Source organism: Bacillus sp. I-2 (assembly GCF_001974945.1).
Taxonomy (GTDB): Bacteria; Bacillota; Bacilli; order Bacillales; family Bacillaceae; genus Bacillus; species Bacillus safensis.
In genome coordinates, this window is record NZ_LZRW01000043.1 from 57,672 (window position 1) to 115,342 (window position 57,671).

The 57,671-nt window shown below is 42.4% G+C and carries 51 protein-coding genes and 2 pseudogenes (1 of these 53 only partly in view); 43 read left to right on the plus strand and 10 right to left on the minus strand.

The window, feature by feature from the left end; genetic code table 11:
* Positions 1-341: 341 nt before the first annotated feature.
* Complete coding sequence (locus BAE31_RS13480) at positions 342-1,403, minus strand: DUF4352 domain-containing protein (protein WP_048238174.1); 1,062 nt, start codon at positions 1,401-1,403, stop codon at positions 342-344.
* 527 nt (positions 1,404-1,930) lie between these two features.
* Between BAE31_RS13480 and BAE31_RS13485 the strand changes: the two genes are divergently transcribed.
* Complete coding sequence (locus BAE31_RS13485) at positions 1,931-2,359, plus strand: cell wall hydrolase (RefSeq protein WP_024424361.1); 429 nt, start codon at positions 1,931-1,933, stop codon at positions 2,357-2,359.
* A 119-nt stretch (positions 2,360-2,478) separates the two neighbouring features.
* The gene (locus BAE31_RS13490; RefSeq protein WP_076840675.1) at positions 2,479-3,258 is read left to right on the plus strand and encodes a glucose 1-dehydrogenase; all 780 of its coding nucleotides are present in this window, start codon (positions 2,479-2,481) and stop codon (positions 3,256-3,258) included.
* A gap of 20 nt (positions 3,259-3,278) precedes the next feature.
* Here BAE31_RS13490 and BAE31_RS13495 read toward each other — a convergent pair whose 3' ends face one another.
* Both BAE31_RS13495 and BAE31_RS13500 read right to left on the minus strand, forming a co-directional pair.
* The gene (locus tag BAE31_RS13495; protein WP_076840676.1) at positions 3,279-4,319 is read right to left on the minus strand and encodes an acyltransferase family protein; all 1,041 of its coding nucleotides are present in this window, start codon (positions 4,317-4,319) and stop codon (positions 3,279-3,281) included.
* Positions 4,320-4,529: 210 nt separating this feature from the next.
* Positions 4,530-5,522: an LLM class flavin-dependent oxidoreductase gene (locus BAE31_RS13500; protein WP_076840677.1), complete on the minus strand. Its 993-nt coding sequence runs from the start codon at positions 5,520-5,522 to the stop codon at positions 4,530-4,532.
* Between the two features lie 413 nt (positions 5,523-5,935).
* Between BAE31_RS13500 and BAE31_RS13505 the strand changes: the two genes are divergently transcribed.
* From BAE31_RS13505 to BAE31_RS13575, 15 genes are all read left to right on the plus strand, one after another.
* Positions 5,936-6,538 carry a TerD family protein gene (locus BAE31_RS13505; RefSeq protein WP_024427228.1) on the plus strand — a complete coding sequence of 201 codons (603 nt, stop codon included), beginning with the start codon at positions 5,936-5,938 and terminating at the stop codon, positions 6,536-6,538.
* 20 nt (positions 6,539-6,558) lie between these two features.
* Positions 6,559-7,140, plus strand: coding sequence for a TerD family protein (locus tag BAE31_RS13510; protein WP_039176267.1), 582 nt, complete (start codon positions 6,559-6,561; stop codon positions 7,138-7,140).
* Positions 7,141-7,179: 39 nt separating this feature from the next.
* Positions 7,180-7,758 (plus strand): TerD family protein, encoded by a 579-nt coding sequence (locus BAE31_RS13515; RefSeq protein ID WP_007498343.1) that lies wholly within the window; start codon positions 7,180-7,182, stop codon positions 7,756-7,758.
* Positions 7,759-7,898: 140 nt separating this feature from the next.
* Positions 7,899-8,678: a TerC family protein gene (locus BAE31_RS13520; protein WP_034283214.1), complete on the plus strand. Its 780-nt coding sequence runs from the start codon at positions 7,899-7,901 to the stop codon at positions 8,676-8,678.
* Positions 8,679-8,777: 99 nt separating this feature from the next.
* Entirely contained in the window at positions 8,778-9,965 is a 1,188-nt protein-coding gene (locus BAE31_RS13525) for an HpcH/HpaI aldolase/citrate lyase family protein (protein WP_041106672.1), read from the plus strand.
* The gene (locus BAE31_RS13530) at positions 9,955-11,286 is read left to right on the plus strand and encodes a phosphoribosyltransferase family protein (RefSeq protein ID WP_076840678.1); all 1,332 of its coding nucleotides are present in this window, start codon (positions 9,955-9,957) and stop codon (positions 11,284-11,286) included. The genes BAE31_RS13525 and BAE31_RS13530 overlap by 11 nt, the downstream gene beginning before the upstream one ends.
* Positions 11,279-12,388, plus strand: coding sequence for a cysteine protease StiP family protein (locus tag BAE31_RS13535; protein ID WP_041106668.1), 1,110 nt, complete (start codon positions 11,279-11,281; stop codon positions 12,386-12,388). The genes BAE31_RS13530 and BAE31_RS13535 overlap by 8 nt, the downstream gene beginning before the upstream one ends.
* Entirely contained in the window at positions 12,385-13,200 is an 816-nt protein-coding gene (locus BAE31_RS13540; RefSeq protein ID WP_076840679.1) for an HAD family hydrolase, read from the plus strand. The genes BAE31_RS13535 and BAE31_RS13540 overlap by 4 nt, the downstream gene beginning before the upstream one ends.
* A 70-nt stretch (positions 13,201-13,270) precedes the next feature.
* Positions 13,271-14,887, plus strand: a complete 1,617-nt coding sequence (locus BAE31_RS13545; RefSeq protein WP_076840680.1) for a YceG family protein — start codon at positions 13,271-13,273, stop codon at positions 14,885-14,887.
* A gap of 14 nt (positions 14,888-14,901) precedes the next feature.
* On the plus strand, positions 14,902-15,996 hold the full coding sequence (locus tag BAE31_RS13550; protein ID WP_024427234.1) for a toxic anion resistance protein: 1,095 nt from the start codon (positions 14,902-14,904) through the stop codon (positions 15,994-15,996).
* Positions 15,997-16,394: 398 nt separating this feature from the next.
* Entirely contained in the window at positions 16,395-17,663 is a 1,269-nt protein-coding gene (gene opuAA, locus BAE31_RS13555) for a glycine/proline betaine ABC transporter ATP-binding protein OpuAA (RefSeq protein ID WP_034283228.1), read from the plus strand.
* Positions 17,664-17,673: 10 nt separating this feature from the next.
* Positions 17,674-18,519, plus strand: a complete 846-nt coding sequence (gene opuAB, locus BAE31_RS13560) for a glycine/proline betaine ABC transporter permease subunit OpuAB (protein ID WP_034283343.1) — start codon at positions 17,674-17,676, stop codon at positions 18,517-18,519.
* On the plus strand, positions 18,519-19,400 hold the full coding sequence (locus tag BAE31_RS13565; protein ID WP_076840681.1) for a glycine betaine ABC transporter substrate-binding protein: 882 nt from the start codon (positions 18,519-18,521) through the stop codon (positions 19,398-19,400). The genes opuAB and BAE31_RS13565 overlap by 1 nt, the downstream gene beginning before the upstream one ends.
* A gap of 107 nt (positions 19,401-19,507) precedes the next feature.
* On the plus strand, positions 19,508-20,260 hold the full coding sequence (locus tag BAE31_RS13570; RefSeq protein ID WP_076840682.1) for an alpha/beta fold hydrolase: 753 nt from the start codon (positions 19,508-19,510) through the stop codon (positions 20,258-20,260).
* Between the two features lie 110 nt (positions 20,261-20,370).
* Positions 20,371-21,093 carry an SDR family NAD(P)-dependent oxidoreductase gene (locus BAE31_RS13575; RefSeq protein WP_041106658.1) on the plus strand — a complete coding sequence of 241 codons (723 nt, stop codon included), beginning with the start codon at positions 20,371-20,373 and terminating at the stop codon, positions 21,091-21,093.
* 48 nt (positions 21,094-21,141) lie between these two features.
* Here the strand turns inward: BAE31_RS13575 and BAE31_RS13580 are convergent, their stop codons facing one another.
* Positions 21,142-22,269, minus strand: coding sequence for a M20 peptidase aminoacylase family protein (locus BAE31_RS13580; protein WP_076840683.1), 1,128 nt, complete (start codon positions 22,267-22,269; stop codon positions 21,142-21,144).
* A gap of 153 nt (positions 22,270-22,422) precedes the next feature.
* Between BAE31_RS13580 and BAE31_RS13585 the strand changes: the two genes are divergently transcribed.
* The 3 genes from BAE31_RS13585 to BAE31_RS13595 all read left to right on the plus strand — a co-directional run bounded on the left by BAE31_RS13585 (position 22,423) and on the right by BAE31_RS13595 (position 26,684).
* On the plus strand, positions 22,423-23,853 hold the full coding sequence (locus BAE31_RS13585) for a YfcC family protein (RefSeq protein WP_076840684.1): 1,431 nt from the start codon (positions 22,423-22,425) through the stop codon (positions 23,851-23,853).
* A 217-nt stretch (positions 23,854-24,070) separates the two neighbouring features.
* Positions 24,071-25,018 (plus strand): L-lactate dehydrogenase, encoded by a 948-nt coding sequence (locus BAE31_RS13590; protein ID WP_024424343.1) that lies wholly within the window; start codon positions 24,071-24,073, stop codon positions 25,016-25,018.
* A 43-nt stretch (positions 25,019-25,061) separates the two neighbouring features.
* The gene (locus BAE31_RS13595) at positions 25,062-26,684 is read left to right on the plus strand and encodes an L-lactate permease (RefSeq protein ID WP_041106650.1); all 1,623 of its coding nucleotides are present in this window, start codon (positions 25,062-25,064) and stop codon (positions 26,682-26,684) included.
* A gap of 214 nt (positions 26,685-26,898) precedes the next feature.
* On the opposite strand, the gene BAE31_RS13600 is transcribed toward BAE31_RS13595, so the two are convergent.
* Complete coding sequence (locus BAE31_RS13600) at positions 26,899-27,888, minus strand: LacI family DNA-binding transcriptional regulator (RefSeq protein WP_041106648.1); 990 nt, start codon at positions 27,886-27,888, stop codon at positions 26,899-26,901.
* Positions 27,889-27,997: 109 nt separating this feature from the next.
* Between BAE31_RS13600 and BAE31_RS13605 the strand changes: the two genes are divergently transcribed.
* The 7 genes from BAE31_RS13605 to BAE31_RS13635 all read left to right on the plus strand — a co-directional run bounded on the left by BAE31_RS13605 (position 27,998) and on the right by BAE31_RS13635 (position 34,612).
* Entirely contained in the window at positions 27,998-29,323 is a 1,326-nt protein-coding gene (locus BAE31_RS13605) for a DegT/DnrJ/EryC1/StrS family aminotransferase (RefSeq protein WP_041106647.1), read from the plus strand.
* Positions 29,298-30,164 (plus strand): HAD-IIB family hydrolase, encoded by an 867-nt coding sequence (locus BAE31_RS13610; RefSeq protein WP_076840685.1) that lies wholly within the window; start codon positions 29,298-29,300, stop codon positions 30,162-30,164. The genes BAE31_RS13605 and BAE31_RS13610 overlap by 26 nt, the downstream gene beginning before the upstream one ends.
* Positions 30,161-31,207: a Gfo/Idh/MocA family protein gene (locus BAE31_RS13615; protein WP_024424339.1), complete on the plus strand. Its 1,047-nt coding sequence runs from the start codon at positions 30,161-30,163 to the stop codon at positions 31,205-31,207. Before BAE31_RS13610 ends, BAE31_RS13615 begins: the two co-directional genes overlap by 4 nt.
* 54 nt (positions 31,208-31,261) lie before the next feature.
* Positions 31,262-32,452 carry an MFS transporter gene (locus BAE31_RS13620; protein ID WP_076840686.1) on the plus strand — a complete coding sequence of 397 codons (1,191 nt, stop codon included), beginning with the start codon at positions 31,262-31,264 and terminating at the stop codon, positions 32,450-32,452.
* A 92-nt stretch (positions 32,453-32,544) separates the two neighbouring features.
* Complete coding sequence (locus BAE31_RS13625; RefSeq protein WP_024424337.1) at positions 32,545-33,174, plus strand: LysE family translocator; 630 nt, start codon at positions 32,545-32,547, stop codon at positions 33,172-33,174.
* A gap of 104 nt (positions 33,175-33,278) precedes the next feature.
* Positions 33,279-33,662, plus strand: coding sequence for a UPF0715 family protein (locus BAE31_RS13630; protein WP_076840687.1), 384 nt, complete (start codon positions 33,279-33,281; stop codon positions 33,660-33,662).
* A 191-nt stretch (positions 33,663-33,853) separates the two neighbouring features.
* On the plus strand, positions 33,854-34,612 hold the full coding sequence (locus tag BAE31_RS13635) for a YqcI/YcgG family protein (RefSeq protein ID WP_041106642.1): 759 nt from the start codon (positions 33,854-33,856) through the stop codon (positions 34,610-34,612).
* On the opposite strand, the gene BAE31_RS13640 is transcribed toward BAE31_RS13635, so the two are convergent.
* The gene (locus BAE31_RS13640; RefSeq protein ID WP_404841346.1) at positions 34,607-35,923 is read right to left on the minus strand and encodes an amino acid permease; all 1,317 of its coding nucleotides are present in this window, start codon (positions 35,921-35,923) and stop codon (positions 34,607-34,609) included. The two genes, BAE31_RS13635 and BAE31_RS13640, sit on opposite strands and share 6 nt — an antisense overlap.
* 112 nt (positions 35,924-36,035) lie before the next feature.
* Here BAE31_RS13640 and BAE31_RS13645 point away from each other — a divergent pair, with 112 nt between their 5' ends.
* From BAE31_RS13645 to BAE31_RS19390, 3 genes and pseudogenes are all read left to right on the plus strand, one after another.
* Entirely contained in the window at positions 36,036-36,632 is a 597-nt protein-coding gene (locus BAE31_RS13645) for a DUF1989 domain-containing protein (protein WP_034283248.1), read from the plus strand.
* Positions 36,633-36,830: 198 nt separating this feature from the next.
* A complete protein-coding gene (nadE, locus tag BAE31_RS13650) occupies positions 36,831-37,652 on the plus strand; it encodes an ammonia-dependent NAD(+) synthetase (RefSeq protein ID WP_024424335.1) in 822 nt (273 codons plus the stop codon).
* 134 nt (positions 37,653-37,786) lie between these two features.
* Positions 37,787-38,524 (plus strand): annotated as a pseudogene (locus BAE31_RS19390) (transposase).
* Positions 38,525-38,569: 45 nt separating this feature from the next.
* Here the strand turns inward: BAE31_RS19390 and BAE31_RS13665 are convergent.
* Positions 38,570-39,148 (minus strand): hypothetical protein, encoded by a 579-nt coding sequence (locus BAE31_RS13665; RefSeq protein ID WP_003217212.1) that lies wholly within the window; start codon positions 39,146-39,148, stop codon positions 38,570-38,572.
* 1,235 nt (positions 39,149-40,383) lie between these two features.
* Here BAE31_RS13665 and BAE31_RS13675 point away from each other — a divergent pair.
* Positions 40,384-41,496, plus strand: coding sequence for a Rap family tetratricopeptide repeat protein (locus BAE31_RS13675; RefSeq protein ID WP_041106640.1), 1,113 nt, complete (start codon positions 40,384-40,386; stop codon positions 41,494-41,496).
* 305 nt (positions 41,497-41,801) lie between these two features.
* On the opposite strand, the pseudogene BAE31_RS19955 reads toward BAE31_RS13675, so the two are convergent.
* Positions 41,802-42,098: pseudogene (locus tag BAE31_RS19955) on the minus strand (NucA/NucB deoxyribonuclease domain-containing protein); the annotation flags it as partial.
* 239 nt (positions 42,099-42,337) lie between these two features.
* Between BAE31_RS19955 and BAE31_RS13680 the strand changes: the two are divergent.
* The 7 genes from BAE31_RS13680 to BAE31_RS13710 all read left to right on the plus strand — a co-directional run bounded on the left by BAE31_RS13680 (position 42,338) and on the right by BAE31_RS13710 (position 50,298).
* The gene (locus BAE31_RS13680; protein WP_080769494.1) at positions 42,338-43,195 is read left to right on the plus strand and encodes a citryl-CoA lyase; all 858 of its coding nucleotides are present in this window, start codon (positions 42,338-42,340) and stop codon (positions 43,193-43,195) included.
* Positions 43,192-44,625 carry an aldehyde dehydrogenase family protein gene (locus BAE31_RS13685; protein WP_041106639.1) on the plus strand — a complete coding sequence of 478 codons (1,434 nt, stop codon included), beginning with the start codon at positions 43,192-43,194 and terminating at the stop codon, positions 44,623-44,625. The genes BAE31_RS13680 and BAE31_RS13685 overlap by 4 nt, the downstream gene beginning before the upstream one ends.
* Before the next feature lie 9 nt (positions 44,626-44,634).
* The gene (gene aroD / locus BAE31_RS13690; RefSeq protein ID WP_076840689.1) at positions 44,635-45,408 is read left to right on the plus strand and encodes a type I 3-dehydroquinate dehydratase; all 774 of its coding nucleotides are present in this window, start codon (positions 44,635-44,637) and stop codon (positions 45,406-45,408) included.
* A gap of 38 nt (positions 45,409-45,446) precedes the next feature.
* Complete coding sequence (locus BAE31_RS13695; protein WP_076840690.1) at positions 45,447-47,207, plus strand: thiamine pyrophosphate-binding protein; 1,761 nt, start codon at positions 45,447-45,449, stop codon at positions 47,205-47,207.
* Between the two features lie 23 nt (positions 47,208-47,230).
* Positions 47,231-47,611, plus strand: coding sequence for a cupin domain-containing protein (locus BAE31_RS13700; RefSeq protein WP_024424330.1), 381 nt, complete (start codon positions 47,231-47,233; stop codon positions 47,609-47,611).
* Between the two features lie 125 nt (positions 47,612-47,736).
* Positions 47,737-48,939: a CaiB/BaiF CoA transferase family protein gene (locus tag BAE31_RS13705; protein WP_080701232.1), complete on the plus strand. Its 1,203-nt coding sequence runs from the start codon at positions 47,737-47,739 to the stop codon at positions 48,937-48,939.
* Between the two features lie 45 nt (positions 48,940-48,984).
* A complete protein-coding gene (locus tag BAE31_RS13710; protein WP_025092799.1) occupies positions 48,985-50,298 on the plus strand; it encodes an MFS transporter in 1,314 nt (437 codons plus the stop codon).
* A 43-nt stretch (positions 50,299-50,341) separates the two neighbouring features.
* On the opposite strand, the gene BAE31_RS13715 is transcribed toward BAE31_RS13710, so the two are convergent.
* Positions 50,342-51,700 carry a hypothetical protein gene (locus BAE31_RS13715; protein ID WP_076840691.1) on the minus strand — a complete coding sequence of 453 codons (1,359 nt, stop codon included), beginning with the start codon at positions 51,698-51,700 and terminating at the stop codon, positions 50,342-50,344.
* A gap of 148 nt (positions 51,701-51,848) precedes the next feature.
* Here BAE31_RS13715 and BAE31_RS13720 point away from each other — a divergent pair, with 148 nt between their 5' ends.
* The 5 genes from BAE31_RS13720 to BAE31_RS13740 all read left to right on the plus strand — a co-directional run bounded on the left by BAE31_RS13720 (position 51,849) and on the right by BAE31_RS13740 (position 57,137).
* Positions 51,849-52,622: an IclR family transcriptional regulator gene (locus tag BAE31_RS13720; RefSeq protein WP_041106635.1), complete on the plus strand. Its 774-nt coding sequence runs from the start codon at positions 51,849-51,851 to the stop codon at positions 52,620-52,622.
* A gap of 85 nt (positions 52,623-52,707) precedes the next feature.
* Positions 52,708-53,265 (plus strand): shikimate kinase, encoded by a 558-nt coding sequence (locus tag BAE31_RS13725; protein ID WP_003214270.1) that lies wholly within the window; start codon positions 52,708-52,710, stop codon positions 53,263-53,265.
* Positions 53,266-53,607: 342 nt separating this feature from the next.
* Positions 53,608-54,555, plus strand: coding sequence for a dihydrodipicolinate synthase family protein (locus BAE31_RS13730; protein WP_041106634.1), 948 nt, complete (start codon positions 53,608-53,610; stop codon positions 54,553-54,555).
* A 77-nt stretch (positions 54,556-54,632) separates the two neighbouring features.
* The gene (locus tag BAE31_RS13735; RefSeq protein WP_076840692.1) at positions 54,633-55,640 is read left to right on the plus strand and encodes a LacI family DNA-binding transcriptional regulator; all 1,008 of its coding nucleotides are present in this window, start codon (positions 54,633-54,635) and stop codon (positions 55,638-55,640) included.
* A gap of 120 nt (positions 55,641-55,760) precedes the next feature.
* On the plus strand, positions 55,761-57,137 hold the full coding sequence (locus BAE31_RS13740; protein ID WP_076840693.1) for an MFS transporter: 1,377 nt from the start codon (positions 55,761-55,763) through the stop codon (positions 57,135-57,137).
* 222 nt (positions 57,138-57,359) lie between these two features.
* On the opposite strand, the gene BAE31_RS13745 is transcribed toward BAE31_RS13740, so the two are convergent.
* On the minus strand, positions 57,360-57,671 hold the end of the coding sequence (locus BAE31_RS13745; protein ID WP_076840694.1) for a class I SAM-dependent methyltransferase. It continues 462 nt past the right edge of the window; the window shows 312 of its 774 coding nt (coding positions 463-774); its start codon lies beyond the right edge, outside the window; its stop codon occupies positions 57,360-57,362.

Below are 57,671 nucleotides of genomic sequence, written 5' to 3' on the forward strand. Positions count from 1 at the left end.
TGCTTGTTGGCTTCTGTAGCAATTACATAACCAGCTCCTGCAACAATAATCACCGCACCAGTATGAAATAAAGAATGAGGAGTACCTTTTTTACTTCGAGTTTACACTACATCTTTAACTCAAATAAGCAGAAAAAAAATCTTAAGTACAAAAAAAAATAATCAGGATTGAATATCTCATAGTGATCAAGCTAAAGAAATGGAGCACTGATTATAGAAAGAAATGTTGTCAAGGTTAAGATAACTTGACTATATTCTGGTTTTTGATGATAGAGGGGGTTCACGATCACCAAACCAGATGATAAATCATAACAAAAAACCCCCGAAATCGGGGGTTTTTCTTTAGTTCTTGATGAATTTCTCAACTAATGAGCTTGTTTTGTAGTCGTTCAAATCAAGTTTCCATTGGTCGATATCATTTTTCTTCATGTTGACTTCTACTGTTTCTTCAGAAGATGATGGTCCTAATTTTTTAAACTCATCTGGGTAAATTGATAGTAAGTATTTTTGCGCTTCATCATAAGAAGCTGAACGGTTTTTGCTGTAGAACTCAGTCGCTTTCTCTTTCAAACGATCGACAAGCGGACTTGCATCGATTGGTGTAAGAGTCACAGTCACGACAGCTTTATCACCACTGATCGCTTTTGTTTTTGTTGATACTTTTGATTTTTCAGCTAATGTTTCTTTCACTGCTTTTAAAAGCTTATCAAGGTTTTCGTCCTTCGCTGAGCTAGAAGAAATACCTGATGAAGTGATGTAACCTTGTTTGAATGATTTATCAAACTCGTTCACAACAGTTGATTTGTTATCACCTGTTAGTTTTTCGAAATCGTCGTTTTTCTTACCAAAAATCATCACATCAATATAAGAAGAAAGAGCTTTTGCAGATGCTTGTAGTGTATCTGCTTTTTTCATTAAGTCTTTTCCTTTAATATCGAATTCTAGTGTTTTGTCATCTTTTTTCGATCCGCTGCCTGGCTCTGTGTAAACAAGCTGATAGTCTTTGTCTTTGTCAACAACAAAGAAAAGACCGCCTTTTGTGACTTTGTCTGCATTTAAAGAGCTTGAAGATAATACTTCGTTATAGTCATCTGGAGAGATCGTAGATACCTGTGCGTCATCTTGGTAAAGCGTGAAGTTGCTTTTATCAACATTGAGAGGCTCTTTGCTGATATTTTTTACAGATACATTCACTTTTAGTACATACTGATCATCCTGTACAGATGTATCGTATTGAGGTGGTAATGTGTACTCAGCACTTTCTACCTTTACCTCTGCTGCATCAAGAGATTTTTTGGTATCGTTTTCTTTCGCAGCTGTTTTGTCTTTTCCACCACTACAAGCAGCAGCGACAACAGTTACACACAAGATCAGAAGAAACAGGGATAATTTCTTTTTAAACATGGCGTGTTTTCCTCCTCGGGTTTATGGTGAATTTCATTGAAAAGCTGTAGTTCATATCATTCTTTTTGCACAAAAAGAAAAATACTGTATGTTTTTTACTGTAGAATGAAGCGAAAGTACTGTCAATACCTCAGTGCGTTTCCGAGGTTGATTGGCTTCAAGTAGTAAAAATGACACTAAGTTGAGAGGAGAAACTTGTAATTTATTATTTGATATCTCCTGTAGAAACTCAACATTTTATATTTTAAGGTTTTGAGTCGGATTATTGAATAGGTTCAAATGACTGTTTTTGAAGATGATGTCGCAATTAGAAGGATTTTTATGACTTGTAAATGAGTATATAGTAATGAATATTTCTTCCTGTTATGTATATGGTCACTTGGTTTGAGTGTTGTTGGCAGCGAGACACATGTCCAGCAAATTTAGACAGGCTGCCGACACTGAACGTGCTTTTTCATGTCAAAATGGCAGTCATCTACACAGAAACGCTACATAAAATAAAAGAGAAACGAACTGGAGGTGGATGTATGGCAGTGGTAAGAGCGACAAGCTCTGATATTGATTTAATGGCCAGACTGCTGAGAGCGGAGGCAGAAGGTGAAGGGAGGCGAGGGATGCTGCTCGTAGGAAACGTGGGCATCAATCGTTTGCGTGCCAACTGCTCTGACTTTAAAGGGCTGCGTACGATTCCACAAATGATTTATCAGGAGCATGCATTCGAAGCGGTCACGCATGGTTACTTCTATCAGCGAGCACGAGAAACGGAAAAAACACTTGCGCGGAGAAATATTAACGGAGAACGTTTTTGGCCGGCAAAATTCAGCCTTTGGTATTTTAAACCGCCTGGCGATTGTCCGGCGACTTGGTACAATCAGCCGTTTGTGGCAAGGTATAAGTCGCATTGCTTTTATCAGCCAACCGCCGAAACGTGTGAAAATGTTTATAACACCTTTTAGCTTGATGAAACGCACAGCCCTCTTCGAGTACAAATGCAGAGGGTTGTGTTTTTGTTTTTTCCAAAATGGGTAACCATTGTGTATCAGCAAGATGAAGCACGTGAATGGAGGAAATGAAGATGTATCAAGATTTAAAAGGGAAAACAGCCATTGTCACAGGCTCTTCAAAAGGAATTGGACAAGCGATCGCATTGCGGTTTGGACAAGAGGAAATGAATGTGGTTGTGAACTATAAAGGCGATGAAGATGGAGCTGAAGAGACCGTACAAGCCATTCAGCAGCACGGAGGTGGGGCGGTGAAAGTACACGCAGATGTCTCCAAAGAGGAAGGCATCCAAGCCATCATGGATACAGCACTGGAGCATTTCGGTACAGTAGATGTATTCGTCAATAATTCAGGCTTCAACGGCGAAGAAGCGCTGCCGCATGAGATGACGCTGGAGCAATGGCAAAACGTCATCGATGTGAACATAACAGGTGCATTTTTAGGCGCAAAGGCTGCGCTCGCCTATATGATGGAGCATGACATCAAAGGGTCTATTTTAAATATTTCCAGTGTCCATCAGGAAATTCCGCGCCCGTTCAACGTTCATTATTCCACTTCAAAGGGTGGAATGAATATGATGACGAAGACGCTGGCTCTTGATTATGCCGAAGCAGGTATTCGAATCAACGCGATTGCGCCGGGTACCATGGCAACCGAATCGAATGATGATTTACAGGATGAATTGAAAAAACAAAAGCAGCTTGAGAAAATTCCGATGAGAACCTTTGGTGAACCGAAGGAGATTGGGGCCGCTGCTGCATTCCTCGTTTCTAAGGAAGCGGCGTATATCACAGGCACCACCTTATTTGTGGATGGTGGAATGACACTTTATCCTTCTCAAATCAATGATTAATTCAAAAAACATCCGCCTGTTCAGCCGGCGGATGTTTTTTGTTCGTAGCGTTGTGCGGCTTTGGCTGTTTTGCCGAGCAGCATCGGATACTTGCTCAGGAAGGAGATACATGGCACCATGAGCAGCAATGTGCCGATCGTGTAAAAAAGTGTCCAAGAGAGCTGCGCTGTATCAGCAATATTGATACCAAGTCCATAAAAAACAAATGCTTTCATGATATCGATGCCGGCAAACTGCAAGACAAGAATGACAATAGAATTACGTCCTAGATACGTCAAAATAGGGGATGTTTTCAATTTAAAGCTTAAATAAATCACGGCAGCTGAACCGAGCAGAGCACATGCATAGAAAATAAAGAGATCACCGTAGTCGTTGACGCGCATATCGATCCGTGAATTAAAGCTCTGCATGTAAGCCGTTAGCACAAGCAGACCTGTACATAAAAGAAGAGTTGGATCTGTTTTTAATTCCACAAACCACTGCTTTGCTAAAAATCCAATCGAATAAAACACAACAGCTGTCAAGGCGACATTGGCGTTCCAAGGAAGACTTTGATCTAAAAGCAAGGTAGAGGCATATCCAGCACCTCCGCAAAGAACAGTCAGCAAGATCACGGCAGCGGGTTTTCCTTTTGAAAGACGATGCATAAAGAAAAATAAAATTTCCACTAAAAAGAGCGTCGTTAAAAACCAAATCGCTGGGTTATGTGTGAGTCTTGCTTCATCTGCATTGGATATGAAAATACCTGTAAACGGAACGAAAGGATCAATATCCGTTTGTCCCTTGAATGCAAAAAAACGGGTAACGGAGAACCAAAATACATACGTAATGATGGAGAAATAGAGATAGGGCAAGAGTAAGCTTTTGGTCTTTTTCTGAATAAATGACAGAGCAGGGGATGAGGATGATCGAAACATCATGCCTGATAGTAAAAAGAAAAGCGGCATATGAAAAGAGTAAATGAATTGCTTGAGCGAATCTGGAATGGGCACATGCGCCATGACCACGAGCAGAATGCCAATTCCTTTAGCTGCATCAACCCAATCGAGTCTCTTTTTCATGTCTGTCATCTCCTTCTTTCTCAGCGTCGTAAACCGTTCATTGAATATGTACCTCTACTATATAAAAGGTACACCACTTATGCGTTTACAGTTCGCTAACGATTAGAAGACACATTTGCGATCAGATGACAGACGGAAGGATTTTGACATCTTGATGTTACATTTCCCATTTTTTATGACAATGTAAAAAAGAAGCCTGAAAAGCTGGCTTCAAAATAATTCTGCTATTCGCTTGAAGGAACGTTGTTTTTCGATCGGATCAAAGGAATTGTTCAGAATCATGATGTCATCCGTTTGATAGCGGTCCATCAAGGTCTGTAGTTGCTCTTTCACCGTTTTCTTCGAGCCGACAATCATCCGATGGCGGTTTTGCAGCACTTTTTTCTTCTCCTGTGTGGTGTAGTGATACGCATTTGCTTCTTCTATAGAAGGAACTCGGCTGTCCAGTCCTTTTTCAACACGAAGCAGCCATAAATCTGTACTGCTGGCGATCCTGTCTGCTTCTTCATCTGTTTCACCGCAGATGACAAAGACGGCAAACATAGATTGTGGCTGCCTAGAAAAGACAGATGGAGAAAAGTGTGATCGATACGTCTCAAATGCTTGTGTGCCGCGTGCAGGATGGATAAAGTGGCCAAAAATATAGTTGATTCCAAGCTCCGCCGCCTGCACGGCACTATTTTCTCCAAGTCCGAGCAGCCAAACTGGCGGATGAGCATCAACAAGCGGAGCAGCTTTCACGCCTGCATGCGGATGACCAGAAGGCAGGCTGTCTGATAAGTAAAAAAGAAGGTCCTTCAGCTGGCGGTCAAACTGAGACAGATCTTTATGCACGCCGTCCGTCAAAGCGAGTCTCGTCCTTTCGATCCCGCCCGGAGATTTGCCGACACCAATCTCAATCCGTCCAGGATAAAGGGCTTCAAGCTGCCGCGTGACCTCTGCTACTTTAAAAGGACTGTACTGAGGAAGTAAAATACCGCCAGATCCGGTACGCAAGGTCGTTGTATGAGCCGCAATATGAGCCATTAATATTTCAGGCGCTGTACTAGCGAGCCCCCTTGTGCTGTGGTGTTCAGCGAACCAATAGCGCTCATACCCAAGCGTTTCAGCCAGCTGGGCCAGCTGCGTTGTATGAATCAATGTCTCCTGAGCAGACTGACCTTTAGGAATGGCGACTTGATCTAATATATGAAGTGATGGCATCATCAACATCCTTTCATCAACATGCTGAATATAAGTATAAAGAAATCCATGGATGGAAGGAAACGAAAGGGTTTATCCTTTGATCCCTTGCTTTTATCTTTCTATATCAACATATGAAACCACATCAATACGCTCCTTATCAGCAAGAGCTGTTCACCGTGATTTTTCGACAATGTTTCACATGAAACACTTCATTAACGACATGAACCATTTCCAATGTGCATCTTTCGTTAAAAAAATATAAAGTGTTTGAAACCTATCTTGAACATAGATCGTATATACTAGTAAATAGAAAAAAGAGTAAGAGGCTCCAATGTCATTTCATGAATTTTGTCGAATTTTCATGTATGATGATTTTAATAGGGTCCATCGCTTAATAAATAGATTTTTATTATGCTGGAGGAGTGATTGATTTGGCGATTACATTAGAAAAAGGTCAACGTATTGATTTAACAAAAGGGAAAACAGGGCTAACAAATATTCTTGTTGGACTTGGCTGGGACCCTGTCTCACAAGGCGGCGGATTTTTAGGAAAGCTGTTTGGCGGCGGAGGCGGCGCTGATGTTGATTGTGATGCTTCAGTGCTCATGCTGAAAAATGATAAGTTTACGGAAAATAAAGATTTGATTTATTTTGGCAACCTAAAAAGCAAATGCGGCAGTGTGGAGCATACAGGTGACAACCTGACTGGTGAAGGAGACGGAGATGATGAACAAGTCCTCGTCAACTTGAGCAAGGTGCCGGGCAATGTGAACAAATTGGTGTTTGTCGTCAACATTTATGATGCCCTTAGAAGAAACCAACACTTTGGTATGATTCAAAATGCTTACATTCGCATCGTTGATCGTTCTAACAATCAAGAATTAGTGAAATATAATTTAAAAGATGACTATGCAGGAAAAACTTCGTTAATCGTCGGAGAACTTTATCGCCATGAGAATGAGTGGAAGTTTGCGGCGCTTGGAAATGGTACAAATGATGCGAAGCTTGCCGATATTACGAGAAACTATATTTAAACAGAAGGGAGAGGTTCCTAGTGGGAATTTCTTTAGCGAAAGGTCAAAAAATTGATTTAACAAAAACGAATCCGGGTTTAACAAAAGTAGTCGTCGGTCTTGGCTGGGACGTCAATAAGTATGACGGCGGACATGACTTTGATCTAGACGCAAGTGTTTTCCTTTTAGATGCGGCAGGTAAAGCAAGCTCTCCATCTGACTTTGTCTTTTACAATCAAACAACTGGCGGAGGCGGAAGTGTCGTACATACAGGCGATAACCGCACTGGCGAAGGGGACGGAGATGACGAGCAGGTCAATGTTGACCTTGCAGCTGTACCAGCAAGTATTGAGAAGATTTCATTTGTCATTACAATTCATGATGCAGAAGCGCGCAGTCAAAATTTCGGACAAGTGTCTAACGCATATGTACGTATTTTAAATGCAGCATCGAATGAAGAACTCATTCGCTACGATTTGGCAGAGGATTTCTCAATTGAGACAGCCATTATTGTAGGTGAATTATACCGTCATGGCGGGGAATGGAAATTCTCAGCTGTCGGATCAGGCTATCAAGGCGGTCTTGCCCGCATTGCAACGGACTTCGGCTTAGATATCGGATAACGATAACTTCCTATTTTCAAAGACAGGAGAGATAAGAATATGGCGATTCAGCTTTCAAAAGGACAACGTGTCGACTTAACCAAAACCAACCCAGGGCTGACAAAAGTGATGATCGGTCTTGGCTGGGATACGAATAAATATTCTGGCGGAGCCGAATTTGATTTGGACGCTTCGGCTTTCTTGGTGGATGCAAACAATCGTTGTCAGCAAGATACAGATTTTGTATTCTATAATAACCTTCAGCATCCGAGCGGCAGTGTCACTCATACAGGTGATAACCGTACGGGTGAAGGAGATGGAGATGACGAGCAAATTCTCGTTGATTTCTCGAAAATTCCTGCTAACATTGATCGTATCGGAATTACAGTTACGATCCATGATGCAGAGGCGCGCAGCCAGAATTTTGGACAAGTCTCTAATGCATTTGTTCGTGTTGTAAATGAAGAGGGCGGGGAAGAATTGATTCGCTTCGATTTAGGGGAAGACTTCTCAATTGAAACAGCTGTTGTGGTATGTGAATTGTACCGCCACGGAAGTGATTGGAAGTTTAACGCGATCGGAAGCGGATTCTCTGGCGGACTTGCAGCTCTTTGTCAAAATTATGGGTTAGAAGTGTAAATAAGAGAAACAAATCAATTCAAGAGATGCTGTCAAAAGCTCATATGAGGGCCTTTTCCTAAGTGAGAAAGAAACAGCGATCAAGAATAGCAGCAGGCGAAAGCCTGCTGATGCTTCTACACTTATAGGAGGAAAACTAGTTGGACATTTTGAAACATATGTTGGATACATATGCCTCGTTTTTTGATTGGCATATGTGGGCAGAGGTATTAACAGACCCTGTCTCTTGGGGGCTTATTGGAACTCTTGTCGTGCTTGAAGGATTGTTATCAGCAGATAACGCACTTGTATTAGCTGTGATGGTGAAACATTTACCAGAAAAGCAGCGTAAAAAGGCATTAACCTACGGATTAATTGGCGCTTATTTCTTCCGTTTTCTATTCATTGGCGTAGGGATGCTGCTTATTAAGTTCTGGTGGATTAAGGTCCTCGGAGCTGCTTACTTAGCATGGCTTGTGATTAAGCACTTCTGGTTAGGTGACGGCGATGATGAAGCGAAGGAACTGAAAAAAGAAGGCTGGATGGTTCGTGTCTTTGGTGTGTTCTGGGCAACCGTTATTTCTGTTGAAATTATGGACCTTGCCTTCTCGGTTGATAGTATTCTTGCAGCATTTGCTGTATCTGAGGAAGTATGGATTCTACTATTAGGCGGAATGCTTGGAATTCTCATGATGCGTACAGTCGCGCAGTTATTCCTTGTTCTCATTGATCGTATCCCAGAGCTCGAGAATACAGCGTTTATTCTCATCGGGATCATTGCGATCAAAATGGGCTTGAGTGCTGCTCACATTGAAATCCCGCATCTTGTATTCTTTGCGATTATTATCCTAGCATTTATCGGAACGTTTATTGTTCATAAGATCAATAAGAAGAAACATCAAGAAGTGACAAACGAAGCTGCGGCTTCAAAAGAAGAATAGGACGATCAAAAAGGAATGGAGTTGATTAGCGGCTCCATCCTTTTTTGAATCATCAAGTCATTTGTTCGATTTTCTCTCAACAACAGGAGGTGGCACAGCATGCGGTATTTTCAGTTTTTATCAGAGGCGAGGCAGCACGATATTTTTTTCAAACGGCCGGGGGCGATGCATTTGATGACGCCAAGGCACGTACTTGCGCATGCATTAGGTGCTACTTTGTATATGCCTGCGACAAGACAGGATATAGCAGACATGCTGCTGTCGCAGAAATATGAAGCGCTTTGCTCTGTTGTATTTTGTTTAGAGGATGCCATCGGTGATCAAGAAGTGGAACTGGCTGAACAGAATCTAGTGGTACAACTCGCCAAACTGTCGGACAAATTGACGCATACACCTGAAACGGCTGAACAAATGCCGCTTTTATTTATTCGGGTTCGTTCGCCGGAGCAGCTGCTGAAAATGGCAGATTTGCTTGGTCCATCTCTTCGTTTATTGACGGGCTTTGTATTTCCAAAGTGTTCTATTCATAATGCGAAGGATTATTTGGACAGCTTGAAACAGGCGTCCGCACAAACGAAGACAACGCTGTACGGTATGCCCATTTTGGAAACACCCGATTTATTAGAAAAAGAAACAAGATATACGGTGCTGTCTGAGTTAAAGCAGATCATGCTGAATGATGAAGAATATATTTTGAATATTCGTATTGGGGCAACGGATCTTTGCGGCCTACATGGCATTCGCCGTGATCGCGACACCACCATCTATGAAATCAGATTGATTGCTGATTTGATCACAGATATTATCAATTATTTTGGCCGTTCCTTTGTTGTATCAGGTGCTGTATGGGAGCATTTTGGCCCTGCAAGAAAGGAACAAAAACCTTTCATCCGTGCGCTTTCTAAGGGCGGTGAGCTGTCCTTATCTGAATTCGATGACGTACAAGGTTTACTCAAAGAGACAAGACTCGATGTAGCCAACGGCATACATGGAAAGACAGTGATCCATCCAACACATCTCAAGCCAGTGCAAAGCATGTACGTTGTGACAAAGGAAGAGTACTTGGATGCATTAAGCATTCTGGAACATGCCGACGGCACAGTTGGCGTGATGAAGAGTGCTTTCTCTAATAAGATGAATGAAACGAAGCCCCATTACAGGTGGGCAGAGCACATTTTAATTAAGTCAGACATTTACGGGGTGTTTCATGAAAATAGAAGCTATATCGACATACTCACAGAATCAGAAGCGGCATACGCTGAACATCTTGGAACATATGGAGGTTGAGCTTGACCTCAAAGAGGGTGAGCTCCAGCTGGAAAAAGAGCATCTTTTTGAGATGGCGGCAAGGGTGAACAAAAAAAGAGCCTTTTTATTCGTTAGTAAGGTGCTTGGAAAGCATATTCCTGTTCATCCAGTAAAACCGCTCCTTGTCTCGGGTCTTTTAGCGATGGCATATGCCAAAGAGCAAACGGGAAAGACGCCCCCGCACCAAGATCTTATCGTCGAGGCACTCAAGACGGATGATCACACGGTGTTAACGGCAGCCTATGAAACACTCAAAGAAGAAAAGCTTTCAGCTGGCAATGTGCCTGTCGTCATCGGCTTTGCGGAAACGGCAACAGCCCTTGGACATGGTGTGTATGATGTGATAGAAGGCGCATCATACATTCATACGACACGTGAACAGCTGCTGGGTCTTGACCCGTCATTGGTATTTGAAGAAGAACATTCGCATGCAACAGATCAGCTTTGTTATGCAGACGAAGCATTACTTCGCACAGACCGCCCCATCGTGTTAGTAGATGATGAAGTCACGACAGGCCGTACCAATATCAACATCATTCGTGACCTTCACGCAAAGTATCCAAGGCATTCTTATACCATTCTTTCCATTTTGGACTGGCGGACGGAGGAGCATGAGAAAGCCATGTGCCAGCTTGAAGAGGAGCTTGGAATTCACATCACATCATTGTCTTTATTAAAAGGGCAGATGATTTTTCGAGGCAAGACGCTCGATGAGCCAGCTTATTCGTATGAGATTGCGGAGCAAGAGAAGCAGCCAAGTCTCTCTTTTCACTCTCTTCAATCTTTCTTTAAGCAGGTGCCATATTCACTTTCTCATGCAGCAAATTCGGCTGGTCATTCGCCATATATACATGAAACGGGCCGTTTTGGTTTAAATGCAGCAGATACGGAAGCGCTCGACCAAGCAGCTGCTGAAGCGGGATTGAAGCTGCGGCAGGAACGCAAAGGAAAACAAACACTCTGCTTAGGGACAGGTGAGCTGATGTATGTGCCAATGAGACTGTCTGCACACATGGGGGAAGGTGTTCTCTTTCATTCAACAACGAGAAGCCCTATTCACCCAGTCGAAAAGGATGGATACGCTGTCCAAAATGGGTTTACCTTTATGAATCCAGAGGATGCCAGAATTCAGCACTACGTGTACAACATTCCAAAAGGTGAATATGATGATGTATTTCTCTTTTTTGAGAAAAAGGTCTCTCAGGAGGCATTGCTTCCGCTTGTTCACTTATTTGCTGAGCGGCATGTGAAGCATGTGCATATTGTGACTTTATCAGACGAGGTGAAGGTGAATGGCTAATGTGTATACAAAGATGGGGAGTTATCCAGAGCAGGATGTAACCTTCTTACTCAAAGATTTATCCTCTATTGAGATGGAGAAAAGTACAGAGGAGCGGGAGCGTTCGATTCAGAGCGGTGCGCATTATTCAGAAATGCTGCCAATTGAGTACAAACCAACGGCATCTTATATGACTTTATTCTATCAATCTCTTGAAGAAAGTAAGGAAAAGGTAGCAGAAGCAGTAGCTGTTGTAGCAGAACAGATTGTGAAAAAGAGAGGCTTCCAAACCGTGCTTTGCAGTTTGGCGCGTGCGGGGACACCGATCGGGGTGCTGATCAAACGATATATTCGAAAGACGTATGGCGTCGATCTGCCTCATTACAGCATCTCTATTATTCGCGACCGCGGAATAGACGAGAATGCACTGCATTATATGCTGAAAGAACATCCAGGTTTTGAAATTGCTTTTATCGATGGATGGACTGGAAAAGGGGCGATTTCGAAAGAGCTCCAAAAAGCTGTTCTTGATTTTGAAAAAAAGTATGGTGTACGTCTCTCGAGTGAGCTGGCTGTGCTGGCAGACCCCGGCTATTGTACACATGTATACGGAACGAGGGAGGACTTTCTCATTCCAAGTGCCTGCCTAAATTCGACAGTATCAGGGCTTGTCAGTCGTACGGTACTAAACAACCGCTGGATCAATGCCGATGATTTCCATGGGGCAAAGTATTATAAAGAGCTGCTTGATGAGGATGTGTCCAATCTATATGTGGATACAATTGAACAAGCATTTTCCAGCCTCGGACCAAATGTACAAGAGAAAGCAGAAACCATACTCTCGCAGGGAACGCCGGCAGATTGGCGGGGAATGGCATCCATTGAAGCAATCGGTCAGGAGTTTCAAATTGAAAATACCCATTTGATTAAGCCGGGAGTTGGTGAGACGACCCGCGTGCTGCTTAGAAGAATCCCTTGGAAAATCTTGATTCAGCCTGGATCTCAGGAAAAGCTGAAGCATATTTTGCTTTTGGCTGAGGACAGAGGTGTTCCTGTCATTGAATATGCCAATATGTCCTACACGTGCTGTGGGTTAATTCGTCCGCTGGAGCAAACGTCATGAAGACATTTGCATTTGCCAGTGATTTAGACCGGACGCTGATTTACTCACATCGAGTGCTTGACCAGTATGCGTATGAAGGAGAGTATGATTTAGTTGAGGTGCTGGACGAACGGCCGCTTTCCTATATGTCTGTTGAAACGAAAAAATCTTTGCAGACGATTCATCAATCAGGCTGGTTCATTCCAGTGACGACAAGAACAACCGCACAGTATGAACGAATCACCTTCTTTGAGCAAGAGCTTAAACCGGAGTATGCTGTCACAACAAACGGGGGCTGTATTCTTCATCATGGCAAGCCGCTTGAGGATTGGCAGGCCATTGTTGATGAGAGACTTAGGGAGTGTATGCCAGTCAGAGAGATGCTGAGGGCGATCTCCGAGCTTCCAGTTGCGGCATGGGTGAAGCGTACCCGTACAGCAGAGGGAAGATTCCTTTATTTGATTATGAAAGAGGAGTATCTATCTCACATTCCGCTTACTGAATTGAAGCTGTGGGGTGAGGAGAGAGGATGGCAGGTTTCTCTTCAGGGACGGAAGCTTTATTTTATTCCACAGCCGCTTAATAAGTGGGATGCTGTTGCTTTTCTAAAGGACAGGCTGCAGCTAGAATACGTCTATGGTGCGGGTGATTCCCTGTTAGATGCGGGGCTCATTCGTCAATCAGATATGGGCTTTGCCCCAAGGCATGGAGAAGTTCTCGGCTTTGACCCAGAACTTAAGCCGACAGCAGCATCTGGCATGGCCGCAGCGGATGAAATCACCGCTTGTGTCATCGAGCAGATGATGAACGTAAAAAAGCCTTCGATTCGATAGCAGAAGTAGAAGGCTGAATGATATGATAGTAGTAGCTTTCGAGAAGATATAGGAGAAAGGAAGGAGCGGCGTGAGTTATAAAAAAATCAATGTCACCCATACACGGGCGGAGCAGGAAGCCTGGAAAAACGTGCTGAAAAAGCCGCTCCCTGAAAGAGAAGGTTATGTAAAGGACGAGCATACGTTGTCCTTGCCGCGTCTCGCCGCCCGGGTCCTTGGAACTCCGCATGATGCAACCGATTATTTTATTTATTTACATGAATTATACGAAACAGACGGCATGCATATTTTAAGTGAAACGCTCAATCGTCATATTGAGCCAGAGCATTTTCAAGCGCTGCAGCGCATTCATTTGATTAACCAAGAAGAAAAGGGATTGTCCGTGAATCGCTTTGTGGCTTTTTTAGATGGTGAACAGCTGATTGTACGCCATCCAAACCCTGTGATGAACCGGCATATTCGTCTTTCATTGATTAAGGTGTTTGAGCATTTCAAGCAGATGCATGAAGGTGGATTTCAGCATCCTGATTTCCGCCGGGTTCTGCTGGATGTCGTGAAGTTTTCAAATAATCATCTAGGTCCATGGCTGAGGGAAGTCAATATCGAAGAAAAAATGCCGGCTGTCATTTGGTATGGAGAGGCGAATAAAAGTCAGCTTTATTTTCTTTACTATGTCATGCTGATTGGCTGTGATGTTGTGCTATTTCATCCAGAAGGCGAGGATTCGTTCCGCGAATTAGATCCAGAAGAAAAGCTGACTTTTATTGATCAGTACCCGGGGACTTCAAAGCTTGAGCCGTTCCCTACTGAAAGGCCTGAGAGGAAATCAACGGTGGCGTACCGCTCGACAAGAGAGCTTGAAGAGGTGCTTCACACGGAAGATTCAATGCTCTATAAGCCGTGGCAATTCAGAGATCATACTCCTCTTTCTATTACACTGAAGACAACGTATGATGAGCTGTTTTTAATCGCAAAGGAACGATCCTTTATCCGCCCCAATTTCAAAGCAGACCGGGACACGATACAGATTCCAAATCTCTTTGCGAAAATGATGGGTGTCACACGAGACAAGCGTGAATACTGGGATCGCATTCACACGTTAATGGAAGGGAAAGAGACGAAGACCATTCGCCATTTTCCTTTTACGAAAGAAGTGACATCGAATTATCAATTTCATTATCAGCATGCACTTTCTTCTGCTGGAGAGATTGATCCTCACTTATTAATGAAAAGCAATGTGTGGCAGTTTTCTCATCTATATGAGGGTACGCAGCGTGCGATTGCAGAGGCGATATCTCGAATCTGTCAGCATCCGAAGCTATTAAAAGAAGGCAATGAAACCGAATTAGATGTCCGTATTTATTTATTCAAGCAGGTTCTGCATTTAAGCCAGGATCTCATTGAACTGATTCAAACCTTTGATTACGCACAAACCGTACCGAAAGTGATTTTATACCATACGGAATATAATGGTGAGCTGACTCGTTCTGATGCGGCCGCCCTGATTTTCCTAAATGAAATGGGTGTGGATCTCTTCGTATATCATCCGGCGGGATATCAGTGTATCGAACGGTATATCGATGACCAATTATTTGATACCCATTGGCTTGATGAGATGGTCATGAACCAGGAGTTTAAAGAGCCGTCCATCGTTAGAAAGTTATTTCAATCCATTAAAAACCGATAAGGAGATCAAAGCTTATGACAAATACAAACGGAAATGACATCATTTCAATTGATAAAGAGGAAATCACGATTGAGAAGGCAGACGATATTCGCGTTCAGCTTCGCAATGAACCAGAAGTGCAAAATATTGCGAGACAAATAGATGCGAAAAATCAGCTGGAACTGCTTGAATACGGAAAACAGCCGGCCGTTGAAATCTCTAAGTTCTCTGACCGTATCCTTTCAATGATGCGTTCAACAAGCGTCACTGACTCAGGAACAATGCTGACGCAGCTTGGTAAGATTATGGATCGCTTTGATAAAAATGATTTTGACGAACCGAAGGGTGGTTTGTTGTCAAAAATCTTTAAGCGCGGCGGCAGCATGATCGAAAAGATTTTTAGTAAATATCAAACGCTCGGTGCAGAAATTGAAAAAATTAATGTGGAAATTAGTAAATATAAAGATGAAATGACCAAATCGACTGTGACGCTTGAAGAAATGTATGAGCATAACATTCAATACTATTTGGAGCTAGAAAAGTATGTTGTAGCCGGTCAAATGAAAATCGAAGAATTAAAGCAATTGGTTCCTTCATATGAAGAAAAAGCAGCTAGTGGAAACCAGCTGGCACAGATGGAGCTTGATACGCTCCGTAATGGCATTCAAGCGCTTGAAGAGCGTGTGTATGACCTTGATATGGCACGAATGGTGGCGCTTCAAACGGCACCGCAAATCCGTTTGCTTCAGCGCGGGAATACGAAATTAATCGGTAAAATCAACTCTGCCTTCATCATCACGATTCCAATTTTCAAAAATGGGATCATTCAAGCTGTTACAGCGAAGAGACAAAAGCTTGTGGCTGATTCTATGAGTGAGCTGGATAGAAGAACAAATGAAATGCTGAAACGAAATGCTGAAAACATTTCAAGTCAAAGTGTGGAGATTGCTAAATTATCTGGCCGTCCAAGCATCGATATTGAAACGATCGAATCTTCCTTTAATACAATTGTACAAGGAATGAAAGAGACGAAACAGATCGAAGAAGAGAACAAGCGATTACGCGAAGATGGAACAAAACGTATGCTTGAGCTTCAAGATAATATTAAGCGGGCTGCCCTAGAGTCCTAAAAAAACAAGCTGTCTGTAACTAAAGTTTCAGGCAGTTTTTTTATGAATTTAAATAAAATTTGAGAAAAAGGTTTTTATGTGACCATTTTCGGGTAAATCTTGTTCAGGGGAATGGTTCGCCCATGATTCAAAAAACCGCTATGACGAGGATTCGACTTATTTTTTAGCACAATTAGGAATTTCCAGTAAAATATTGTCTGATGAGAGGAAATACCCCGTAAAATATGTAGTTTATGAAGCATTCTATAGGATTTACGAGTAATACGGCGTATAAACTCTAATGACCAGACCTCTATATGGAATTCATACATATTGTGGGGAAATAAGCGAATTCTAAAGATTGTTCGCATCATAACGCTTATGTTACGGTTATAAAGATGCTAATTTGGAGGGAAAATATGAATTCTGAAGAGAGAAATATCAAAATCAAGATAAATAATGTATCTAAAATTTTCGGTAAAAATGCTAAAAAAGCATCTCAAATGCTTGAAAAAGGGAAAACAAAAAGAGAAATCCTAAAAGAGACCGGCGCAACTGTTGGTGTCAATCGAGCAAATTTTGATGTATATGACGGCGAGATATTTGTCATCATGGGGCTATCAGGGAGCGGAAAGTCCACACTTGTGCGGATGCTAAACAGGTTAATCGAACCAACCTCCGGTGAAATATATATTGATGGGGATATGATAACAAATATGTCAAAGGATCAATTGCGTGAAGTCAGACGGAAAAAGATCAGCATGGTTTTCCAAAACTTCGCATTGTTCCCGCACCGTACAATTCTTGAGAACACAGAGTATGGTCTTGAATTGCAAGGTGTAGATAAAGAAGAGCGCAGATCAAAAGCGCTTGAATCTTTAAAGCTTGTCGGACTTGAAGGCTTTGAAGAGCAATACCCAAATCAATTAAGTGGTGGTATGCAGCAGCGTGTTGGATTGGCACGTGCGTTAGCAAATGACCCTGACATTTTATTAATGGATGAAGCATTCAGCGCACTAGATCCATTAATTCGTAAAGATATGCAGGATGAATTGCTTGAGCTTCATACATCTGTAGGAAAAACGATCATTTTCATTACCCATGATTTAGATGAGGCGCTTCGTATTGGTGACCGCATTGTACTCATGAAGGACGGAAATATCGTTCAAATTGGAACACCAGAAGAAATTCTGATGAACCCATCGAATGAATATGTTGAACGCTTCGTTGAAGATGTTGACCTTTCTAAAGTATTAACCGCTGGTCATATTATGAAACGTGCAGAAACAGTTCAGATCGATAAAGGGGCACGTGTTGCGCTCACGCTCATGAAAAACCTTGGGATTTCATCTATCTATGCAGTAGATAAGAAAAAGCATTTATTAGGTGTCATTTCTGCCCAAGCAGCGAAAAAAGCGGCAGAAACAGGTGCATCGCTTGAAACTGTTCTTGATAAAGAATTTACCACAGTATTGGAATCAACGTATTTAACAGAAATCTTTGATGCAGTGTCTGATGCGGCAAACATTCCAATTGCAGTTGTAGATGAGAAAAACAGAATGAAGGGCATTGTGGTCAGAGGTGCATTGATTGGTGCATTATCAGGTAATGATGAATATATCAACATGTCTTCTAACAAGCTAGAGGAAATTAAGACACAAGAGCCTTCTGCACAGGAGGTAGAATAAGATGTTTAGTATGAGTGATTTACCTAGAATTCCATTCGCGGATTATATCGATCGATTTGTTGACTGGTTAACATTAACGTTTGGTGGTTTCTTTGATGGCATCACAAATGGATTAGCTGGAACAGTAAATGGAATTGTAGCTGCACTTGGCGTCATTCCATCTATTATTTTAACCCTTATCTTTGCCGGCATTGCTTGGTGGATCAGTACAAGAGGAGTTGCTCTTTTCACACTTATTGGATTTTTACTGATCGACTATTTAGGCTACTGGCATCCAATGCTTCAAACACTTGCGCTCGTTCTGACCGCTGTGGTCATTTCCATTGTGATCGGGGTTCCGATCGGTATTTGGGCATCACAGAAGGAAACTGTGCGTAAAATTGTGACACCTATCTTAGATTTAATGCAGACAATGCCTGCATTCGTTTATCTATTACCAGCGATCTTCTTCTTTAATATTGGGGTTGTTCCTGGGGTTGTGGCATCGGTTATTTTCTCCATGCCGCCAACGATTCGTATGACCATTCTCGGTATTAAACAAGTACCGGCTGATTTAATTGAAGCTACCGAAGCATTTGGTTCAACGACATTCCAGCGTTTATTCAAAGTTCAGCTTCCACTTGCAACAAAAACCATCTTAGCTGGTATTAACCAAAGTATCATGCTGGCTCTATCAATGGTCGTGATTGCGGCAATGGTAGGTGCACCAGGACTTGGTTCAGAAGTATATAGTGCGGTAACGCAGCTGAAAACAGGTATTGGTTTTGAAGCAGGTATTGCCATTGTTATTGTGGCGATTACACTTGACCGTATTACCCAAAACATTAAAACGAAAAAAACCAGGGGGAATGCTTAATGTGGAAAAAGTCTCTCTACATTGGGATGAACGCCCTGCTCGTCTTTTTACTAGCCGCTTGTGGTGCACAATCGGATTCAAATGCAAGTGCAGCACAGCAGGTCAATAAAACGATTATTGGGATTGATCCGGGTTCAGGTATTATGGCCCTAACCGATCAGGCCAAAAAGGATTATGGCTTAGAGGATTGGACGGTTGTGTCTGCATCAAGTGCAGCCATGACGGCAACGCTCAAAAAATCTTACGACCGTAAAAAGCCAATCATTATCACTGGCTGGAATCCACACTGGATGTTTTCCCGCTATGATTTAAAATATTTAGATGATCCAAAAAAATCTTACGGTGAAGCGGAAGAAATTCATACGATTTCACGTAAAGGATTTGCAAAGGATCAGCCGGAAGCAGCCAAAATGCTTAGTCAGTTTAAATGGTCTCAAGATGACATGGGCGAAGTCATGATGGATATCCAAGATGGTGTGAAACCAAAGGATGCTGCCATAAAATATGTGAAAAAACATAAAGACCAAGTAGCGAAATGGACAAAAGGCGTGAAAAAGTCGAATGGTGGAAAAGTCAATCTTGCCTACGTTGCATGGGATAGTGAGATTGCAAGTACCAATGTTGCGGCAGAAGTATTGCGTGAACTCGGGTTTAAAGTAACTTTGACTCAGGTTGAAGCAGGTCCAATGTGGACAGCAATTGCAACCGGAAGTGCGGATGCATCATTATCTGCTTGGCTGCCAAATACGCATAAAACGTATGCAGCGAAGTTTAAAGGAAAATATGATGACCTTGGTACAAGTATGAAAGGCCTTCGAATGGGGCTAGTTGTCCCGACATATATGAAGAACGTAAACTCCATTGAGGATTTGAAAAAATAGTCAATGATATAGTGATTCCCTTATAATAGAAGGGAGCATGTTGAAAAAGCAGTCTGCTCAAAAAGCGGCTGCTTTTTTCATATATAGAAGGATGGAGTTGTCGGGCGATGGATAAGTCAATCATGATTTTTCTGCATGGTGGAGGAGTAAGCAGCTGGATGTGGCAGGAGCAGGTTGAAATATTGAAGGACACGTATGAATGCTTTGCCCCTGATCTCATTGGACACGGGACAAGAGCAAAAGAACAGATATTTTCAATGAATGAAAGCACCCGTGAAGTCATCTCATGGATCAAGGAAAATGCGAATGGCCGTCAAGTGATTCTGATTGGATTTTCTTTAGGTGCGCAGATTGCCGTTGATGTGTTATCAAGAGAGCCGGATATCGTAGACATAGCCGTCATCAATAGCGCCCTTGTGATGCCTTTGCCATGGCTCCATTTCATGGTGAGACCCCTTTTGCCACTGACGTATCCATTATTAAAGAAAGACTGGTTTATCCAGCTCCAAGCCGAAAAGATGGGGCTCCCGCAACATGTACTGCATCATTATGCAGCGGAATCGAAACATCTGCAAAAGAAAACCCTTCTTACGATGTTTCAAGAAAACCTCCATTACAAGCTCCCAGACACGTTTCAGCAAGCGAAGGCACGCATTCTTGTCACGGTGGGAGAAAAAGAAAAAGGCATCATGAAACGGTCAGCAAAAAAAATAACGAATTCACATCCGAAGGCAACAGGCGTCGTTGTTCCCGGTATTGGGCATACATTTACTTTTGAAAAGAAAGAACTTTTTACAGAAATGGTCATAAGCTTTATAGAGGCACGTGCATTACCAGTCGAATTAAAGGAAATCCAGTAGCCGCGCCAATCAATAAGTGAAGACGAGCATAAAAGGGGCGCCGGTCTCTTAGGATATGTATGATATAGGTATAAAACGCTTTCAGTATGTGTGCCATAGAAGGAGGAGCTATGAGTAAAAACTATATCATATTCGGTGCAAGTCAAGGATTAGGAGATGCTTTTGTAAAGGGTCTTCCTTCAAGTGGAGATACAGTTTGGATTGTGTCGCGAAGTGAACCAAGCAGTTTGAACATAGATGACGGTGTACATAGAATTTGGCTGAAAATCGACTTATCAAGCCAAACGCATATCCCTTATATGCTTGAAGCACTTGAGAACAAGACGATTGATGTACTCATCTATAACGTCGGTTTATGGGAAAAACGAGGCTTTGAAGACGATTATTCCTTTGATCACGATCAGCCAGAGGATATTGCACATTTAATCAATGTGAATGTCACCTCAACTATTACATACATCCAGGCACTGCTTCCGCACGTAAGGAAATCAGAGCATGGGAAAATCATCGTGATTGGCTCAACGGCCGGACTCGATCATACAAACCTGCCGCAGGTCTCGTTTGTTGCATCTAAATTTGGTCTGCGCGGAATTGTGAATGCACTGAGAGAGCATGTGAGGAAAGATAAAATATCCGTCACCTGTATCAATCCAGGAGAGCTGGCTGCGGAGGTTCCGTATGAGGATGGAGCCGAAAAGGCCATCACTCTTTATGATGAAACGAGAATCCCTGTTCAGGATATTGTGGAGCTTGCGAGATGTGTGATTCATTTATCAAGGGTATCTTGCGTGAAAGAAATCAACGTTCCAGCCATGGCAGATCTGAATGCGTAATATAAAGCAGACCACCCGTCCTGAAGAGAAGGCGGGTGGCTTTTTCATTTATGATGAATGCTGCTGGAGTGTTTGATAGACAGCCTCGGTCAAAATCTCAATGCCAGTAAAGATAGCAGAGCGGTCGAAGGTCATATACGGATGATGAAGACCGGGCTTTAAATCACAGCCTAAACCGAGCATCGTGGATTTGATATGCGGAAGCTTTGCTGCATAAAAGTGAAAGTCCTCTCCACCTGTTGTGACGATCGGGGGATCAAGTTGCTCTTTTCCTAAAACCTGTTCAATTGCATGAGACATGATCTGGACAGCTTCTTCATTTAAGGTGGCGGCAGGCAGTCGATGGTCTGTTGAAAGTGTAATGGAAGCGCCAAAGGCATCAGCTACAGAATGAACCGCTCTTTCAATTTCTTTTTCTAGTTCATCCATCACTTCGTTTGTTTGAGCCCGTACATCTAATGTAAAAGAAGCTTTGCCTGGAATGATGTTTGAGCTGCCCCCGCCAGCATGTAAATTGGTCATTTTGACAGAATGCGCGACTCTTGGATCGACATGGATATGCGCGAGTTTTTGCACGAGGGTTGAAGCCACTTCTATGACGTTGACGCCAAGATGTGGACGTGCCCCGTGCGCTTCCTCGCCAATAATGGTGCCAACGTAATGATTACTTGATCCGTGCAAAATAGCAGGAGCGCAGCGTCCGTTTAATGTTTCTTGAATTGGGCGCACATGTACGCCATATAAGTAATCGACATCTGCGAGCACACCTTTTTCAATCATTTTCAGCGCACCGCCGCCTCTTTCCTCAGCAGGCTGAAAGATGAAACGGATCGTGCCGTTCGGGCGTTCTTTTTCCTTTAATGCCATGAAGGTGCCAAGAGCCATTGTCATGTGTGCATCGTGGCCACATGAATGATTGGCTTGAAATTCACCATCTACTTCCTGCCAAAGTGCATCAATATCAGCTCTCACAGCGACCACTGGTGCGCCTTCTCCAATTTCACCGATCACCCCTGTACAGTCGTCAAATGTTTGAGTTTTGCAGCCCAATTTTTTTAATATATCTTCAATATAAGCGGTCGTTTCTGTTTCTTCCCAGCTGATTTCTGGATGGGCATGTAAGTGTTCAAAGATGTCTGTCACGGTTTGTTTCATTTCGTTTGTCAAAGTTGTCATGTGAAGCCTCCTTGCTGACAGATAATCTGTCAAAACATTATTTTAATGAAATAATATTGCTCTTAAATATCAACAGTGTTTATAATATAACACATCATTTGATTATTCTGAAAATTAAGTGAAATTCCGATCGGGACAAAGGGGTTTTGACACATGAAAACAGCGACAGTATCAGCACCAGAGAAACAAAAACGAAAACTTCAAATGCCGGATGCGTATGTTCTCTTATTTATGATTGCACTGATTTGTACAATCGCAACGTATTTTGTACCAGCGGGTGAGTTTGACCGAAAGACATCTGAGGAGATCACAACAGCTGTTCCTGGCAGCTATCACCGCATTGATCAATCACCAGTGAGTCCAGTTGGCTTTTTCACAGCGATACAAGAAGGAATGGTAGGGTCCTCTTCTATTATTTTTCTGATTCTATTTACGGGCGGAACCATTGCCATTCTGGAGAAGACAGGTGCTATTAACGGGATGATTCACCATGTCATCAGCCGGTTTCAAACGAAGCAATTATTGTTTATTTGTATTGTTGGGGGATTATTTTCAGTCCTTGGAACGACCGGAATTGTCGTGAACTCTGTCATTGGGTTTATTCCAATCGGCATCATTGTAGCACGATCCTTGAAATGGGATGCTGTAGCAGGAGCGGCTGTCATATACATCGGTTGTTATGCAGGATTTAACGCAACGATTTTATCTCCATCTCCATTAGGTTTATCACAAACGATTGCAGAGCTGCCGATCTTTTCCGGCATTGGCCTGCGTGTCATTATTTATCTTTGTTTTCTTATTTCTAGTATTGTGTACATCTATTTATATACAAGACGTCTGAAGAATAAAGAAAAGGGAAGCATTCTTGGCGATCAATGGTTTCCTGCTAAGGGGCTTGGCGGTGCCGATGCGGAATCTGTGGACAAGCCTGCATTTACTGGCAGACATAAGCTGATTTTAGCAGTGTGCGGATTGTCACTTGGAGGTTTCTTATATGGCGCACTTCAGCTTGGCTGGACCGATAAGGAAATGGCGGGTGTGTTCATCTTTATGGCTATCGCTGCTGGACTGCTCGGCGGATTAGCGGCCAATGATATTGCGAAAACGTTTATTATCGGGTGCCAAAGCCTTGTATACGGCGCACTTATTGTTGGGATGGCACGCTGTATTTCGGTCATTTTAGAAAACGGGAAGCTGCTTGATACAGTGGTCAACGGCTTGGCGAGTATGCTGACAGGCTTTAGTCCAATCGCTGGTGCGATCGGGATGTATATTGCGAGTGCGCTTCTTCACTTTTTGATTTCATCAGGATCAGGAGAAGCCGTTGTCTTTATCCCGATTCTTGCGCCGCTCGCTGATTTAATGGGCATCACAAGACAGGTAGCTGTAGAAGCAGTGATGCTTGGCGAAGGGGTAGTCAACTGTATCAATCCGACTTCTGGTGTGTTGATGGCTGTGCTTGCTGCAAGTGGTATTCCTTATGTAAAGTGGCTGCGTTTTATGGTGCCTCTTGCTCTCATTTGGTTTGTCATCGGTCTTGTATTTATTTGTATCGGGGTCATGATCAACTGGGGACCTTATTAAATATGTAGGAAGCTGCCGACGAGCGTTTGGCAGCTTTTTTCTTGTGTAAATATGTATGGAGCCAGCGCTTTGAAAGCACAATAAATGTGTTCACAAATTCGCTACATATTTTTTTTGAGCAGTCCCCTTGCAAAAGTTTGTGAAATGTTGCACAATAAGAATGTGAAATACTTCACATAAGAAAAACAGCCTAGTTTTACTCAGGAGGATGAGATAAATGACAAACGAAAAAGTAAACAAAGTAGCCCTTATTGGAGCAGGTTTCGTCGGCAGCAGTTATGCCTTTACATTAATAAATCAAGCAATCACAGATGAATTGGTTGTCATCGATTTGAATCAAGACAAAGCAATGGGTGACGTGATGGATTTAAACCACGGAAAAGCATTTGCCCCGCATCCTGTGAATACATGGTATGGAGATTATGAGGATTGTAAGGATGCAGATATCGTCTGTATCTGTGCTGGTGCAAACCAAAAGCCAGGTGAAACAAGACTTGACCTTGTTGAGAAAAATTTAAATATATTTAAAGGCATTGTAGAAAACGTAATGAAAAGTGGATTTGATGGCATTTTCTTAGTGGCCACAAACCCAGTCGATATTTTGACATATGCGACTTGGAAATTCAGTGGACTTCCAAAAGAACGAGTAATTGGCAGTGGTACAACGCTTGATACGGCAAGATTTAGATACATGCTTAGTGAGTATTTTGAAGCAGCGGCACACAACGTGCATGCTTACATCATTGGAGAGCATGGAGATACAGAGCTTGCTGTTTGGAGTCATGCAAATATTGGAAGTGTACCGATTACAGAATTAATGAAGAGAAATGAGCAATACAAACAAGAAGACTTAGATGAAATCATGGAAAATGTCCGTCATGCCGCTTACCAAATCATTGAGAAAAAAGGCGCCACTTATTACGGCGTAGCAATGAGTTTAGCCCGCATTACAAGAGCGATCCTGCACAATGAAAACAGCATTTTAACTGTCAGCACTTACTTAGATGGAGAGTACGGAGCAGAAGATGTCTACATTGGTGTACCTGCCCTTGTGAATCGAAATGGCGCGACAGAAGTAATGGAGCTTGCATTGAACGACACGGAGAAAGAAAAATTTGCACACAGTGTAAATGTGTTAAAAGAGATTTTGGCTCCTCATTTTTAATCAATCAAAAACAACCTATCTGAGCAGAAAAGGATGAATCACTATGTGGCAGCAAATATATGATCCGTTTGGTAATGAATTCGTCAGTGCATTGGTGGCAATGCTCCCAATCTTGTTTTTCCTTCTTGCATTAACCGTTTTTAAGCTAAAAGGTGTTTTAGCCGCTTGTTTTACCTTAATCGTCAGTTTTGTAACAGCTATTTTCTTCTTTCATATGCCGGTTGAAAAGGCATTATCTGCTGTGCTGCTCGGTATATCTAATGGGCTGTGGCCGATTGGATATATCGTCATCATGGCGGTATGGCTCTATAAAATTGCTGTGAAATCTGGTAAGTTCGATGTCATTCGATCTAGTATTGCAGGAATCTCTCAAGATCAACGTCTTCAGCTCTTATTAATTGGTTTTAGTTTTAACGCATTTTTAGAGGGAGCTGCTGGGTTTGGTGTACCGATTGCGATCAGTGCCGCTCTCTTAACAGAGCTTGGGTTTAAACCGCTGAAAGCTGCGATGCTCTGCTTAATTGCCAATGCTGCGTCTGGTGCATTTGGTGCTGTGGGCATTCCAGTGATTACAGGGGCGCAAATGGGCAATATGACGCCGCTTGCGTTATCTCAAACTCTTGTATATACGATCCCGTTTATTTCATTCTGTATTCCGTTCCTCCTCATTCTGATTGTAGATGGATTCAAAGGAATCAAAGAAACTCTGCCAGCCTTACTTGTTGTGAGTGGAACCTATGCCATTTTGCAAGCTGTCACAATGGTGACGATGGGACCTGAGCTTGCCAATATTATTTCTGCCTTGGCAAGTATGGGAGTTTTGGCTTTATTTCTTCGGAAATGGCAGCCAAAACACATTTATCGTGAAAAAGGAGCGCCGGATATTGAACAGAAACAAACGTATCGCGGTGTTGAAATACTGAAAGCATGGTCTCCGTTCTATATTTTAACTGCTGTTATTACAGTATGGAGTCTGCCAGCATTTAAAGCATTGTTTGTTGTAGGAGGACCGCTTAACTGGACGACCATTTTAGTGAAAATGCCGTTTTTACATCAGCAAATTGTGAAATTACCACCAATTGCACAAACAGAAACACCTATTGATGCGATCTTTAAAATTGATGTCATCAGTGCAACGGGGACCGCCATTCTGATTGCGGTCATGCTGACAGGGCTGTTTAGCAGACATATTACATTAACAGAAGGCGCTGTCTGTTTAAAAGCAGCGGTGAAAGAGCTTTGGGTTCCTGTTCTCACTATTTGTTTTGTCATGGGCTTTGCCAACCTTGCCAACTTTGCTGGACTAAGTTCAGCGATTGGACTTGCTCTTGCCAAAACAGGCGATCTGTTCCCCCTTGTCAGCCCAGTGCTTGGCTGGATCGGTGTGTTTATTACGGGGTCTGTCGTGAGTAACAACGCCTTATTCGGTAACCTTCAAGCGGTCACTGCTTCTCAAATCGGCTCACAGGCAGGTTTGTTAATTGGGGCGAATACGACCGGTGGTGTGATGGCGAAATTAATTTCTCCACAATCAATCGCTATCGCTACAGCAGCTGTTGGAGAAACAGGGAAAGAATCTGAGCTCTTCAAAAAGACCGTGAAGTACAGCTTCATCCTGCTCGGTATTGTATGTATATGGACATTCATTCTCGCTCAATTTGTATAGGTTGATAGACTAAAAAAGACTGAGATTTCTCTCAGTCTTTTAGCGTGTAGACAAACCCTCGCATTCGGTGTCAGGTCTGCGCTCCGGTGCTCGTCCTTCCTAGGGCTGCAAAGGTTTTCTATCACGCTGAAAAGAAGACAAAGGGCTAAAATCAACATCATGTTAGCCCTTTGTCAACAATCTTAAGGACTGAGATTTCTCTCAGTCTTTTTCTTTATGTAGATTCTCTTGTCACGAGCCGGGTAGGCAGCTGGATATGTTCGCGCTGTAATGGTTTTTGGTCTTGCAGGAGTGCGATCATTTGCTGCACAGACCGCTGGCCAAGCTCTACGATCGGTATGTCAATTGTGGTGATCGTTGGAGCTGTCACCTCACAAATGTCTTGGTTGTCATAGCCGATGACCGCTAGATCCTTGGGGATTTGATAGCCATATGAAATGGCCTGTTTAATGAGCCCAGCTGCGACTTGATCATTGCCGGTGAAAATGGCATCAGGCGCTTTCTTCATGTGATGGATGACATCCATTAAGCGAAAGCCGTCTTCAATGGTAAAGGCCTCTCCAAACAGCCAATCGTCTTGCAGCGGCAAACCGTGAGCAGAGAGTGCATCAAGATAGCCCTGTCTTCTTTGCTTCTGCGCTTCACTGCTTTCTGTATCAAAGCAAAACCCAATCGATTTTCGCCCCGACCGAATCAAGTAGTCAACGGCTTTATAGGCGGCTTCCCGTTCATCGTAACCAATAATCGGGATGTTTGCTGTTTGATGATATTCATTAGCCATGACAATGGGGCCGTTTGTTAAAAATGGCTCGATCTTTTCCCACTGATTTTCTAATGCCCCCAATATGACCCCATCTACTTCTTTTCTTTTTAATAATTGAAGCCCTTCAAGCTCCAATGCTTCTTGATAAAACGTCTGAAGCACGATGGCTTTATATCCTTGATCAAGGGCTTCTTTTGAAATGCCTTTAATCAATTGTGCAAAAAAAGGATGATCCACAGCTGGAACAGACACAGCAATGGTTTTTGTCTGATGTGACCTTAGTGTGCGGGCTGCTGAACTCGGTGTATATTCCATTTCTTTCATCACCTGTAAAATGAGCTGCCGCTTTTCTTCTGACACATATGGGTGATGGTTTAGCACTCTGGAAACGGTGGTGGTTGAAACCCCGCAGCGTTTGGCAATTTCATAAATTGTACACATATTAACAAATCCTTTACACAAAGTTATTGTTCTGAAATCGATAACATCATTTACAATGTGAAACAAGTTAAATATTAACAAAAGGAATTGATTAATTGGAGGGAATGGAATGCAAATATTGACGAAGATATCAGGTAAAAGCAAGGATTATCTTCCTTTGCTGGATATGATCAATCAAGGTGTTCAAGTAAAGGCCGATTCAGTTGAAAAGCATCTAGCAAATGAAAAGCTGGTGACGTTCCTTGAGCAAGATATAGAGCGCACAGGTTTGGAAAAAATTCTCTTCCATTATAAACAAAATAAGGAAAAAAAGATACCGTTTCTGCCAGTTGACAAACTGATTTCAGAAGATGAAATCGATGATATTATGCTGGTGCTGAAGGAAGTATTGAGCTCTGGCCGTTTTACTTCAGGGCCATATATTCCGACGTTTGAAAAGGCGATTGCTGAGTACTTAGGGAAAAAATATGTCATTGCCACGTCAAGTGGAACAGATGCATTGATGATCAGTCTCATATCAGCAGGCGTCCATCCAGGAGACGAGGTGATTTTGCCGGCCAATAGCTTTGCTGCAACAGAAAATGCAGTGCTTGCCATTGGGGCTGTTCCGGTTTATGCCGATATCGATCCAGAAACCTACTGCCTCTCACCGAGTGAAATAGAGAAGCATATCACAGATAAAACGGTATGCATTCTACCAGTTCATTTATATGGAAAGCAAGCGGATATGAAGGAGATTTCGGCGATTGCGAAACAGCATGGGCTGAAAATCATTGAAGACGGCTGTCAAGCGATTGGCAGCAGCGGCCTTGGCGCTTATGGAGATGGACTTGTTCTCAGCTTTAATCCATACAAAAACCTTGGGGTCTGCGGAAAGGCAGGAGCCATCGCTACAAATGATGAGGCCCTAGCGGAAAAATGCATGGAGATCAGCTATCACGGTTTTGAAGCTGGAAAGAAAAATGTCAAACGCAGTGACTACGGCTTTAATTCCAAAATTGATAATTTGCAGGCAGCGATCGGACTCGAACGAATGAAGTATTTAGGATTGCAAAACTTTAAACGTTTTTACTTAGCCAAGCGATACATTGACCAGCTGCAAACGCTTGAGGACGAAGGATACATGAAGCTTCCGAAGCTGACAGATGATCATGTCTGGCACCTATTCCCGATTAGAGTGCTGAAGGGAGACCGAGATGAACTGGCAGCGAAATTGCTGGAAATGGGCATAGAGACGGATGTCTATTACCCGGTTCTATCGCATCAGCATCAAACAAATCTTGTTTCTCAAAAATATAGACAAACGACACTTCCACACACGGAAAAAGCAGCGCAGCAATTACTTCACTTGCCGCTTTATCCAGGAATGCCGCTGCAAGATCAGGAGAAGGTCATCGAGGGGGTTCAACATGTTATCAAGTCTTCCATTCAATAAAAAACTGCTGAATCAGCCGAAGAATCCGCAGTGGATCGTCTTCTGTGACTTTGATGAAACGTATTATTCTCACGGAATGACAGAGGAGCAGAGAGAGGATGTCAAGCGGCTGGAAGCCTTTGTAGCAGAAAAGAGTGAAGCGGGACAGCTCTTGCTGGGCTGGGTGACGGGAAGCAGTCTCGATTCTGTCACGAGCAAAATGGAAAAAGGCGGGTTTCATCAATTCCCGCATTTCATTGCGTCGAACTTAGGAACTGAGATTGTATATACGTCGGATGCCCATTTTGGACAGCCAGATGCAGAGTGGATGAAGCGGCTGGATGCGCAGGGCTTTTCAGATGAAAAAATCGAAGACATCCTGGAAACCATCCGAGAAAAGGGAATTTCCCTTAGGCCGCAAACGCAGCTGGGCAGCTCAGGGTATAAGAAGAATTTCTATTATCAGGAGCAGGATGAACGGACAGATCTTCATCATCTATCATTTATCCAAACACTGGCTAAAGAGCGAGGCGTGGCGGTCAATATCAACAAATGCAACCCGCTTGCAGGAGATCCTGCGGATTGCTATGATGTCGATTTTTTACCAGTCGGAACAGGGAAGGATGAAATTGTCCGTTTTATGCTGAACCAATATGATTTATCGAAAGATCAAGGCTTTGCCTTTGGTGATAGTGGGAACGATTTGCGGATGCTTCAATCCGTCACACACGGTTTCCTTGTCCAAAATGCGACAGCCGAAGCCAAACGGCACCATCACCAAATTTGTCATCATGGGTATGCAAAAGGAATCTATGAAACACTGAAAACAGTGATGTATAAACATGAGGAGGCACATTCATGAAGAAAATTGGAATTGTTGGAGCAGGGAATATTGCAAAAGCACATGCAAGAGCATTATCAACGATCAAAGGTGCAGAATTATCCGGTGTCTATGATTTGCACGAGTCAGTTGCACAGGGATTCATTAAACAGTACGGCGGACGTGTGTATTCAAGTATTGAGACACTGGCAGATGCATCTGATGGGTTGATTATTGCTTCTCCTAATTTTTGTCACAAGGACCATGCCCTTCAGTCGCTAAGAGCAGGACAGCCGATTTTATGTGAAAAACCGATGGCTGTGTCGCTGAAGGAAGCGAAGGAAATGGTGGAGACAGCCAAACAGTTCCAAGTTCAAGCCAGTATGGGCTTTAACTATCGTTATTTATCCTTTGTGAATATATTGAAGAACTTGATTGCCAACGGTGAATTAGGCCGCATTTTAACCGTCAGAACTCATTTTAAGAAAAACAGTGCCCTTAGAAGAAAGACTTTTTCATGGAGAGACAGCGGTGAAAGTCTGCGTACGAGCGGTGCACTAGGGGATCTTGGCATTCATTTGATTGATATGCTGTGGTACTTATTTGGCAGTGAAATGAAGAAAGAATCACTTAACACCAAGATGCTGACACATGTAAAGGAAAAAGAAGAGAAAAAGGTTCAGGTGGATGATCATACCGAAATTTTCGGACAGATGGAGAATCAAGTGTTCTTTCATTTGGTGACATCCAAAAGCACGCAGCCTGAGGAATGTGGATTTAGTGTAGAAGTCGTTGGACATGACAAGGTATTCAAATACCACACGAACATGAAAAACGAATATGAGATTAGTGATGGATTGTGTGTGGAACGTCATCAAATGCCGCAAACATTGCTGACAGATCCGCCAAATGAATTTTACGGATGGTCCGATACATTCCGCGATCAGCTGATGCATTGGGTGAATACAGATCCATACCCATCTCATATGAAGGTCGCTGATTTCGAAGATGGTTATCGCGCGCAGGCTGCGCTCAATACATGCTTTGAGAGGGAAGAGGCAGTCGTCTCTGCACAGGCATATTAAAGAGGTGGAGCGGAGGATGTGATGACTCCGCTCCTTTTTAGAGGAAGTGAAAAGATGAAAAAGGTATTTTATTTTGGCTGTGTCTTTTATTTTTTTATTGGGACCATTCATGTGTTTTTTGGCAGCTTAACGCCTTATTTGCTGTCGAGTTATGATAAGGGCCCCGGGGAATTATCATCTTTAATTTTTTTTCAGTTTATTGGATTTTTGACAGGTGTTCTGTTATCCCCCATTCTAGTGAGAAAAAAAGGCTATGGCGCTGTGCTGACCATGGGTCTTTTGCTGATGATCGGCTCACTTCTGCTGGGGCTATTGGTGCCGGGCTGGACAACGCTTGTGCTTGCAGGTTTTTTTCTTGGGAGCGGCGCAGGCAGTCTTGAGACAACGGCCGGTGCGTATGTCATTTCGATGGCTAATAGTGCAAAGCGAATCAGTATCATGGAGGTCTTTTTTGGATTAGGTGCGCTGTTATTCCCGCTAGTGATTCTGCTGACTGTCACAGAACAGACATGGCAGTATGTGTTTTTATTTCAGGTGGGTGCGCTGACATTTTTCCTTATGCTTTGGCTGGTTTTTATGAACAAACTGCCTCACGGACAGATGGATGCTCCTTCCACAGAAGGGACGAGGAAACCGTCCTTACTTGTTGATCGAAATAATCGAATGATCGTGGTGATCATGATTTGCTTTGCCTTTTTCTACGCAGGGATTGAAACGAACTTTGCGAACTTTTTGCCGTCGATCATGCTGGAAAAAGGGGGAGAGAATTGGGGCCTCTTTGCGGTCTCTACTTTCTGGACAGCGATCGTTATCGGCAGAACCGTGATTGCGAGAAAAGCTGATCAGCTGCATCCGCTGCGTTTTTTAAAGCTAAGCGCATCACTGATGATTTTGCTGCTTGTGATATTCGCTCTGACAACCCACATTACCGCGCAGCTGATTCTCATCTTTTTCATCGGTCTTTGCGCAGCTGGCATGTTCCCAATCGCACTGACAGCATCTGCCTTAATGATTGAAAATGCCATCGATGAGGCGACGAGTTATTTTATTGCAGCCGCGAGCTTAGGCGGAGCCTGCTTGTCCTTTTTGATTGGATTTAGTCTGGAATGGGCAGGAGCGGCAAGTTCCGTCTTTGTATTTGCCTTCTTAGCTGTTCTTCTGTTTGCAGCTGCGATTCAAATGAATCGTTCTAAGAAAAAAGAAACGGTACACGCGCAGCAGTCGGCACTGAAAGCAGACCGCTAAGCATCCACCTGAAATGATGACAAAGGACTTGTACTAAAACGCAGAAAGTTTGAATAACATGTACAAGTCAGCATCAAAAGGAGGACGTCTATGTGGCGGTGTTTTTTGGTTATATCTTTTTAGGGTTGTCACTTTCAGCGCCTGTTGGGCCGGTCAATGCAGCCCAAATCGACAGAGGGATTAAAAGTGGATTTTGGCATGCGTGGATTTTTGGTGTGGGGGCTATGGCTGCGGATATTGTCTATATGCTTCTCATCTATTTTGGTGTCGCCCAGCTTTTGACTGCACCTCTTGTCAAAACCTTTTTGTGGCTGTTCGGCTTTTTCGTTTTGACCTATACCGGCATTGAAAGTCTGCGTAAAATCAATTTGCAGGAAAGTCCGAAAAAGGACAGCGAAAACACATCAATTGGCAAATCGTTCATGACCGGATTTTTCATTTCTCTTTCTAATCCGCTCAGTATTTTGTTTTGGCTTGGCATTTATGGCAGCATCTTAGCCAATACGATCGAAAAGTATGGAGCTTCCCAAATGCTCATGTACAGTATGGCTATTTTTATCGGCATGCTGATCTGGGATTTCAGTATGGCGCTGCTTGCTAGTTCGTTTAGGCGTTATTTAAGTGAACGTGTTTTACATGGCTTATCTGTTCTGGCAGGTCTATCTTTACTTGGTTTCGGCGCCTATTTTGGATATCAGGGGATCATGGCGTTGATTGGGTAGAAAAACAGACTGACACATTCAGTCTGTTTTTTTGTAAGGATTGACAGATATAACACATTATTGAATAATGATGGAACAGAAAATGGATTGAAGGAGCTTCTGCTATGCGTCTGTTTTTGCCAGTATTCAACTATGTGTGTATGCTGATTTTATCAGTCATCACAGCAACATTCGTTTATACGTTTTTATTCATGCCGCCTGAATTGGGCTTTAGTTATGTGGAGATGACCAGTCTGTTCATTTTGCTCGCTTATGTCATTTTTGCTGCACCGATTCAGCTTGTTTTACACCGCCATCCTAAGAGGTTTCGAAGCCGTGACTTATTGATTTATTTTATTGCGGCATGGCTGGTTTGTTCGGCTTTGGCTTTATGGATTGATTATGGGCTTGTTGTGTTCATCAGCTATAAAGTCTATCTGTTTAGCTTCTGCGCAGCCCTTATTTATTGGGTGCTGGATTCCGTCTTTTTGATGAATAATCGATCGTAGGTATGACGAAAGGCTCTCTATTAACTTACACTAGTCTGATCATACATAATAGAATAAAAGAAACAAATACCTGCTCAATTTGAATGGAACCCCCATCCTGTCATGCGCTAGGAAAGTCGTGGAAGGACAGTCACCACAGCCATTTGCACCTCATAGGCTATGGAGAAGACGCTAAAACGAGGTGTAAAGAAATGGCCCAGCTGTATGCAAAAAGTTGCCTTGATCAAAATCTACGATCACTAGAAGAATGGAAGCAGGATGCTTTCACACAATTTGGCGAGATGGTAGGAGATGAAGCCGATACATTCCCTTGTGTACCCGGAAGACAGGGATTTTTTCTCGATCATTTACGCTATGGGTTTGTTGGTGACCCGAGGAAAGAGGAAGCGGTGGATGAATTAGCCCAGCTGCTGAGAGAATATCAAGGCTGTGCGAAAGAAACCGGTCAATATGCTTCATTTATCTGTTTTTTTGAAACACCGCAGGACTTAAAGGAAAGTTCGCTTGAAGAGTTTGAGCAGCAGTTTTGGTCGCTGCTTCAACGGCTGCATCATAAAGATGAAGAACCGTGGCCTGAGGAGATCCCGTTAGATACTCATCATCATGAGTGGGAGTATTGCTTCCATGGTGAGGCGTATTTTATTTTGTGTTCCACACCTGCTCATAAGCTCAGAAAAAGCCGCCACTTCCCTTATCTCTTGATGGCGTTTCAGCCTAGATGGGTGTTTGAGAAATTGAATGGATCGACCAAGTTTGGACAAAAAATGAGCCAGCTCGTTCGCAAGCGACTCAAAGCATATGATGAGGTCAGTGTTCATCCATCATTAAAATGGTACGGTGATCCGGCCAATCATGAATGGAAGCAATACTTTCTCCCAGATGAAGAGGCGGAGAAACCAGCCTCCGCCAAATGTCCATTTACTGCATTAAAAAACATGATGAAATTATGATGCGGTCTGATCCTGCTTCCACTTTTTCCTCATAAATAGCACCATGATGGCAATCACTGCAATGATCCCAAGGCTGATAAAAAAGCCAGGTCGTCCGCTTGCCTCTGTTAATGTGCCTGAAACGGCGGCTCCAATTAAGAGCAGCGCAAGAATCATTTCGCACGTTTGGCGGGTGGATGGCTTGGATAGCTTTTTACTTGAGAACAGAATAAAAATCCATGTGTACAGCAGGGTAAGACCGGCTGCTGTTGTGAGATGCTCGTAGATGTGTTTGGACAAAAAGAGTGCAAGCAAAATTGAGACAATTAAGCCAGCAGCAGTTAAGATAATCGAAGACCACCTCACATGAGATGGGTCTTTTTGTTTAAAGCAAGCAGGTGCATCTTGATGCTCTGACATTGTGCCAAGCAGCGTTGTGACCGCATAGAGAGAGGCAACCAATGTCGAAAAACCGGCAATGATGAAAATGCCATTAAAGATATGAAGAAAGATCGATAAATGAAACGGCTCTAATGAAGTAATAAATGGACTGCTGTTCTCATTAAAGGCTGTCACTGGGACAAGCAAGAGAGCAAGTCCGATCGAGACGATATAGATGACTGCTAGAATGATCAGCATGACACGTCCAGCTTTTGCCGCATCCTTCGGGTTCTTTAAATGAACAGCCATCAGCCCCATGACTTCAATTCCCCCAAATGCATAAAATGCGTAAATCAATCCATTCCAAAGACCAAGCGGACCAAGAGGCATCCATTCGTGATCCTTGTTAGGCAGATGCAGGGTCGGTTTATGTTCTGTCAAAATGCCGAATAACACAAGCACCGCAAGAATCATAAACAGAAAAATCGCCGCTGTTTTCAGTACCGCAAGAACATTTTCTGTCTTTTGAAAAGAAGAAAGCCCAATGATAATCACGAGCAGGGCAAGAGCGGAATAAATCGCAGAAAACACCCAAAGCGGAACAGAAGGAAACCAGTGGCGGGTAAATAGAGAAATGGCGGTTAACTGACTTCCTGTAATCAGCATTTCTGCAAACCAATACACCCAGCCATTGCTAAACCCTGCCCAGCGTCCGTATGCTTTACGAGCATAGGAACAAAACGACCCTTTATCAGGATGATCGGCTGTCATCGCAGCTAAATGTTTAAAGACGAGATACGTTCCGACCGCAGCAAGCAAAAAGGAGATGCAGACGGAATAACCGGATTTTGTAATGGCGATGCTGGAACCAAGGAAGAAACCAGTGCCAATTGTACAGCCGACTCCGATGAGAGAAAGCTGCCACCAAGATAAAGATTGTTCTTCTTTCAATGCAAGTGCAACACCTTTCTGTTTCAATGACTTTAGCTTGTGACCGCCTCTTTTTTTTATACATGATCAAGGGGACATTTTGGGCATACTGTCATGGAAAGGAGTGCATGTGATGAACGGAGAACACGTCATTTTACCAAAGGGTAGACTCGGCTTTCGTTTAGGAAAAGGCCAATGTATGCGAGTGGTTGATGTCGAAGGCCAGCAAGTAGCAGATGTGATGGCCTATCATGAAAAAGATTTTTATGAAAAATTTGACCAAGGTGCGACGATGGACAGTTTGTTCTCGTCTAAAGTGAAAAAAGGCGATAAGCTTTATTCTAATTTATATAAACCGATGTTTACGATCATTGAAGATACAGTAGAATGCCATGATTTATACATGCCCGCCTGCCGGCAAGAGATGTATCAGCTTTTATACGGCCGGACGCACTTAGAGGTCATGCATACATGCTACGACAATTTGCGGACGGCCTTTGAGCCCTTTGGAATTCCAAAGGAGGATATGTACTATCCTTTTAATGCCTTTATGAATACAGTCATTGATGAAAAAGGAAAGCTGTCTGTCGAGCTGCCAAAATCGCTGCCCGGTGACTACATTCGCCTGCGGGCTGAAATGGATCTCATTGTGGCCGTGTCTGCATGTCCTGCTGATATTGGGAAGTGTAATGGATCAAGCTGTACATCCATACGGGTAGAAATTGATTAAAAAAGAAAAGGACCAGTCCATAAAGACGTGGTCTTTTTCACTTGTGAATGTTTGATCATCTAAGAAATAGGGGAACGTCTAACAAAATGTTCTTGATGAAAACATGGTATAATGGAGATTCAAAAAACGTTGTTAAATCAATGAATTGTGAGTAAAACCTGTTCTCTTCATGTAGAGGATGCTTAGGAGGAAAAGTGTATGAGTTTGCAGAAAAAGATCAGCCAAGAGTTGCATGTGCAGCCCTCAATTGACCCAAAGCAGGAGATCGAAAAACGGGTTGGATTTCTAAAAGAGTACTTGAAAAAAACCGGTGCAAAAGGATTTGTTCTCGGTATTAGCGGTGGGCAGGATTCAACGCTTGCCGGACGTCTTGCACAGCTTGCTGTCAGTGAGCTTCGTCAAGAAGGAAAAGAGGATGCGGTCTTTATTGCGGTACGCCTTCCGCATGGTGTGCAGCAGGATGAAGATGATGCACAGCTCGCCCTATCATTTATTCAGCCAGACAAGTCGTGGAAATATGATATTGCACCTGCCGTGTCAGCATTCAGTGATCAATATCAAAAGGAAACTGGCGGCCCATTGTCTGACTTTAATAAAGGGAATGTCAAAGCACGCATGAGAATGATCGCGCAATATGCTGTTGGTGGTGAGGAAGGATTGCTTGTCATCGGTACAGATCATGCAGCTGAAGCAGTAACCGGCTTCTTCACGAAGTATGGTGATGGCGGTGCAGATGTTCTCCCGCTCACAGGTTTGACAAAACGCCAAGGACGGGCGCTACTCGAAGCGCTAGAAGCGCCGGAGCGCCTGTACTTAAAGAAACCAACAGCCGATCTGCTGGACGACAAGCCTCAGCAAACGGATGAAACAGAACTCGGCATTACGTACAATGAAATTGATGATTACTTAGAAGGAAAACCAGTGTCAGATCAAGCAGCAGAAGCGATTGAAAAGCGCTATGTTCAATCAGAGCATAAACGCCAAGTACCTGCTTCCATGTTTGATGACTGGTGGAAATAAAAAAGAAACCTCTCCAGAAGATGGAGAGGTATCAGGCTGTCGAGAAAATCTCGACAGCTTTATTTTTTTCCTTAAAGTTTCCATCTCCAAATTTTATAATAGAGATAAGTCCACTAAAGGAGGTGTTTTTTCTTATGTTCCACACTAGAAATTCTTCTCAGCACGAAGCCGAATTTGTATTACTAGATCAACTGGTCGAAGAGGATCACCTGCTTCGTAAAATTGATCAGTACATTGATTTTTCATTTATCATAGACAAAGTCAAACCTTATTATAGTGAGAATAAAGGTCGTCCTTCTCTTGATCGATTGGATCATCAAATCACCCGATTTGATTTTCAAGTAGAAGCGGTTGCCCTTGATTCTGGTTATTTGACAACATCAATCTGTAAAGGATTTATCCGATCGCCGCATTTTTGGTGTCATCGCACATAGACGCTTTCATCGAACAAGAGGAAATTCCAGTATCATTTTAAACATGATCATTACATATGCCCAAATGGTGAAAAGCTATCATATACGACAACTGTCCGAAAAGGTTATAGGTACTATAAATCAGACCCTAAAAAATGCGTTTCTTGTCCTTTCCTTGAAAGCTGTACAAGATCGAAAAATCATCAAAAAGTGATCTCAAGACATGTATGGGAGGAACAAAAAGAAAAGATTAGACAAAATCGTCTGTCTATCTCTGGAAAAAAGTTATATAAAAAGAGAAAAGAAAAAATAGAGCGAAGATTTGCAGATTCAAAATAACTGCATGGGCTTCGCTACTGTTGGTTGAGAGGAAAACAGAATGTGAGTGAGCAAGTTCTTCTCACAGCTGCGTGCCAGAACATGAAAAAGATTGCCACAGACCTAGCCAAGCTAGGCTAGGTCTGTGGGAGGCCTTTTTTATTTATTGTTGCTTAACAGTAATTTTTAAGGTATTTTTACAGTATATGCTAAATCAACAAACATAATATTTACGCCTACATCAACTTTCTTATATTTGTTTTTAACTGCCCATGCAACAGCACCAGAGGTTCCAGCAGTAATAGCCGCAGCGGCTCCAGCACCCCATGGTCCAGCAGCAGCAATTCGACTTGTGTACCAACCGATATATCCGGCTGCAAATCCACCTGCTACTATGGCATTCATGCTTCTAACTTTCGGTCCTAATTTGAGGTGTAAACCTACAAAACCTAATGTCTGCATGTCACCTTTTTTCTCATTCTCTTCAAAGCTAAATTCTTCTGATTTCATTGAAGTCATTAGTAGACTGTCGTGTTCTGAAATTCCCATTTCCATAAGGGTTTCTTTATCAGCTGTAAAATGAATATTTCCATCCTTATCTAATTCGAAGTAATTAGATAGTTTCTCTGCTAATTCCAATTGTTTTTTATCTACACTGACTGGAGGGGTCTCATTATTACCTTGACTGGCATGACTAATCATTGGAGAAGAGAAACCAAATGTAATAGTAAGTACACATAACACTACTAGAAATTTTTTAAACATACGTACCACTCCTATTTGTTTTTTGGGGTAACGCATACATGATATTTCCTTCTATTGGGGTGGAATACTTAGAGGTTAAGGAGAGTAATAAAATGTATTTATTCTTATTCACTTTGATTTATTGTGTAATCACTCAGATGTTGAGTTTTTCCTTTGAGATGTCTTTTGGTGTGTACTTGATAGGGTTAGCTTTAATCAAAGGACTTTCCAGTGGGGAAATTAAAGACATCTTTAATTTCAAAAAGACAAGGGACGTGTTCAAAGAAAACAGATTTATAGATTCTTTGATGGAATTGTTTTCTTTGGTAATAGTGTTTATTAATGCATACATAATTGATTATGAACCATTCTCTCCCTTTGAATTTGTTTATACTTTTTTCTTGCTTGTAGTTCTGTACAGGTTCCTATTTTGGGGGATCATAAGAGAGTCTAAAAAATGGTTGCATAAAGAGTCATAAGAGACATGGGCTTATAAAAATCACTCACTTTCTTTGATATATTCAAATGCTACCATTTATTTCTTGATAATTGGTAATATGGTGGAAATTTTATTTTTCAGTTGCGGTGTCCGCAATTAAGGTTCTTTTAATTGGGAGGAGAAATTTCGAATAGAGAAGAATTAGATTGTCAATTATCGCTAATGAACAGGCTGGAGAGCTTGTTTTTTTGTTTCTTAATATTATGTTTTTGTTGAAAAAATTCCATTTTGCTTGCGGTGTCCGCAAGCATTTTTTTTATTTTCCAGTGCTTCATTTTGACGGATTTTTTTTGTGATAAAATCCAGTCACTGCAGAGGTGAATCATGTGAAGGTAGAAGTAGGAATAAACCTGTTTGAGATAGGATTACTCATTCTAGGTCTTTCAGTTTTGTTTTTAATCAAAGCTAATGAGGAACGAAAACGAAAAAGAAAGAGCTAGGCTGCTTCTTGAAAGGCGCTTGACGGAAATCAATAGATTTTAACACTTACATAGAGGTTTACTTAAAAATTTCAGTTGAGGTCGCTCAGATTTGATTCTGATTGCTTTTTTTGTTTAGGTATTAAAAGTAGGGGTGGTGTGTCAAAAACGCTTATAAGGGCTTTAAATGTGTTTTTTCGTTTTGGCTACTGAAATCAGTTTGAAAATCTGTTTGCGAGATACCGAAAATTTTCAAAATTGGAACTAAAATGGGTTTTGGACGTATTTCATGTGCTAGGATTTAACATAAAACGGCAAAAATTGAGGGGGATGAATAAATGGCAGCTGTATCTTCAGCGAAAATCGGTCAGAAGATTAATGAATGGTATCAGAATATCAAGAGGCTGAATGTAACAGATGCGGAAATGCTTCGGAGTGAGATCAGAAGGGATTTAGACATCATGGAGGAAGATGAGCAAGCTGTTCTTTATTTTCAGCTTATGGAATTCCGCCACGAACAAATGCTTGAATACATGAATCTAGGAGCTCGGAAATTAAACAAAGCGGAGTACCTGCGATCAGTTGAAGGGCAAGGGCGGAAGCTTACTGGAATCCTGGAATACTATTTTAATTTTTTCAAAGGGATGTATGAGTTTTCGCAAGGTGATTACATTACTGCGATTACTTTTTATCGACAGGCAGAAAAACGGTTGGATCGAGTGGCGGATGAAGTTGAAAGAGCAGAGTTTTACTTCAAGATGGCAGAGATTTTCTATCACATGAAGCAAACTCAAATGTCTATGTATTACATCATGCTAGCCCTTGATACATATAAGGCGCACCCGACTTATCTTGTCCGAGAAATTCAGTCTCGTTTTGTTGTTTCAGGAAATTATATTGATCTTAACAGTTCTGAAAAGTCTCTCCCGCATTTAGACAAAGCATTAGAAAAATCACATGCGATTAAGGATGAATTAATGATTGGTATAAGTTTGATGAACTTGGGTCACTGTTATTCTAGTTTGGAAAAATATCAGTTGGCATTAGATCATTTGGAGGAAGCTGAAATTTATTTGAAACGTCATTCTCACATACGAGCAATCCTTTATCAGCAGGCTCTGATCCATTTTAAATTGGGTAACGATGAATTGGCCAAGGAATATTTGCAGCGTGGCATAGATTATCTAAAATCAAACCCTGATCAATTATTCGAATCTTTGTACGATTTTCTTGTAAACCTATATATAAAGCCACTTAATCTTGATGATCTCAAGGATATTTTGAAACGATTTGATAACATTAGGGGTTATCCATATTTAGAAGAACTGGCATTAGAGTCCGCAGAATTTTATACTAAATGTGAGCGTATGGAGGAATCTGTATATTTGTATCAGCAAATGGTGTACGCTCAAAAACAAATTCGAAGGGGCGACTGTTTGTATGAACATTAAAAAAAGCTTTGTTTTAGCTGGTCTTGCGATCATGATGTTGGTTGGTGGTTCATATCTGAATCATACCGAGACTGCTATGGAGTTGGCTATTCGATTAGGTACATGAAAAATGGCAGACCTTTTGGGTCTGTCTATTTGGAAATTCTTCTTGAACAACACCAATGCACTAACAGACACTCAGAAAAAATCCCTTCCAATTGGATAGGGATTTTTTGAATAAGCTGCGATCTAATTCAAAGTTGCATAACCCTAATCAACAACAAACAGTACGGCCCCGCACCTCGATTGTCTGAAGGAGATATTTATTCTATATCGGCTCCTGCACCGCCTTCTTCACACATAGCCATAGGGAATTCATTTCGATCATATGCCCTTTTTGTTGGTATGTTTTTCAATGATTCGTCTCTATTTTTATCGGCACCTTCTTTATCAATCGTGAAGACGGCAGAAGCGCTCTTTTTTATAGCATTTTTTATGTGTCATGCTGTTTCTGGATACTTATCAGTCGGAAACTTCAATTTCACATCATACTGAGACCTCTTCAGAAGAAGGAGAGGTCTTTTTATGTCGAATTGGGTTTGACAAAATAACCAAAAATTCATTAAATTAGTAGAACGATCTACTTAAGTCCATTTAACTAAATATTGATTTTTTTGAACAATAATAGCAAACATAATTAGTTCGATTCACTTAATTTCATTTCTGTTGACAGTATTTTCAGAAAAAATAATTGACGAACGAAAAGAATGCGCTTACAATGAAACCACATTCCGAAAAGTGAAATTAGATTCCACTGGATGGAATAAAAGGGTGATTCACCTCTAAATAAGAAGCTAAAGGAATGATTGACACAATGAAAAATCGAAGTGCACTGGAAATTTACAAAGAGGGAGGCGCTTGGTGGGAGACTGAGATTAGTCATATTCAAAAAAATTCAATTGAACTACGAGGGTATCCGATTGAAGAACTGATTGGTGAATTGTCGTATCCACAAATGCTCTATTTACTGCTTGTTGGTGAATTATTGGATGATTCAAAAGCAGATCTTTTTGAAAGTGTTCTTGTCGCAGGTGCGGACCATGGACCAAGAGCGCCATCTATTGCAGCAGCTAGAATGGCGGTGACTTGCGGCATTTCGTTTAATTCCTCTGTTGCAACAGGGGTGAATCTATTAGGTGACATTCATGGTGGAGCCGGAGAGAAGGCCATGCGTATGTTATACGAAGCCAAAGCGGTCTACGATGAACAAAAGGATATACAGTCTGCGGCAAAGCAAGTGTGTCAAACATGGTTAAATCGCAAGGAAAAAATCCCGGGAATCGGCCATCAGCTTCATGATGATGATCCGAGGGTGAGACGTCTATATGAGCTGAGTCACACATATGTCCAGCAAGGTCTGATCAGCGGCACATATTTACGGTTAGCCGAAGCGATTAGACATGAGCTTGAACAACTGAAAGGGAAGAAAATCACGATGAATATAGATGGTGTATCTGCTGCCATCCAATGTGAATTAAACATCCCAGCAGAAGCAGCAAAAGGCATTTTTTCCTTATCCAGAGGAATGGGCATCGTGGCGCATGCATATGAGGAGCTGACAAAAGGAGCCCTCGTGAAAGGACCTTGTCCGAATGAAGAAAGATTGGTTCGTTATGCAGGACATGGAACGCGGCACTTGAAGGAGGGAGAAAAAATTTGAGTGGTTTAAAAGCGTTGTCATATATAAACGGCGAGTGGCTGGATACAGGTCGTGTGAAAACAGATATCATCAATCCTTACTCAGGAGAAAGGATCGGAACATCCTATCTCGCCTCATCAGAAGACATAGAACAGGCACTTTCTAGTGCGCAGCATGCTAAAAAACAAATAGCGGGATTATCAGCAATCGAACGCTCAAAGCTACTAACAAAAGCAGCCACCTTGCTTGAAGAACAAAAAGACCATTTTGCAAAACTGATTTCGCTAGAATTAGGCAAACCGCTTAAAAATACAAGAGATGAAGTTTCGCGATCAATTGAGACGCTGGCGCAGTCGGCGGAAGAAGCGAATCGATTAATAGGTGAGACCATTCCTGGCAATGTATCATCGCGCGGACAGGGAGCAATGGCCATGACATTTAAAGTACCAGTCGGAGTTGTGCTGGCGATTACCCCTTTTAATGCACCGCTCAACTTAATTTGTCACAAAGTCGGTCCGGCCTTTGCGGGAGGGAATGTCATCATTTTGAAGCCCGCACCGCAAACATCAGCTGTTGCCACAGCATTTGTCAAACTCCTTCTCGAAGCAGGATTTCCTCAGGCTGGTTTGCAGCTTGTGATTGGCGGGGTCGAGGCTGGGAAACAGTTAGTCACTGATGAAAGAACGAATCTCATCTCTTTTACCGGCGGGGCTGCTGGAGGCGAACATATTACAACCTCTGCGGGATTAAAAAAGGTACTGCTCGAACTCGGAGGGAATGGCGCGACGATTGTTCATCACGATGCAGATATTGAACAAGCCGCATCCATGTGTGCCAAAACAGGCTTTAGTAATTCCGGTCAAAGCTGTATTTCTGTTCAAAGAATTTATGTCCATCAGGAAATGATGCCGTCGTTTACTGATGTATTAAAACAAAAAGTAGAGCAGCTTGTTGTTGGAGATCCGCTGTCCAGTGAGAGTGATATCGGCTGTATGGTCGATGTACAGGCCGCGCAGCGTATTGAGGCATGGATACAAGAGGCAGAGAGCATGGGTGCCCAGCTTTTATGCGGGGGGAAAAGAAATGGAGCGAGCATTACACCGGCTATTTTGCTAAACCCTCCGAAACAGGCCAAGGTCGTCTGTGAGGAAGTGTTCGGCCCAGTTGTCAGCATTCTCCCTTATGAGGAGCTGGAGGAGGCAATTAAAGAAGCAAATGATAGCCGATATGGTTTGCAGGCAGGGATCTTTACGAATCAGCTGGATGTGGCATTACACGCAGCAAAAGAGCTTGAAACTGGCGGGGTTGTCATCAATGGGACATCGAATTTTAGATTGGATCATTGGCCTTATGGCGGGATTAAACGAAGTGGCCTTGGAAGAGAAGGTCCGCGTTTCGCCATCGAGGAGATGACCGAAACCAAAATGGTCGTGCTTCCAAATGGTCTGTGAAAGGGGCGTATGAATGTGAATGCATTTCAGCAAAAGGCAAAAAGTGTGCAGACAGGCGGTCAGCCAATGATTTGTACGCCGCTCATCGGACAAACAAAGGAAGAATTGTTTCATGAGGTCGAGGTGTTAACAGAGAAGAAGCCTTATGTGATAGAGTGGCGCGCGGATTTTTTTCATCAACTTCATGACAAGGATCAAGTGATAGAAACCCTTAAGGGAATGGTAGAAAAGGCAAAGGGCATCCCATTTTTATTCACGATTCGCTCTGAAAAGGAGGGAGGCGAAAGGATATCACTCTCAGAATCTGAGAAGGTTTCTCTGCTTGCCGAGCTTTGTTCCACACAGCTTGTGGCCGCTCTTGATTATGAATTGATGCATGATGTGACACATATACAGCAAGTCAGTCAGGCGGCTAAAAGACATGGCGTTACCTTGATTGTGTCGTATCACGATTTCGATCGCACCCCTGAGGTGGATCGGCTCGTGCAGCTATTGGTCAATGCAGAATCAGTCGGCGCCGATATCGCAAAGATCGCAGTGATGCCGCATTCCTATGACGATGCATTAACACTGCTCTCGGCGACCAGCCATGCGAAAAAGCAGCTGTCAATTCCCGTTATTTCGATGGCAATGGGGGAATACGGGGCTTTTACAAGAATGATTGGCGGGCTTTTTGGATCTGTGATGACCTTTGCTGTAGGGAAAGAAAGCTCAGCTCCCGGGCAAGTGGCGATACAGGATTTGAACAATGTTCTATCTATTGTGTTTTCAAAGAATAAGTGAGTAGCAGATTCATAGCTGCACCGTGAGAGGAGAGAAACATGAAGAAGAATATTTCTACACAGGTGATTCAGTACTTAGAAAATCGGGGAGTCGAGCATATTTTCGGTCTCTGCGGTCATACGAATATTGCTTTTTTATCAGCGCTTGAGAAAAGCTCGATTCAATTTGTAAATGTCAGGCATGAACAGATAGCGGCACATGCAGCAGATGGTTATGCGCGAGCGAAGAAACAGACGGCTGTTGTGCTCAGTCATCTAGGACCTGGACTCACCAATGCGGCAACAGGGGTAGCGAATGCAGCACTTGATTCCATTCCAATGGTTGTCATTGCAGGAGATGTCCCAAGTCATTATTACGGAAAGCACCCACATCAAGAGATCAATCTTCATTCCGATGCCTCTCAATACGAAATTTACCGGCCGTTTGTGAAAAGAGCATGGCGAGTCGATATTCCAGAATTATTTCCAGAGATTTTATCAAAAGCATTTCAGTTAGCTGAAAGCGGCCGTCCTGGCCCGGTGCTTATTTCTGTTCCAATGGATGTGTTCTCAAAAGACCTAGATGTGTCCCTGTTTGAACAAATCAACCATCATACACATACCATTGAAAAACCTTCTATTGATGATCAAACGGCCAATCGGATATTAGATCGATTGCTGCAGGCAGAAAGGCCGCTCTTATATGTAGGGGGAGGCATTTTATTAGCTGATGCAGCTGAAGAATTAAAGGCATTTTCTGACCATCTAAGTATCCCTGTCGCCCATTCTTTAATGGGGAAAGGAGCCATGCCGGATGATCACCCAATGACCCTTGGAATGACAGGGTTTTGGGGAACAAAATTTATCAATGATCAGTGCAAAGAAGCGGATTATATATTGGCTTTAGGCACCCGTTTTGCTGAAGCTGATGCGAGCTCGTGGGAATCGGAGTATACGTTCAATTTCCAATCAACCAAGCTCATTCATATCGACATAGATCCGAATGAAATTGGCCGGAACTACCCTGTTGAAATTGGAGCGGTAGCCGATCTTAAGCAAGCCTTGACTGTACTCAATCGAGTGGCGAGAGAAAGGCTGCCAAAAGGACTGAATCGTCCTGAATTGAAAAAGGAAATTGCGGCATATCGTAAGGATTTTCAGGCTAGCAATCTGACGAATATTCAAGATGAATCCTTCCCAATGAAGCCGCAGCGAATTTTGCAGGAAGTGCGGGAAGTATTGCCGTCAGATGCCTTTATTACAACGGATGTTGGCTGGAATAAAAATGGGGTCGGACAGCAATTTCCTGTGCTCACGCCAGGAACCATTTTAACGCCAGGCGGCTTTGCAACGATGGGATTTGGAGCCCCTGCCGCACTTGGGGCGAAGATTGCCCAGCCTGAGCGTGTCGTTGTGTCACTCGTTGGAGACGGCGGCTTCGGTCAAAATCCATCCGTTCTCGCAACAGCCGTTGAAGAGAACATTCCTGTTGTGTGGATTGTGATGAATAACAGTGCGTTTGGCACAATAGCCGGCTTGCAAATGGCGCACTATGAAACGACGTACGGCACTGTTTTCAGAAAAGATGGAGAAAGCTATTCACCGGATTTTGCTGCCATTGCGAGAGGTTATGGAATGCAGGGGATTAAAATCACCTCTGCTTCTGAATTCAAAGAAGCTTTAGCTGAAGCCATTGCTTCTCAGGAGCCTTGCGTTATTGATGTAGCAATGAAAAATGATCCTGTTCCTACGGATGGACATTGGAACATTAATGATATTTATTCACCAAATTCAAAGCGCTCACATGTCAGCGTGAATTAAACAGAACGAGGGAGGAATGAACAATGAAAATTAAAGTATTGAATCCGTTTCAAGATGGGAACCCATTATGGTTAGGCTTAGATCGTCCAGAGGAGCAAATGGTTCGAAAGGTATTTCAAACCATTACACCGGATACAGTTGGTTCAGAACATATGATGGCGGGTCTCACCATTTTTGAACCAGGGGAAGCAAGTTCAGTGCACAATCACCCGGGTTCAGAGGAATTTGATTTTGTGATTAAAGGATCTGGCGAAGTCATTTGTGATGGAGAAAGGCAGTCCTTTAAACAAAATGATTTTATGTTCATTCCTGACGGTGTCCCGCACCAGCATGTCAATACAGGAGATGAACCTTTATGGCTCATTTGGCTCTACACACCGCAAGGGCAGCTTCCGAAGGATTAAAAAAATGCACCGGTAAGCCCTCCTTTTGAATCATCAGGGCCTTCCAGGTCAATCAGAAAGATGAAAAGGGCTAAAATTAGGAATGATTTTAGCCCTTCATCACATGAATGAAAGGGAGTCAAGCAATGAATATGAATACACCGCTCGAAGGAATAAAAATATTAGACGTCTCTACGATGATTGCTGCACCCTATGGCGCGGTGCTTCTAGGGGATTTTGGAGCAGAGGTCATCAAAGTCGAGATTCCTGGCAAAGGCGATACGCTGCGGCATGTCGGCCCTTTTGCAGATGGAGAACCACTTAGATGGTCAGGTCTCTCGCGGAATAAGAAATCCCTTACACTGGATCTGCACAAAGACGAAGCAAAGGACATTTTTAAAAAGCTTGCGGGTCAGGTCGATGTGCTGATTGAAAATTTCCGCCCTGGAACACTCGAAAAATGGGGCGTTGGGTACGATGTGTTAAAAGAAATCAACCCTCGTTTAATTATGATTCGTGTATCGGGTTATGGGCAAACGGGTCCGTTTAAGGACAAAGCCGGATTTGGAACACCAGCGACAGCGTTTAGCGGCTTTACATATATTCAAGGGTTTCCAGACCGGCATCCAGTCAGCCCTTCCTTTTCTCTCACTGATTATATTGCTGGCATCTATGTGGCGTTTGCTACTGTGACAGCGATGTATTACAGGGATACACATCCAGAAGGAACTGGGCAAATGGTGGATTTGGCCCTCTATGAATCTGTGTTTCGTATGTTAGAGTTTTTGGTTGCAGAATATGACAAGCTTGGGAAGGTTCGTGAGCGTTCACCGGGGCTAAGCGGACATTCAAGCCCTGCCGGTACCTATGAGACAAAGGATGGTCATTATTTGGTTCTTGTGACGAGTACAGATTCGACCTTCAATCGATTGGCAGAGGCGATGAATCGATTAGATTTACTAGAGAATGAAAAATTTGCGGTCAATGCATCCAGGCTGAAGCATAACAAAGAAATGGATGCGATCGTTTCACAATGGATCGCGTCGAAAACAAGGGATGACGTATTAGAAATTTTAGATACACATGGTGTTCCTGTGAGCCCAATCTTAAGTATTCGGGATATTTTTGAGCATCCGCAATTTAAAGCACGAGAGAATATCGTCGAGGTGCATCACCCTCGTCTTGGAAAAGTGAAGGTGCCTGGGATCATTCCGAAGTTTGAAAAAACACCTGGAAGTATCCGTCACATTGCACCTGATTTAGGCGAACATAATTATGAGATTTTAACAAATATGCTTGGCTTAACAGAAGAAGAGTGTAAGCAGTTAGAAGAAAAAGGGGTTATTTAATACGCTCAACCGAACCGCACGCTGCGGAAACAAAGGAGGATGGTTATGAAAGTGCATTCAGAACTGAAGGGGAATGAATTGCAGCCCGCATATGTGAAACCAACGAAAGCCCGTTTTGGCATATTGATTCTGTTGTTTTTTATTACCGCTATTAATTATATTGATCGAGCTAGTGTATCCATTGTTGCTCCTGCGATTCAATCTTCATTGCAATTAAATCCTGCCTTATTAGGCTTGATTTTTTCGGCATTTAGCTGGACATATACAGCGATGCAAATACCAGGCGGTTTTATTCTCGATAAATTTGGCTCAAAGGTAACGTATGGGATATCACTCGTTACTTGGTCTATTTTCACAGGCTTACAGGCGTTTGCGAACAGCTTTGCCTTTTTATTCGGCTGCCGTTTGTTTATTGGAATTACAGAATCTCCCGCTTTTCCTGCAAATAACCGTATTGTCACCACATGGTTTCCAAGGCGGGAACGGGCTTTTGCAACAGGTGTTTATACTGCTGGAGAGTATGTGGGTCTTGCATTTGCGACACCTCTTCTATTTTGGATCATGACGACTTTCGATTGGAGAACCGTCTTCATTACGGCAGGTGCGCTCGGTATCATATTTGCTTTCTTTTGGTACAAGTATTATCACGAACCGAAAGAGCATCCGAAGATAAATGAAGATGAGTTAGAATTAATCCGGCAAGGCGATGGGCTGACAGTCGCATCACAGGAGAAGCTGAAATGGGCAGACTTTGCCGCCCTTCTAAAATATCGTAAATTGATCGGGCTTTATATTGGCCAATTCTCTGTTGCGTCTACCCTTTTTTTCTTTTTAACGTGGTTTCCGACCTATTTGGCAGAGGCGAAAAATATGGCGTTTCTCAAGGTAGGTTTTGCTGCTTCTCTTCCTTATATTGCTGCATTCTTTGGGGTCTTGTTTGGAGGTTATGTGTCTGATTGGCTGCTTAAAAAGGGCGTATCAGTGAATGTAGCGAGGAAGCTGCCAGTAGTGGTTGGCTTGCTGATGACGAGTACCATTGTTTTAGCAAACTTTACAACAAATATCCCGCTTGTGCTGACCATTTTATCCATCGCTTCATTTGCGCAAGGACTGTCTAATATCTCTTGGACGATGCTGTCTGAGGTGGCACCGCGGGAAATGGTTGGGCTGGCTGGCGGCGTATTTAACTTTTTTGCTAATTTAGCTGGGATCATCACTCCGTTGATTATCGGATTCATCGTGTCGGCGACAGGCTCTTACAATGGAGGAATTTTATTCGTCAGTTTAGTCGCTTTAGGCGGGGCATTGTCGTACATTTTTATCGTAGGTAAAATTGAACGTATTCAATTAAAACCATAGTGAGAAAGCAAAAGAGAACTCATACCAAGGTGAGTTCTCTTTTTTATGTATAAAAGATAACGGTGATGATCGCTGCACATGCGATACCCATGCTGATATAAAGGCTGGCAAACCATATATTCCAGCGAGTGATACGGTAAGGATTGACCTTCATCAAATCAGCCAATAAGGAGACAGAAACATTAAAAGGGCTAAACATGACAGTTGATGTGCCAGCAACGATCAGCATGATGGCAATGGGAAGAGCAGGCAGTTCATGGATGACTGGTGCCATCATGCTGACTAACAAAGCAAGTGAGACGAGCGGGTGAAAACCGCAAAGGGCGGTGATCAGAAAATACAACCCAATGACACAATAAACCCAAATGGCATGGTCTGATATACTGACAATAAATGCTTGAATCGGCTGCATACTGTTTGTCGCAAGGAGCATATCGACAAAGAAGCCTGCACTTAAAAATAGACACATATAGTTGGAGAGCTGACGGGTTCTTTCTTTCCAATGAGGCACAGAGACAGCGATATATTGTTTTCTTTTTTTGATAACAGAAGAGAATAATAGAGCAAATGGAATAATCGTCAGTACTACAGCGAATAAATAGCCTTTCCCAATCCATGCATCGACAAGTGAGACGACTGTCATAAAACCTAGCAGCATGAAAGCGAGCTGAAGGGTTTTTCGCTTAATTCGATGAGGATTGGCGTTTGTTTCTGGAGACTGAATGATGTTTGGTAATCGTTTGCTTTGACGAGAAAAAAGCATCCAATCTATCGCCAGCACGACGACCATTAAACCAAAAGTAATAGGTGCAATTTGATAATATTTTAGTTTGGTTGCATCAATGGTGACGCTTACCAGCACTTCAACAGGACTCCAGCTTAAACATAATGCATATGACCTTAAGAGGTTGCGTGTATAAAGATGTTGTTTCACTTGTTCTTTTAGGGATTCGAGCGACGGTTTGAGCGATGTATATAGTAAAGGAATCGTCGCGATATTTAAAAACATGCCGAGAATATGAGTGACAAATGAACTCTTGCGATAAAGCTGGTTTGAGTTCGTTGTATGCAGTGTGAGCAGTTTATTTAATTGTGTATCGAAATGTCCAACATGTATGAGAGAATGAATAAAAGGCAGCATGAAAAAGAGAGAAAGCAAGCCCAGCATGGAATGAAAGTGAAGAAAAAACGTGTGCAATGGCTGGCCGGATAAGAAGAATAAGAACAATCCAATGATGAGAAATACAGCACCTGTTTTCAAATAAAGACCGCTTGCTTTCTTAAAAGAAATGGTGAGTGAAGCAGCAGCCAGCAGACCAACAAAATAGGAGAGTATAGGAGCAGGAAATAGTTGATGAACAATATATAGACTGATAAGAAGTGTAAAAACGAGCAGGTACATTCAAATATCTCCTCCATCAAATATCTTCAAGTGATTTTATTCCGACTGGTGGAATTTGTTTTCTTTTAGTGGAACGTTTAAAATGGATTATAGCAAAATCGATCGTTGATGTCGATAAGAAATCAAAGGGGAAAAGGAGAAAATGAACATGGCGGATAAAAAGTCAAAAGAAGAATCAGGACTGCGTACAGTTCAGCGTGCTTTGGATATTCTTTATTGTTTTAGTGAAGAACGTCAAGAGCTGACGCTAACGGATATTTCAAAAGAGATGAATTTAGCAATGTCTACGACAACGAGACTGCTCAAGGCACTTGAAATGAATCATTTTGTGGAGAAGAATCAAGAAACAATGAAATACCGATTGGGTCAAAGGCTTTATCTCCTCGGATACATTGCAGGGAAGTCCATTAAATTGAGGGAACTGGCTAAGCCACTCATGTACTCACTTCGTGATGAAACAAAGGAAACCGTCAACCTGTATGTACTGGATTCAACAAGCAGGGTTTGTATTGAACAAGCGGAAGGGCTGCAATCGATTCGGCATCTTGTCAAGATTGGTGAGAAGCTGCCATTGTACGCAGGTGCAGGCGGAAAGGTATTATTGGCATTTCAAAGTGAAGAATTTCAACAAAAAGTATTAGCGTCTGAGGCTGCTCATGTGATGAAGGGTGACTGGCAAAAGGAACGTAAACATATTCTTGACACATATACTTCTTGCAGCATTGATGAACGCGAGGTAGGATCTGCGGCAGTAGCGGCACCAATCTTTAACATTCATGGTGAAGTGAAAGCCTGTTTATCCATATCTGGTCCAACCCATCGGTTTACTGAAGAAGTCATTCCTCAGCTGCAGCAAAAAGTGAAAGAACAGGCACAGAGGCTTTCTGAACAGCTCGGCTACGTCGTCAAACACAATTTTTAAGATTGCCTATCTTTTCGCACTCCATTTATCATATAATAGAAACATTATGTAGCATTCCTTGTCGTAGGGAGGACGTGTCACGACCATGAAAATCAATAGAGAAATTCCTGTAAGACAGCGGAATATTGTCCTCATTGGCTTTATGGGTGTTGGGAAAACAACCATTGGGCAGCTGGTTGCCAAAAAGCTATATAGAGATTTTATTGATGTCGATCAGGAGATTGAGAAAAAGTACAACATGACGATTCCAGAGATGTTTCAGCAAAAAGGAGAAGCATTCTTCAGGCAGGCTGAAAAGGATTATATCGTCGATTTATGTGAACATACACAGCTCAAGATCGTTTCCCTTGGAGGCGGTGCATTCAAACAGGAAGAAATCAAACGCGCCTGCTTGAAGCATTGTACCGTTCTTTTCCTTGATCTATCGTGGGAGAATTGGAAGCAGCGGCTTGATATTTTAATCGAAAACCGTCCTGTTCTTCACAACCGGACACTTGATGAGATGAAAGAGCTGTTTGAAGAGCGCCGGGAGATTTATTCTCTTCATAACTCAAGAGTGGAAACAGATCATTTAGAGGCTGAGGAAGTCGCCAATTATATTGTGGACACACTCAAGCTTGGCTGGGATTTGTATTCGAAATAAAAAAAGTCTACCGTTTAGGGTAGACTTTTTCTATTGAATTCTTTTCCTTCGTACATATGATGATGCTTTGACAACCAAAATGTATTTATCCTTTTTTTGGTGTGCGGCCGTTTGGGAAAAGCGGTGATCCTCCTTCAATCAGTTCATGATGAGGAGGTTTTTGATATAGATCATTTTCTTTTTCGGAAAAATAAAAAAGTATCTAAAATTTAATAATATTTATTTGAATTATTAAAATTTTTAAAAAATAATGTTGACATCTTCTGTGAGAACATTCTATGATTGTTTACGTAAACGCTTACCGTAAACGTTTACTATAATCGAATGGGGAGGAATTTGTTGATGAAAAATAAAGAAAAATGGAGCGGTGTATTCCCGGCGGTCTTAATTCCTTTTAAAGATGACTATTCAATTGATGAACCTGCTTTTCGTAAGCTTGTTCGCTGGGTGGCGGAGCACGAAGGGATTAACGGGATTGTTGTCAATGGACATACGGGCGAGATTATGACTTTGCTGCCACATGAACGAGCTGAGGCTGTGCGTATTGCAGCCGACGAATTAAAAGGGGAAGTACCTGTCATTTCCGGGGTTTCAGCTGAAGGAACAATTGAAGCGATCCAGCATGCAAAAGCAGTTCAAGAAGCTGGCGGAGAAGGTATCCTTCTCATGCCGCCGCATTCATGGCTGAGATTCGGTATGCAGCCTGAATCACCTGTCCAATTCTTTAAAGATGTTGCAGAAGCGATTGACATTTCAATCATCGTCCATCAATATCCAACGTGGACAAAAACCTCATATACAACGAATCAATTACTAGAAATGTCGGAAATTGAAAATGTTGTCTCATTTAAAATTGGTCAAAGAGACATGGCACAATATGAAGTCGATGTGCGCGCATTGAAAAAGCATGCACCAGATGTATCGCTACTCACATGTCACGATGAATATTTATTGCCAACATTAGTTCAAGGGATTGACGGGGCGCTTGTAGGTTTCGGCTGTTTTGTGCCGGATTTGATCGCTGAACTTGTGAAATGTGTGAGAGAACAAGACCTTGCAGCGGCTAATAAAGTGTACGATAGAATCTTTGAATTAAAGCATGCTGTATATAAAATGGATGAACCTTCCTCTACCTCTCATCTGCGAATGAAGGAAGCGATGTTCCAGAGAGGTTTGATCAGCAGTTCGCTTGCTAGGAAGCCGGTATTACCTTTAACTCAAAAGGAAAAAGAAGAGATTCGCCAGGGCCTTCAAAGTGTTGGTTTGCTTAAGGAAAATGTCAGTAGATAACAGACCATTGATTTCATGATGAAGGTGAGTCAGGTTATAATAAGGTATAAAACAACAGACTCCCGGAGGTATGAAATGTGTCAGTAAGTATTAAAGATGTAGCATTGAAAGCAGGAGTGTCTATAGCCTCTGTTTCCCGAGTATTGAGTGGTAAACCAGGAGTAGGTGCTCAAACGGCTGAAAGAATCAAACAAGTAATTGATGAGTTAGGCTACCGCCCTAATTTAGGAGCGAGAGGGCTCGTGAAAAGAAAGACTGGGAATATCGCTGTAGTGGTTCCTCGCGGTTCATATATTTTGAATAATCCATTTTTTTCAACGATATTAGATGGAATAGCGAAGGAATTAGATGAGACCGAATTCAATATGCTGATGTCATTTACATCTGTGCAGCAGCAGCGGTTACTTGAGACGCAGGCTGTAGATGGTGCCATTTTATTTTCTCCAAGAAATGAAGAATTGAGCATAGATTGGTTAAAAAGTTTGGCTATTCCCATTATCGTTGTCGGAAGTTACTTAGAGGATTCACCATTTCCATGTGTCAGGCCAGATGATGAAGAAGGTGTTTGTCAATCTGTAACGGCCTTATTTGATAAAGGTCATCGAACCATTGGGCTGGTCAATGGTCCAATGAGTTCGATGCATAGTGTAAGGTATTACAAGGGGTATGAGCGCACACTGAAACGTTTAGGATTAACAATGAACAAAGAGCTTGTGTTTGAGTTAGATGAATTTGATGGGGGAAAAGTAGTAGAAGTGGTTTCTCAATTTCTCCAAGGAAACCAGCACATGACTGGAGTTGTTTGCTCTTCAGATTTTTTGGCGATAGGGGTCATGAAAGCGGCAGAAAACGCAAATGTGTCAATACCTCATGATTTGTCTGTCGTTGGTGCCGATGATGTGCCCATTGCAAGTTTTCTAACCCCTTCTTTATCTTCTGTTCATGTTGATTTAGTTGGAATGGGAAGAAAAGCTGTTTCTTTACTAACACAGTTATTGGAAGGAGAACAGTTAGAGGCGATGGAACATATCTTCCCTATGTATTATATAGATCGGGGCACCACGGGAACGCCAAAAAAGATTTGATAGATGCTGAAAACTCGTATGAACGCTGCAGAATTTCTCTTGATTTAAAATGTAAGCGATTTCTTCAGTGCTCTTCGGCATGTACTTTTGCATCATTTCCTCTAATAAGGAGGAGATACCATGACGTTAGAACTCAGCGGAAATTCAAATTCTCAAGGTGGGCAAGTCGTTGATAGAGCTTCACAACTATTGACCAGGATGGAAAGTGTACCTTTTTCGAGGTGGCATTTAAAACCTCGGATCATTATGGGATCTGCTACCTTTTTTGATGCTTTTGATGCGCTATCTTTAGCGTTTGTTCTCCCGGTCCTCATCGGCATGTGGAATTTATCACCTGCTCAAATTGGCCTTCTTATTGGGTCTGGTTATATAGGACAAGCGATTGGTGCTATTTTCTTTGGGTGGTTAGCAGAAAGGCGCGGCCGTGTATTTAGTGCAAAGTGGACGGTGTTCCTCATGTCTATTATGAGTATCGCATGTGTATTTTCAGGTAATTTTATGGCCCTTTTTATTTTCCGCTTTATACAAGGGATTGGAGTTGGAGGAGAGGTGCCGGTAGCAGCCTCATATATTAATGAGTTGTCCCGAGCCCAAGGAAGAGGCAGATTTTTTATGCTTTATGAGATGATTTTTCCATTAGGATTAATGATCTCAGCTCAAATTGGCGCATTCGTCGTACCTAGCTTTGGGTGGAAATGGATGTTTTTGATTGGAGGCATTGGAGGTTTAATCGTCTTTGTATTCTTTTTCATGCTGCGTGAATCGCCAAGGTGGCTTATTTCGAAAGGCAGGTTAGATGAAGCCGAAAAAATTATTGAAGAAATTGAAGCTAGTACTGACAAACGAATGCCTGTCGCAAATCAAGTATCCAGCAGTACTGAAAAAGGCGACTGGAAAGAGCTATTTTCAACTTTTTACCGTAAAAGAACATTGGTCGTATGGGGACTATGGTTTTCTGCCTACTTTGTATCGAATGGTTTAAATAACTGGTTACCGAGTCTTTATAATACTGTTTACCATTTGCCAGTCGGAGATTCATTAAGGGCAGCATCTCTCACAAATATTTTACAGACCGTAGGGGTATTCGCTTGTGCATTTTTAATTGATAAAGTGGGACGGAAGCGCTGGGCAACCATTGCATTTGTATTAACAGGTGTGTTATTAACGGCTTTATGGATCAGCGGAGCGACTTCACCAGAAAGCGTCATCTATTTAGGGTCTGCTGCTTACGGAATGATGGGGACAATTACAGTTCTCCTCTATCTATATACACCTGAAATTTATCCGACACGTATGAGGGTGATTGGAACGGCATTTGCTACAGCGTGGCTTAGACTGGCCTCAGCGATCGCTCCTATTATGATAGGCTTTATTTTAGAGGTAAGCGGTGTTTCAACTATTTTTATTCTTTTTGCAAGTGTGACGGTAGTGGGAGCAATTCTTGCTTTTAAAATGATAGAAACGCGCGAGAAAGTATTAGAGGATATTGCACCGTAAGTTACGCATGCAGTAAAGAACTTATTCCAAAGAGGGTAGGTTCTTTTTTATTCAGAGAATCTAAAATGCCTCACCTATCTTCGTTCATTTATCATATAATAGAAACATGATCTTGTCGTGAGAAGAGACGTGTCACGAACATGAAAAGCCACCTGTGAGACAGTGAAGATGTATATTTGAAATAAAAAAGTCTACCGACGATGGTAGACTTTTTCTATCAGTTTAATGCTTGATTCCTTGAAGCAGTGCAGCTTTTAAACAGAAGGAAATGGGCTGATGCTGTGCATCGAATTGAAGCTGAAACAGCTGCTTTGTGTCAGGGTCTGCGGCTTGAAGATGGGAAACGATCTCCTTTTGAATATTCTCTGGTGTGCGTCCACGTATAATCCAGTCCTGATAATCAATATGCAGATCCCAGTAACGAATCTCTTTCTGAGTCAATTGGTTGTCGGCGAAGAGCTGTTTCCATTCTGATAACGAGCTTTCCCGCACATGAGAAGGGTCTCTCAGTCTATTTAAGTGATTAATAAATGA

Bases quoted from the DNA above. Each gene is read 5' to 3' on its own strand.
- BAE31_RS13675 (WP_041106640.1), top strand. From the start codon at position 40,384: ATGGCAGCTGTATCTTCAGCGAAAATCGGTCAGAAGATTAATGAATGG.
- BAE31_RS13705 (WP_080701232.1), top strand. From the start codon at position 47,737: ATGAATATGAATACACCGCTCGAAGGAATAAAAATATTAGACGTCTCT.
- BAE31_RS13665 (WP_003217212.1), bottom strand. From the start codon at position 39,148: ATGTTTAAAAAATTTCTAGTAGTGTTATGTGTACTTACTATTACATTT.
- BAE31_RS13740 (WP_076840693.1), top strand. From the start codon at position 55,761: ATGACGTTAGAACTCAGCGGAAATTCAAATTCTCAAGGTGGGCAAGTC.
- BAE31_RS13565 (WP_076840681.1), top strand. From the start codon at position 18,519: ATGTGGAAAAAGTCTCTCTACATTGGGATGAACGCCCTGCTCGTCTTT.
- opuAA (WP_034283228.1), top strand. From the start codon at position 16,395: ATGAATTCTGAAGAGAGAAATATCAAAATCAAGATAAATAATGTATCT.
- BAE31_RS13490 (WP_076840675.1), top strand. From the start codon at position 2,479: ATGTATCAAGATTTAAAAGGGAAAACAGCCATTGTCACAGGCTCTTCA.
- BAE31_RS13615 (WP_024424339.1), top strand. From the start codon at position 30,161: ATGAAGAAAATTGGAATTGTTGGAGCAGGGAATATTGCAAAAGCACAT.
- BAE31_RS13550 (WP_024427234.1), top strand. From the start codon at position 14,902: ATGACAAATACAAACGGAAATGACATCATTTCAATTGATAAAGAGGAA.
- nadE (WP_024424335.1), top strand. From the start codon at position 36,831: ATGAGTTTGCAGAAAAAGATCAGCCAAGAGTTGCATGTGCAGCCCTCA.
- BAE31_RS13610 (WP_076840685.1), top strand. From the start codon at position 29,298: ATGTTATCAAGTCTTCCATTCAATAAAAAACTGCTGAATCAGCCGAAG.
- BAE31_RS13700 (WP_024424330.1), top strand. From the start codon at position 47,231: ATGAAAATTAAAGTATTGAATCCGTTTCAAGATGGGAACCCATTATGG.
- BAE31_RS13480 (WP_048238174.1), bottom strand. From the start codon at position 1,403: ATGTTTAAAAAGAAATTATCCCTGTTTCTTCTGATCTTGTGTGTAACT.
- BAE31_RS13530 (WP_076840678.1), top strand. From the start codon at position 9,955: ATGGAGGTTGAGCTTGACCTCAAAGAGGGTGAGCTCCAGCTGGAAAAA.
- BAE31_RS13535 (WP_041106668.1), top strand. From the start codon at position 11,279: ATGGCTAATGTGTATACAAAGATGGGGAGTTATCCAGAGCAGGATGTA.
- opuAB (WP_034283343.1), top strand. From the start codon at position 17,674: ATGAGTGATTTACCTAGAATTCCATTCGCGGATTATATCGATCGATTT.
- aroD (WP_076840689.1), top strand. From the start codon at position 44,635: ATGAATGTGAATGCATTTCAGCAAAAGGCAAAAAGTGTGCAGACAGGC.
- BAE31_RS13540 (WP_076840679.1), top strand. From the start codon at position 12,385: ATGAAGACATTTGCATTTGCCAGTGATTTAGACCGGACGCTGATTTAC.
- BAE31_RS13570 (WP_076840682.1), top strand. From the start codon at position 19,508: ATGGATAAGTCAATCATGATTTTTCTGCATGGTGGAGGAGTAAGCAGC.
- BAE31_RS13680 (WP_080769494.1), top strand. From the start codon at position 42,338: ATGATTGACACAATGAAAAATCGAAGTGCACTGGAAATTTACAAAGAG.
- BAE31_RS13575 (WP_041106658.1), top strand. From the start codon at position 20,371: ATGAGTAAAAACTATATCATATTCGGTGCAAGTCAAGGATTAGGAGAT.
- BAE31_RS13725 (WP_003214270.1), top strand. From the start codon at position 52,708: ATGAAAATCAATAGAGAAATTCCTGTAAGACAGCGGAATATTGTCCTC.
- BAE31_RS13600 (WP_041106648.1), bottom strand. From the start codon at position 27,888: ATGTGTACAATTTATGAAATTGCCAAACGCTGCGGGGTTTCAACCACC.
- BAE31_RS13595 (WP_041106650.1), top strand. From the start codon at position 25,062: ATGTGGCAGCAAATATATGATCCGTTTGGTAATGAATTCGTCAGTGCA.
- BAE31_RS13695 (WP_076840690.1), top strand. From the start codon at position 45,447: ATGAAGAAGAATATTTCTACACAGGTGATTCAGTACTTAGAAAATCGG.
- BAE31_RS13580 (WP_076840683.1), bottom strand. From the start codon at position 22,269: ATGACAACTTTGACAAACGAAATGAAACAAACCGTGACAGACATCTTT.
- BAE31_RS13620 (WP_076840686.1), top strand. From the start codon at position 31,262: ATGAAAAAGGTATTTTATTTTGGCTGTGTCTTTTATTTTTTTATTGGG.
- BAE31_RS13485 (WP_024424361.1), top strand. From the start codon at position 1,931: ATGGCAGTGGTAAGAGCGACAAGCTCTGATATTGATTTAATGGCCAGA.
- BAE31_RS13730 (WP_041106634.1), top strand. From the start codon at position 53,608: ATGAAAAATAAAGAAAAATGGAGCGGTGTATTCCCGGCGGTCTTAATT.
- BAE31_RS13585 (WP_076840684.1), top strand. From the start codon at position 22,423: ATGAAAACAGCGACAGTATCAGCACCAGAGAAACAAAAACGAAAACTT.
- BAE31_RS13720 (WP_041106635.1), top strand. From the start codon at position 51,849: ATGGCGGATAAAAAGTCAAAAGAAGAATCAGGACTGCGTACAGTTCAG.
- BAE31_RS13630 (WP_076840687.1), top strand. From the start codon at position 33,279: ATGCGTCTGTTTTTGCCAGTATTCAACTATGTGTGTATGCTGATTTTA.
- BAE31_RS13635 (WP_041106642.1), top strand. From the start codon at position 33,854: ATGGCCCAGCTGTATGCAAAAAGTTGCCTTGATCAAAATCTACGATCA.
- BAE31_RS13525 (WP_041106672.1), top strand. From the start codon at position 8,778: ATGCGGTATTTTCAGTTTTTATCAGAGGCGAGGCAGCACGATATTTTT.
- BAE31_RS13605 (WP_041106647.1), top strand. From the start codon at position 27,998: ATGCAAATATTGACGAAGATATCAGGTAAAAGCAAGGATTATCTTCCT.
- BAE31_RS13495 (WP_076840676.1), bottom strand. From the start codon at position 4,319: ATGAAAAAGAGACTCGATTGGGTTGATGCAGCTAAAGGAATTGGCATT.
- BAE31_RS13645 (WP_034283248.1), top strand. From the start codon at position 36,036: ATGAACGGAGAACACGTCATTTTACCAAAGGGTAGACTCGGCTTTCGT.
- BAE31_RS13715 (WP_076840691.1), bottom strand. From the start codon at position 51,700: ATGTACCTGCTCGTTTTTACACTTCTTATCAGTCTATATATTGTTCAT.
- BAE31_RS13710 (WP_025092799.1), top strand. From the start codon at position 48,985: ATGAAAGTGCATTCAGAACTGAAGGGGAATGAATTGCAGCCCGCATAT.
- BAE31_RS13515 (WP_007498343.1), top strand. From the start codon at position 7,180: ATGGCGATTCAGCTTTCAAAAGGACAACGTGTCGACTTAACCAAAACC.
- BAE31_RS13590 (WP_024424343.1), top strand. From the start codon at position 24,071: ATGACAAACGAAAAAGTAAACAAAGTAGCCCTTATTGGAGCAGGTTTC.
- BAE31_RS13500 (WP_076840677.1), bottom strand. From the start codon at position 5,522: ATGCCATCACTTCATATATTAGATCAAGTCGCCATTCCTAAAGGTCAG.